Origin of the sequence: Leifsonia sp. NPDC056665 (assembly GCF_042791795.1) — a bacterium.
Taxonomy (GTDB): domain Bacteria; phylum Actinomycetota; class Actinomycetes; order Actinomycetales; family Microbacteriaceae; genus Leifsonia.
In genome coordinates this window covers 287,429-344,376 of the sequence record NZ_JBHTXK010000001.1, presented here as the reverse complement: position 1 = coordinate 344,376, position 56,948 = coordinate 287,429, and the positions used below count along the sequence as shown (strand labels likewise).

The 56,948-nt window shown below is 71.5% G+C and carries 51 protein-coding genes, 2 tRNA genes and 1 other RNA gene (2 of these 54 running past the window's edge); 33 read left to right on the top strand and 21 right to left on the bottom strand.

Features of this window, described 5'->3' with window-relative positions; translation table 11 throughout:
* The 4 genes from ACFQ9V_RS01490 to ACFQ9V_RS01475 all read right to left on the bottom strand — a co-directional run.
* A protein-coding gene (locus tag ACFQ9V_RS01490; RefSeq protein WP_382457407.1) for a helix-turn-helix transcriptional regulator crosses the window boundary here: on the bottom strand, positions 1–505 show its start. The gene continues 545 nt to the left of window position 1, outside the view; 505 of the gene's 1,050 nt are visible here — the first part of the coding sequence; it begins with the start codon at positions 503–505; the stop codon falls past the left edge of the window.
* A gap of 20 nt (positions 506–525) precedes the next feature.
* On the bottom strand, positions 526–1,446 hold the full coding sequence (locus ACFQ9V_RS01485; protein ID WP_382457406.1) for an FKBP-type peptidyl-prolyl cis-trans isomerase: 921 nt from the start codon (positions 1,444–1,446) through the stop codon (positions 526–528).
* Between the two features lie 84 nt (positions 1,447–1,530).
* Positions 1,531–2,550: a tRNA (adenine-N1)-methyltransferase gene (locus tag ACFQ9V_RS01480; RefSeq protein WP_382457405.1), complete on the bottom strand. Its 1,020-nt coding sequence runs from the start codon at positions 2,548–2,550 to the stop codon at positions 1,531–1,533.
* Complete coding sequence (locus tag ACFQ9V_RS01475) at positions 2,547–3,251, bottom strand: HAD family hydrolase (RefSeq protein ID WP_382457404.1); 705 nt, start codon at positions 3,249–3,251, stop codon at positions 2,547–2,549. Before ACFQ9V_RS01475 ends, ACFQ9V_RS01480 begins: the two co-directional genes overlap by 4 nt.
* Positions 3,252–3,341: 90 nt before the next feature.
* On the opposite strand from ACFQ9V_RS01475, the gene ACFQ9V_RS01470 reads away from it, so the two are divergent.
* Positions 3,342–4,292 (top strand): proteasome assembly chaperone family protein, encoded by a 951-nt coding sequence (locus ACFQ9V_RS01470; RefSeq protein WP_382457403.1) that lies wholly within the window; start codon positions 3,342–3,344, stop codon positions 4,290–4,292.
* Between the two features lie 54 nt (positions 4,293–4,346).
* Here ACFQ9V_RS01470 and ACFQ9V_RS01465 read toward each other — a convergent pair whose 3' ends face one another.
* Both ACFQ9V_RS01465 and ACFQ9V_RS01460 read right to left on the bottom strand, forming a co-directional pair.
* Positions 4,347–5,210, bottom strand: a complete 864-nt coding sequence (locus tag ACFQ9V_RS01465; protein WP_382457402.1) for an undecaprenyl-diphosphate phosphatase — start codon at positions 5,208–5,210, stop codon at positions 4,347–4,349.
* Positions 5,211–5,220: 10 nt separating this feature from the next.
* A complete protein-coding gene (locus ACFQ9V_RS01460; RefSeq protein ID WP_382457401.1) occupies positions 5,221–6,540 on the bottom strand; it encodes a M20/M25/M40 family metallo-hydrolase in 1,320 nt (439 codons plus the stop codon).
* 125 nt (positions 6,541–6,665) lie between these two features.
* On the opposite strand from ACFQ9V_RS01460, the gene ACFQ9V_RS01455 reads away from it, so the two are divergent.
* The 4 genes from ACFQ9V_RS01455 to ACFQ9V_RS01440 all read left to right on the top strand — a co-directional run bounded on the left by ACFQ9V_RS01455 (position 6,666) and on the right by ACFQ9V_RS01440 (position 9,944).
* A tRNA-Leu gene (locus ACFQ9V_RS01455) sits at positions 6,666–6,753 on the top strand.
* Between the two features lie 76 nt (positions 6,754–6,829).
* The gene (locus ACFQ9V_RS01450; protein WP_382457400.1) at positions 6,830–7,798 is read left to right on the top strand and encodes a cation diffusion facilitator family transporter; all 969 of its coding nucleotides are present in this window, start codon (positions 6,830–6,832) and stop codon (positions 7,796–7,798) included.
* 68 nt (positions 7,799–7,866) lie between these two features.
* On the top strand, positions 7,867–8,847 hold the full coding sequence (locus ACFQ9V_RS01445; protein WP_382457399.1) for a helix-turn-helix transcriptional regulator: 981 nt from the start codon (positions 7,867–7,869) through the stop codon (positions 8,845–8,847).
* Positions 8,844–9,944: a VIT1/CCC1 transporter family protein gene (locus tag ACFQ9V_RS01440; protein WP_382457398.1), complete on the top strand. Its 1,101-nt coding sequence runs from the start codon at positions 8,844–8,846 to the stop codon at positions 9,942–9,944. Before ACFQ9V_RS01445 ends, ACFQ9V_RS01440 begins: the two co-directional genes overlap by 4 nt.
* A gap of 64 nt (positions 9,945–10,008) precedes the next feature.
* Here ACFQ9V_RS01440 and ACFQ9V_RS01435 read toward each other — a convergent pair whose 3' ends face one another.
* Positions 10,009–10,500, bottom strand: coding sequence for a DUF1707 domain-containing protein (locus ACFQ9V_RS01435; RefSeq protein WP_382457397.1), 492 nt, complete (start codon positions 10,498–10,500; stop codon positions 10,009–10,011).
* Between the two features lie 53 nt (positions 10,501–10,553).
* A complete protein-coding gene (locus ACFQ9V_RS01430; protein ID WP_382457396.1) occupies positions 10,554–11,438 on the bottom strand; it encodes an aldo/keto reductase in 885 nt (294 codons plus the stop codon).
* A gap of 104 nt (positions 11,439–11,542) precedes the next feature.
* Between ACFQ9V_RS01430 and ACFQ9V_RS01425 the strand changes: the two genes are divergently transcribed.
* The 5 genes from ACFQ9V_RS01425 (at position 11,543) to ACFQ9V_RS01405 (ending at position 18,617) form a co-directional block, all read left to right on the top strand.
* Entirely contained in the window at positions 11,543–11,833 is a 291-nt protein-coding gene (locus tag ACFQ9V_RS01425) for a DUF6504 family protein (RefSeq protein WP_345835143.1), read from the top strand.
* A gap of 82 nt (positions 11,834–11,915) precedes the next feature.
* A complete protein-coding gene (locus ACFQ9V_RS01420) occupies positions 11,916–12,761 on the top strand; it encodes a DUF3097 domain-containing protein (protein ID WP_382457551.1) in 846 nt (281 codons plus the stop codon).
* A 76-nt stretch (positions 12,762–12,837) separates the two neighbouring features.
* On the top strand, positions 12,838–13,533 hold the full coding sequence (locus tag ACFQ9V_RS01415; protein WP_382457395.1) for a hypothetical protein: 696 nt from the start codon (positions 12,838–12,840) through the stop codon (positions 13,531–13,533).
* Positions 13,534–13,535: 2 nt separating this feature from the next.
* The gene (locus tag ACFQ9V_RS01410) at positions 13,536–15,128 is read left to right on the top strand and encodes a DNA polymerase Y family protein (RefSeq protein ID WP_382457394.1); all 1,593 of its coding nucleotides are present in this window, start codon (positions 13,536–13,538) and stop codon (positions 15,126–15,128) included.
* Positions 15,129–15,209: 81 nt separating this feature from the next.
* Positions 15,210–18,617 (top strand): error-prone DNA polymerase, encoded by a 3,408-nt coding sequence (locus tag ACFQ9V_RS01405; protein WP_382457393.1) that lies wholly within the window; start codon positions 15,210–15,212, stop codon positions 18,615–18,617.
* Positions 18,618–18,722: 105 nt separating this feature from the next.
* On the opposite strand, the gene ACFQ9V_RS01400 is transcribed toward ACFQ9V_RS01405, so the two are convergent.
* The 7 genes from ACFQ9V_RS01400 to ACFQ9V_RS01370 all read right to left on the bottom strand — a co-directional run bounded on the left by ACFQ9V_RS01400 (position 18,723) and on the right by ACFQ9V_RS01370 (position 26,838).
* The gene (locus ACFQ9V_RS01400) at positions 18,723–19,274 is read right to left on the bottom strand and encodes a YceI family protein (RefSeq protein WP_382457392.1); all 552 of its coding nucleotides are present in this window, start codon (positions 19,272–19,274) and stop codon (positions 18,723–18,725) included.
* Positions 19,275–19,389: 115 nt separating this feature from the next.
* Entirely contained in the window at positions 19,390–20,568 is a 1,179-nt protein-coding gene (locus ACFQ9V_RS01395) for a glycoside hydrolase family 3 N-terminal domain-containing protein (protein ID WP_382457391.1), read from the bottom strand.
* A 16-nt stretch (positions 20,569–20,584) separates the two neighbouring features.
* Positions 20,585–21,580 (bottom strand): carbohydrate ABC transporter permease, encoded by a 996-nt coding sequence (locus tag ACFQ9V_RS01390; RefSeq protein ID WP_382457390.1) that lies wholly within the window; start codon positions 21,578–21,580, stop codon positions 20,585–20,587.
* A complete protein-coding gene (locus tag ACFQ9V_RS01385; protein ID WP_382457389.1) occupies positions 21,577–22,506 on the bottom strand; it encodes a carbohydrate ABC transporter permease in 930 nt (309 codons plus the stop codon). The genes ACFQ9V_RS01390 and ACFQ9V_RS01385 overlap by 4 nt, the downstream gene beginning before the upstream one ends.
* Before the next feature lie 84 nt (positions 22,507–22,590).
* The gene (locus tag ACFQ9V_RS01380) at positions 22,591–23,967 is read right to left on the bottom strand and encodes an extracellular solute-binding protein (protein WP_382457388.1); all 1,377 of its coding nucleotides are present in this window, start codon (positions 23,965–23,967) and stop codon (positions 22,591–22,593) included.
* Positions 23,968–24,014: 47 nt separating this feature from the next.
* Complete coding sequence (locus ACFQ9V_RS01375) at positions 24,015–25,679, bottom strand: glycoside hydrolase family 13 protein (protein WP_382457550.1); 1,665 nt, start codon at positions 25,677–25,679, stop codon at positions 24,015–24,017.
* A 142-nt stretch (positions 25,680–25,821) separates the two neighbouring features.
* Positions 25,822–26,838 carry a LacI family DNA-binding transcriptional regulator gene (locus ACFQ9V_RS01370; RefSeq protein ID WP_382457387.1) on the bottom strand — a complete coding sequence of 339 codons (1,017 nt, stop codon included), beginning with the start codon at positions 26,836–26,838 and terminating at the stop codon, positions 25,822–25,824.
* A gap of 114 nt (positions 26,839–26,952) precedes the next feature.
* Between ACFQ9V_RS01370 and ACFQ9V_RS01365 the strand changes: the two genes are divergently transcribed.
* Positions 26,953–27,789, top strand: coding sequence for a UbiA family prenyltransferase (locus ACFQ9V_RS01365; RefSeq protein ID WP_382457549.1), 837 nt, complete (start codon positions 26,953–26,955; stop codon positions 27,787–27,789).
* Here ACFQ9V_RS01365 and ACFQ9V_RS01360 read toward each other — a convergent pair.
* The gene (locus ACFQ9V_RS01360; RefSeq protein WP_382457386.1) at positions 27,776–29,185 is read right to left on the bottom strand and encodes an MFS transporter; all 1,410 of its coding nucleotides are present in this window, start codon (positions 29,183–29,185) and stop codon (positions 27,776–27,778) included. The two genes, ACFQ9V_RS01365 and ACFQ9V_RS01360, sit on opposite strands and share 14 nt — an antisense overlap.
* A gap of 65 nt (positions 29,186–29,250) precedes the next feature.
* Between ACFQ9V_RS01360 and ACFQ9V_RS01355 the strand changes: the two genes are divergently transcribed.
* Positions 29,251–29,877, top strand: a complete 627-nt coding sequence (locus ACFQ9V_RS01355) for a hypothetical protein (protein ID WP_382457385.1) — start codon at positions 29,251–29,253, stop codon at positions 29,875–29,877.
* A gap of 13 nt (positions 29,878–29,890) precedes the next feature.
* Positions 29,891–30,097, top strand: a complete 207-nt coding sequence (locus ACFQ9V_RS01350) for a DUF6186 family protein (protein ID WP_382457384.1) — start codon at positions 29,891–29,893, stop codon at positions 30,095–30,097.
* Here ACFQ9V_RS01350 and ACFQ9V_RS01345 read toward each other — a convergent pair whose 3' ends face one another.
* Entirely contained in the window at positions 30,098–31,405 is a 1,308-nt protein-coding gene (locus ACFQ9V_RS01345) for an LCP family protein (protein ID WP_382457383.1), read from the bottom strand.
* Positions 31,406–31,654: 249 nt separating this feature from the next.
* Here ACFQ9V_RS01345 and ACFQ9V_RS01340 point away from each other — a divergent pair, with 249 nt between their 5' ends.
* Genes ACFQ9V_RS01340 through ACFQ9V_RS01310 form a run of 7 tightly spaced genes read left to right on the top strand, consistent with a single transcriptional unit; the run spans position 31,655 to position 36,836 of the window.
* A complete protein-coding gene (locus ACFQ9V_RS01340; RefSeq protein WP_382457382.1) occupies positions 31,655–32,320 on the top strand; it encodes a hypothetical protein in 666 nt (221 codons plus the stop codon).
* Between the two features lie 4 nt (positions 32,321–32,324).
* Complete coding sequence (locus ACFQ9V_RS01335) at positions 32,325–32,909, top strand: hypothetical protein (protein ID WP_382457381.1); 585 nt, start codon at positions 32,325–32,327, stop codon at positions 32,907–32,909.
* On the top strand, positions 32,906–33,535 hold the full coding sequence (locus tag ACFQ9V_RS01330; protein WP_382457380.1) for a hypothetical protein: 630 nt from the start codon (positions 32,906–32,908) through the stop codon (positions 33,533–33,535). The genes ACFQ9V_RS01335 and ACFQ9V_RS01330 overlap by 4 nt, the downstream gene beginning before the upstream one ends.
* Entirely contained in the window at positions 33,532–34,104 is a 573-nt protein-coding gene (locus ACFQ9V_RS01325) for a hypothetical protein (protein WP_382457379.1), read from the top strand. Before ACFQ9V_RS01330 ends, ACFQ9V_RS01325 begins: the two co-directional genes overlap by 4 nt.
* An 11-nt stretch (positions 34,105–34,115) precedes the next feature.
* Entirely contained in the window at positions 34,116–35,606 is a 1,491-nt protein-coding gene (locus tag ACFQ9V_RS01320) for a hypothetical protein (protein ID WP_382457378.1), read from the top strand.
* Complete coding sequence (locus ACFQ9V_RS01315) at positions 35,603–36,289, top strand: hypothetical protein (protein ID WP_382457377.1); 687 nt, start codon at positions 35,603–35,605, stop codon at positions 36,287–36,289. The genes ACFQ9V_RS01320 and ACFQ9V_RS01315 overlap by 4 nt, the downstream gene beginning before the upstream one ends.
* Positions 36,270–36,836, top strand: a complete 567-nt coding sequence (locus ACFQ9V_RS01310; RefSeq protein ID WP_382457376.1) for a signal peptidase I — start codon at positions 36,270–36,272, stop codon at positions 36,834–36,836. Before ACFQ9V_RS01315 ends, ACFQ9V_RS01310 begins: the two co-directional genes overlap by 20 nt.
* Here the strand turns inward: ACFQ9V_RS01310 and ACFQ9V_RS01305 are convergent.
* The 3 genes from ACFQ9V_RS01305 to ACFQ9V_RS01295 are packed head-to-tail and all read right to left on the bottom strand — an operon-like array spanning position 36,818 to position 39,321.
* Positions 36,818–37,699 carry a LamG domain-containing protein gene (locus ACFQ9V_RS01305; RefSeq protein ID WP_382457375.1) on the bottom strand — a complete coding sequence of 294 codons (882 nt, stop codon included), beginning with the start codon at positions 37,697–37,699 and terminating at the stop codon, positions 36,818–36,820. The two genes, ACFQ9V_RS01310 and ACFQ9V_RS01305, sit on opposite strands and share 19 nt — an antisense overlap.
* The gene (locus ACFQ9V_RS01300; RefSeq protein WP_382457548.1) at positions 37,696–38,631 is read right to left on the bottom strand and encodes a signal peptidase I; all 936 of its coding nucleotides are present in this window, start codon (positions 38,629–38,631) and stop codon (positions 37,696–37,698) included. Before ACFQ9V_RS01300 ends, ACFQ9V_RS01305 begins: the two co-directional genes overlap by 4 nt.
* Before the next feature lie 45 nt (positions 38,632–38,676).
* A complete protein-coding gene (locus tag ACFQ9V_RS01295) occupies positions 38,677–39,321 on the bottom strand; it encodes a hypothetical protein (RefSeq protein WP_382457374.1) in 645 nt (214 codons plus the stop codon).
* Between the two features lie 232 nt (positions 39,322–39,553).
* Between ACFQ9V_RS01295 and ACFQ9V_RS01290 the strand changes: the two genes are divergently transcribed.
* Entirely contained in the window at positions 39,554–40,732 is a 1,179-nt protein-coding gene (locus ACFQ9V_RS01290; RefSeq protein ID WP_382457373.1) for an IS481 family transposase, read from the top strand.
* Between the two features lie 48 nt (positions 40,733–40,780).
* Here the strand turns inward: ACFQ9V_RS01290 and ACFQ9V_RS01285 are convergent.
* Positions 40,781–40,868: transfer RNA gene (locus ACFQ9V_RS01285), tRNA-Ser, on the bottom strand.
* Positions 40,869–40,967: 99 nt separating this feature from the next.
* On the opposite strand from ACFQ9V_RS01285, the gene ffs reads away from it, so the two are divergent.
* From ffs to ACFQ9V_RS01225, 12 genes are all read left to right on the top strand, one after another.
* An RNA gene (ffs, locus tag ACFQ9V_RS01280) (signal recognition particle sRNA small type) lies at positions 40,968–41,064 on the top strand.
* 106 nt (positions 41,065–41,170) lie between these two features.
* Entirely contained in the window at positions 41,171–42,598 is a 1,428-nt protein-coding gene (locus ACFQ9V_RS01275; RefSeq protein ID WP_382457372.1) for a DUF1254 domain-containing protein, read from the top strand.
* Between the two features lie 2 nt (positions 42,599–42,600).
* Positions 42,601–44,739 (top strand): phosphate acetyltransferase, encoded by a 2,139-nt coding sequence (gene pta / locus ACFQ9V_RS01270; RefSeq protein WP_382457371.1) that lies wholly within the window; start codon positions 42,601–42,603, stop codon positions 44,737–44,739.
* Positions 44,736–45,929, top strand: a complete 1,194-nt coding sequence (locus ACFQ9V_RS01265) for an acetate/propionate family kinase (RefSeq protein WP_382457370.1) — start codon at positions 44,736–44,738, stop codon at positions 45,927–45,929. The genes pta and ACFQ9V_RS01265 overlap by 4 nt, the downstream gene beginning before the upstream one ends.
* Before the next feature lie 15 nt (positions 45,930–45,944).
* The gene (locus ACFQ9V_RS01260) at positions 45,945–47,309 is read left to right on the top strand and encodes an acyl-CoA thioesterase/BAAT N-terminal domain-containing protein (RefSeq protein WP_382457369.1); all 1,365 of its coding nucleotides are present in this window, start codon (positions 45,945–45,947) and stop codon (positions 47,307–47,309) included.
* Entirely contained in the window at positions 47,306–48,622 is a 1,317-nt protein-coding gene (locus ACFQ9V_RS01255) for an acyl-CoA thioesterase/BAAT N-terminal domain-containing protein (RefSeq protein ID WP_382457368.1), read from the top strand. The genes ACFQ9V_RS01260 and ACFQ9V_RS01255 overlap by 4 nt, the downstream gene beginning before the upstream one ends.
* On the top strand, positions 48,619–49,890 hold the full coding sequence (locus ACFQ9V_RS01250; RefSeq protein ID WP_382457367.1) for an acyl-CoA thioesterase/BAAT N-terminal domain-containing protein: 1,272 nt from the start codon (positions 48,619–48,621) through the stop codon (positions 49,888–49,890). The genes ACFQ9V_RS01255 and ACFQ9V_RS01250 overlap by 4 nt, the downstream gene beginning before the upstream one ends.
* 80 nt (positions 49,891–49,970) lie before the next feature.
* Entirely contained in the window at positions 49,971–52,409 is a 2,439-nt protein-coding gene (locus tag ACFQ9V_RS01245) for a DNA polymerase III subunit gamma and tau (RefSeq protein WP_382457366.1), read from the top strand.
* 4 nt (positions 52,410–52,413) lie between these two features.
* Complete coding sequence (recR, locus tag ACFQ9V_RS01240) at positions 52,414–53,010, top strand: recombination mediator RecR (protein ID WP_370056432.1); 597 nt, start codon at positions 52,414–52,416, stop codon at positions 53,008–53,010.
* 173 nt (positions 53,011–53,183) lie between these two features.
* Positions 53,184–54,470: an aspartate kinase gene (locus ACFQ9V_RS01235; protein WP_382457547.1), complete on the top strand. Its 1,287-nt coding sequence runs from the start codon at positions 53,184–53,186 to the stop codon at positions 54,468–54,470.
* A 79-nt stretch (positions 54,471–54,549) separates the two neighbouring features.
* Positions 54,550–55,623, top strand: a complete 1,074-nt coding sequence (locus ACFQ9V_RS01230) for an aspartate-semialdehyde dehydrogenase (protein ID WP_382457365.1) — start codon at positions 54,550–54,552, stop codon at positions 55,621–55,623.
* A gap of 154 nt (positions 55,624–55,777) precedes the next feature.
* Positions 55,778–56,948: the 5' portion of a malate:quinone oxidoreductase gene (locus ACFQ9V_RS01225; RefSeq protein WP_382457364.1), read on the top strand. 332 nt of this gene lie beyond the right edge of the window; only the first 1,171 of its 1,503 coding nucleotides appear in the window; it begins with the start codon at positions 55,778–55,780; its stop codon lies beyond the right edge, outside the window.

Here is a 56,948-nt window from a genome sequence, read left to right as displayed (position 1 = left end):
GCGCCTGGCTCAACGGCTCGAACGCGCTCTCGCGGGCGCGCAGGCGCGGTGCGTAGCCGACGACCGGCTCGTCGGCCTCCACGCCGAGCGAGCGCAGCTTCATCAGCGCGCGGCGCGACTCCCCCGACAGCGAGCCCTCGCGCCACACCGTGGCTGCGAGCCCGAGCAGGGTGATCTCCATCGGCGAGAACACCACGTCGGACGGGAGGTCGTATGCGCCCTTCGGGATGCGGTAGCGCAGCAGCTGGTTGTTGCCTGCGGCCTCCGGCGACTCGACCGTCTCCAGCGGGACGCCGAGCTCGCGGATGTCGTCCTTGTCGCGCTCGAACTGGCGCTCCAGGCTGCTGTTGTCGCCGTGCGCCTCGAAGCGCTGGCGGTAGCCCTGGACCGTCGAGAGGATCTCGTTCTTCGTCAGTCCGTTCTCGGTCGCGAGCAGCGCCAGCACGAGGCTGAAGAGACGCTCCTCGACCGGGACGCGCGCGGGCGAAGACGAGGATCGAGGCACCCGACCATCCTAGTCGGGACTCAGCGGACTCCGAGGATGTCGACCACCCAGGCGGCGGCGGGGACGTTGCCGTTCGCCGGAGCCTCGATGACGAGCTGCGAGCCGACCTTCTGGCCGATCAGCGGCTTCAGGATCTCCTGGGGCAGCGCCTGGTTGAGCGCGCTCTGGCCGGTGCTCATCGACACGATGTCGGGCGACTTGCTCTGCCAGCTGCTCATCACGACGTTCTTCTGGTCCCAGCCGACCGCCGTGTAGTGGAGGACGACCTGCGAGGTGGCCTTGACCTCCTCGCCGTCGCCCTGCTTGAGCGTCTCGGTACGGACGGTCTTGGGGTCGCCGCCGGAGGACGGGATCGTGATGCCCGGCTGGCCGGTCGGCGCGAGCACGACGGTCGGGAAGCCGGAGACGGAGGGGCGCACGGCGCCATTGGCCGCCGGGAGGTAGGCGTGGACGATGTCGGCGACCAGGATGGTCGTGTTGCCGGAGCCCGCGCCGCCGGAGTCCTTCGGCGAGATCGCGACGGCGACCCGCGAGCCGACCGGCGCGCAGAGCAGGCCCTTGCTGATCGCGGCGTTGGAGTTGCCGATGGTGATCGGCGTGCTGTCGCCGCCGTAACTGCCCTTCTCGCCGACCTGCCCGGTCTGGCCGTCGAGCAGCGTGTACTGGATCTCCACCATCTGGCCGTTGATCACCGGCTGGCCGGTGCCCGTGCTGATGATCGTGCGCTCGGAGGTCGTGGTGTCGACCGGCGTCGGGAAGCCGATCTTCGGCTGCTTGCCGATCGGACCGGTTGCCGTCACCAGATCCGACGCCTGCCCGCTCTTCAGGGCGGAGCCGCAGTCGGCGTTGGGGTTGGACGAACATCCGGTCAGCGCGGCGGCGGCGATGCCGACGACGAGGAGGGCGACGGACGATCTTCCGAGTGCGGTAGCTCTGCGCACGGGTCCTCTTTCGATGCGAGCATTCTTCGATGCGAGCGGTGGGGGTTGTCGCGTCAGGCGACACGCCTCACGACCTCAACCATGCTAGTCGACGTGCGGGTCGCGCTCGTCACCTGGCGCCGCGCCGCCCTCGCGCGCGAGCGTCGCGCTGGCCGAGGCCTCCCGCATCCGCTTGCGCAGGCTCTTCGGGCTGGACTGCCGCTCGCCCAGGGCGCCGGGCGTCCAGGCCTCGACGTCGGCGTCGTCGTAGTCGCTCTTCGACGGGCGGCGCTTGAGCTCGGGGAGGACGGTGTCCGGCGCCAGGCGACGCGCGGTGATCAGGAAGCCGGTGTGCGCGATCATCCGGTGGTCGGGACGCACGGCGAGGCCCTCCACGTGCCAGCCGCGCACCATCGTCTCGCTCGATTGCGGGTGGGTGTAGTGCCCGGTGGCCCGGATCGCCTCGGCCACGCGCGAGAGCTGTGTGACGGTCGCGACGTAGCAGAGCACCACGCCCCCGGGCTTGAGCGCGGCGGTCACGGCGTCGAGGGTCTCCCACGGCGCGAGCATGTCGAGCACGACGCGGTCGACGCTCGCGGGCTCGACGGCGGCGGTCAGCTCCTCCTGGAGGTCGCCGACGGTGACGGTCCAGTTCTCCGGATCACTGCCGAGGAAGGTCGCGGCGTTGGCGCGCGCCACGTCGGCGAACTCCTCGCGGCGCTCGAACGACAGCAGGCGTCCCTCCGGGCCGATCGCGCGCAGCAGCCAGAGCGACAGGGCTCCGGAGCCGACGCCGGCCTCCACGACCGTCGCGCCGGGGAAGACATCGGCCAGGGCGAGGATCTGCGCGGCGTCCTTCGGGTAGACGATCGCCGCGCCGCGGGGCATGGACATGACGAAGTCGTTCAGCAGCGGGCGGAGCGCGAGGTGCTCGACGCCGGCGTTGTTGGCGACCACCGAGCCGTCCGGCAGCCCGATGATGGCGTCGTGCGCGAGCACGCCGCGGTGGCTGTGGAAGAGCTTGCCCGGCTCCAGCGTGATCGTGTTCATGCGGCCCTTGGGACCGGTCAGCTGGACACGGTCCCCCACCCGGAACGGGCCCGAACTGCGTCGCTCTTCAGTCATCGTGCGTCCTCCTGATTGATTGCGGCGCGCCGCCCGGCGGCCACGGCCGCGATGTCCTCGGCCGTGCGACCCTCCAGCGTGTCCCACAGCGTGTGCTCGTCCGACTCCGGCAGCGGAACGATGTGCGGCACGCCGATCGTCGCGGCGCCGGAGGCCACGGCGGAGGACAGCCCGACCAGGGAGTCCTCGATCGCGACCGCGTCGCCCGGCGCGACGCCCAGCAGCTCGGCGGCGCGCAGGTACGGCGCCGGGTGCGGCTTGGGGTCGGTGACCTCGTCGCCGCTGACGATGATGTCGAACGCGTCGAACGGGATGGCCGCGACGATCTGCTCCGCCATGCTGCGCACCGACATGGTCACCAGCGCTGTCGGCACGCCCTGGTCGCGCAGCGCGCGGAGCAGCTCGCGCGCGCCGGGTCGCCACGGGACGCCCTGCTCGTCCAGGCGCTGCCGCACCCGGTCGGTCAGCCAGTGCACGATCTCGTCCGCGTCCATCGCCACACCGCGCGAGCGCAGGATCTCGGCGGAGTTCCACAGCCCGAGGCCGACCAGCAGCAATCCGTCGTCGTGCGTCCAGACACCGCCGAACGAGCCGACGAGCTCCTGCTCGGAGGCCATCCAGTACGGCTCGGTGTCGACGAGGGTGCCGTCCATGTCCCAGAAGACAGCGGCCGGCAGGGGGTTCGTGGTCAGATCGGTCACGACCGGCAAGTCTATCGCGACGGGGTCGGGGCCTATCCTGGTGAGAACGGCGGGCCGACCGGCGCGCCGACGAGAGGACGAGTAGGCCACGTGACTGACGCGAAGAACATCCTCGGCGGGCGCATCCTGGTGGTGGCCTTCGAAGGATGGAACGACGCAGGCGAAGCAGCCAGCGGCGCCGTGAAGACGCTCAAGGAGCAGCTCGACGTCGTCCCGATCGCCGAGGTGGACCCGGAGCTCTACTTCGACTTCCAGTTCAACCGCCCGGTCGTCACCGAAGACGACGGCCGCCGTCGCCTGGTCTGGCCGTCCGCGGTCGTGATGGGCCCGGCCCGGCCCGGCCGCGTCGGCGAGACGCTCGCCGACGACGCCGAGCTCGACGTGACCGGCGACAACTCCGGCAACATCTTCCTGCTGCTCGGCACCGAGCCGTCGCGGAGCTGGAAGAGCTTCACGGCCGAGATCATGGATGCGGCGCTCGCCGAGGACATCGGCGTGATCGTGTTCCTGGGCGCGATGCTCGCGGACGTGCCGCACACCCGGCCGATCTCGGTCTTCGCCACCAGCGAGTCGGCCGCCGTGCGCGCCGAGCTGGGGATCGAACGGTCCACCTACGAAGGGCCGGTCGGCATCCTCAGCGCGCTCTCCGAGGGCGCGGAGGACGTCGGCATCCCGACCATCTCGATCTGGGCCTCCGTGCCGCACTACGTGCACAACGCGCCGAGCCCGAAGGCCGTGCTGGCGCTCATCGACAAGCTCGAGGAACTGGTGGACGTCACCATCCCGCGCGGGTCGCTGGTGGAGGAGGCCGCCGCCTGGGAGGCCGGGATCGACGCGCTCGCCTCCGACGACGAGGAGATGGCCGCCTACATCCAGCAACTCGAGCAGGCCCGCGACACCGTCGACTCCCCCGAGGCGAGCGGCGAGGCGATCGCGCAGGAGTTCGAGCGCTACCTCCGTCGCCGCGGCGACGGCCGGGACGGTCGCGATGGCCGGGACGGGCGCGACGGCAAGGCGGGCGACGACCCGCGCCGGGGCTGATTACCGCGTGAATTCACCCGGCGGCGCGGGCTTCCCGGGCGTGTCGGAAGGCCGTCAGGCGGCCAGCACGCCCGTCCCGAGCAGGACCATCAGCAGCCCGCCGAGGGCGATGCGGTAGATCACGAACGGCAGGAAGCTGCGCCGCGAGATGTAGCCCATGAAGAAGGCGATCACGACGAGCCCGACCGCGAACGCGACGACCGTCGCGGCCGCCGTCTCGACGGGACCGAAGACCTCAGGGGTGCAGGTGCCCGCGGCTTCGAGCGCCGCGGTGCACGGCTCCTTGAACGCCTTGTAGAGCTGGTACAGGCCGCTGCCGAAGACCGCCGGGATGGCGAGCAGGAACGAGTACCGCGCGGCCGCCCGGCGCTGGTAGCCCATGAACAGCCCGGCCGTGATCGTGCCGCCCGAGCGCGAGACGCCGGGGACGAGGGCGAGCGCCTGGGCGAAACCGAAGATGATGCCGTGGCCCCAGGTGAGCTCGCGGAGGCGCCGGGTCTTCGCTCCCACCCAGTCCGCGATCCCGAGCAGGATGCCGAACACGATGAGCGTGGTCGCCACGATCCAGAGCGACCGGAAGGTGGTCTCGATCGCGTCCTGGAAGAGCAGGCCGAGCACCACGATCGGGACGCTTCCGATGATGACCAGCCAGCCCATCCTGGCGTCGGGGTCGTTGCGCGGGATGCGGCCCAGGAGGGCCTGGAACCAGCGGGTGACGATGCGGGCGATGTCGCGCCAGAAGTACAGCAGCACGGCGGCCTCGGTGCCGAGCTGGATGATCGCGGTGAAGCGGGCGCCGGGGTCGGCGCCGGTCCCGAGCAGCGTCCCGACGATGCGGATGTGGGCGCTGGAGGAGACCGGCAGGAACTCGGTGAGTCCCTGGACGACACCCAGGACGAGGGCGTTGAGGAATTCCACGAAGGCTCTTTCAGTAGCTGCGCAGGAGGTCGCGCAGGACGGACCTGCCGAACACTAGTGCCTCCAGCGGGACCCGCTCGTCGACCCCGTGGAACATCCCGGGGAAGTCGAGGTCGCTCGGCAGCCGCAGCGGCGCGAAGCCGTAGCCGGTGATCCCGAGCAGGCTGAGCGCCTTGTTGTCCGTGCCCCCGGAGAGCAGGTACGGCAGGACCGGAGCGCCCGGATCGTGCCGCTCCAGGGTGCCGGTGATGGCGTCGACCAGCTCGCCGCCGAACTCCGCCTCCAGGCCGATGTCGCGGTGCATGACCTGGATCTCCACGTCGTCGCCGACCAGCTCGCGCACCTCGGCGAGCACGCGGTCCTCGTCGCCGGGCAGCGTGCGGATGTCGATGAGCGCCTCCGCCGTGTCGGGGATGACGTTGTGCTTGTAGCCGGCGTCCAGCAGCGTCGGGTTGCTGGTGGCGCGCAGGGTCGCGAGGATGAAGCCCGCCGCGGTGCCGGTGCGCAGCACCACCTCGTCGGGACCGACCTGCTCCGGGTCGACGTCGAGCAGCCGGCCGAGCTCGCCGATCAGCCGGGACGTGGTGTCGGTGAGCTGGATCGGCCACTCCCGCTTGCCGATGGCGAGGACGGCCTCGGCGAGCCGGGTGATCGCGTTCTCGCTGATGAGCCGGGAGCCGTGGGCGGCGCGGCCGCGGGCGATCAGCTTGATCCAGACGAGGGACTTCTCCCCGGTCTGCAGCAGGTACGCGCGCTGACCGGCAAGGTCGATCGAGTAGCCGCCGACCTCGCTGATGGCCTCCGTGGCCCCGGCGAAGAGCTGCGGCTGGGTGTCCACCAGGAAGTGCGAGCCGCGCCGGCCGCCGTCCTCCTCATCTGCGAAGAAGGCGAGCACCAGGTCGCGCTCGGGCTGCTCCCCCGCGGCCAGGATGTCGCCGACCGAGGTCAGGATCATCGCGTCCATGTTCTTCATGTCGACCGCGCCGCGGCCCCACAGCAGGCCGTCCTTGACGACGCCGCCGAACGGGTCCACCGACCAGTTGCGCGGGTCGGCGGGGACGACGTCGAGGTGACCGTGCACCACGAGGGCGGGCTTGGCGGAGTTCTTGCCCGCCACCCGGGCGACAACGCTGGTGCGGCCGGGGTCGGACTCGAAGAGCTGCGGGCACAGGCCCATCGCGCTCAGCCGCGCCTCCACGTACTCGGCCGCCTCGGTCTCGCCGTTGGACCGGCCCTCGCCGTAGTTGGTGGTGTCGAAGCGGATCAGGTCGCGCGCGATGATCGCGGTCTCGTCCAGCCCGGTCGCGGCGGTGTCGGTGGAGTCGGTCATCCCCCCACGCTACCGGGCGGCCCGTCCCGCCACGCCCGGGGTGCGTGACGATGTCAGAGCGGAAGTCGGTTTCGTGCTAATGTCTTTCTTCGGCAGCCGGAAGCTTCGGCGGCCGGAAAACACCCGTCCGGGTGGCGGAAATGGCAGACGCGCTAGCTTGAGGTGCTAGTGCCCGTATAGGGCGTGGGGGTTCAAGTCCCCCCTCGGACACCACATCGCGAAGGCCCCGATCGAGAGATCGGGGCCTTCGTCGTTCCCCGGCCTGCCGCAGGGGCCTAGGGTGGCGTGCATGGCCTCCGGGAAGCAGTCGAAGCAGAGCCTGCTCACGGTCCTCGTCGCTTTCGGCGCGAACATCGTGGTCGCGCTCGCGAAGACCGCCGCGGCCGTGATCACCGGGTCCGCGTCGATGGTCGCGGAGGCCGCGCACTCCTGGGCCGACTCCGGCAACGAGGTCTTCCTGCTGCAGGCCGAGCGGCGCGCGGCGCGGCCGAGCGACGACCTCCACCCCAGCGGCTACGGGCGGGAGGCGTACGTCTGGTCGCTCTTCGCCGCCGTCGGGCTGTTCACCGCGGGCGCCGTCGTGTCGATCCTGCACGGGTTGTCCCAGCTCGGCACCGGCGAGCCGAACTCCGACTACCTCATCAACTACCTCGTGCTCGCCATCGCCTTCGTCTTCGAGAGCGTCTCGTTCCTCCAGTCGTTCCGGCAGGCCAGGTCGAAGGCGGCCGAACGCGACACCGGGACGCTGGAGCACGTCCTGAGCACCTCGAACCCGACGCTGCGCGCGGTCTTCGCGGAGGACGCCGCCGCACTGATCGGGCTGGTCGTCGCGTTCCTCGGGGTGCTGCTCCACGAGCTCACCGGGAACGCGGTCTACGACGCGGCCGGCTCGATCCTGGTCGGGATCCTCCTCGCGGTCGTCGCTTTCGTGCTGATCGACCGCAACCGGCGCTTCCTGCTCGGAGAGCCCGCCCCGGACCGGGTGCAACAGGCGGCCCTGGCCACGCTTCTCCAGCATCCCGAGGTGGACAGGGTCACCTACCTGCACCTGGAGTACGTGGGGCCGGAGCGGGTGTTCCTCGTCGCAGCAGTGGACTTGGTGGGCGACGACAAGGAGTCCGATGTCGCCGACGACCTGTACGCGGTCGCGGAAGCGCTGGAGCGCAACGAGCACGTCGCGGAGGCCGTGCTGACGCTGTCCCGGCGCGGCGCCCCGTCGCTCGTGCCGCGCGAGGCCGACACGCAGGAGCTTCGCTAGCCGCTCCGATAGCGGAGCTGCTCCAATAGCGGTCACGGCCCGACCGCTTTCCGCGGCAGACTGGACGCATGGCCAGCACCGGTTCGCGCACCCTCCAGCTCCTGTCTCTCCTGCAGACGCACAGGTACTGGCCGGGCCACGAGCTCGCCGACCGGCTGGAGGTGTCGCCGCGCACGCTCCGCCGCGACGTGGAACGGCTGCGCGACCTCGGCTATCCGGTCGACGCCACGCGCGGCGTCGCCGGCGGCTATCAGCTCGCCGCCGGGGCGTCGCTGCCGCCGCTCGTGGTGGACGACGAAGAGGCCGTGGCGCTCGCGGTCGGCCTGCGCACCGCGGCGCAGAGCGGTGTCGCCGGGGTGGCGGACGCGTCTGTGCGCGCACTCGCCAAGATCGTGCAGGTGATGCCGCCGCGCCTGCGCCGCCGGGTGGACGCCCTCCGCGTCGCCACGCTCGCCTCCGAGCTGCGGCCGGGCCCGGTGGTGGACGCCGAGCTGCTGACCGTCGTCGCGCAGGCCTGCCGCGACGAGGAGCGGCTGGTCTTCTCGTACGTGCGGCGCGACGGGGACGCGTCGGAGCGCACGGTGGAGCCGCACCGGCTGGTCTCGGTCGGGCGGCGCTGGTACCTCGTCGCGTACGACCTCGGCCGGTTCGATTGGCGGAGCTTCCGGCTCGACCGGATGACCCAGCCGCGGCCGACCGGCGCGCGCTTCCGGCCGCGGACCCTGCCGGCGGCCGACGCCGCCGAGTACGTGCGGGAGTCGCTCGCCGGGGCGGTGGAGTCCCTCGTCGTGGACGCCGTGGTCGCCGCTTCGCTCGCCGACGTGGAGCGGGCAATCGGACGCTGGGCGGAGGCCGAACCGGAGGCCCCGGCGGCGGACGGCACGGCGCGCACCCGCGTGCGGATCACCGCGGACTCCCCCGAGTGGGCGCTGTTCGGCCTCGCAGCGGTCGCCGCGCCGTTCACGATCGACGGGCCTCCCGAAGTCCGCGAGCTGGCCGCCGTCTGGGGCGACCGGTTCGCGGCCGCCGGTAGACTCGTCACCCGATGAGCACCCCCGAGCCCTCCCCCGTTCCGCGCACCCCGACGCACGCCGACATCAAGCGCTGGCGCCAGTACCTGGCCGACGAGCGCGCAGAGGCCGCCGTCTACCGCGACCTCGCCGGCCGCCGGGAGGGCGAGGAGCGGGAGATCCTGCTCGCGCTCGCGGAGGCCGAGCGCCGCCACGAGCAGCACTGGCTCGACCTCCTCGGCGACCAGGTCGGCCGCCCGCTGCGCGGCGACATCCGCACCAGGATGCTCGGCTTCCTGGCCCGCCGGTTCGGCTCCGTGTTCGTGCTCGCGCTCGCACAGCGGGCGGAGGCGCGGTCTCCGTACGCGGACGACGCCGACGCCACTCCGCAGATGGCGGCGGACGAGCAGGTGCACGAGGAGGTCGTGCGGGCGCTCGCCGCTCGCGGCAGGCAGCGGCTCTCGGGGACGTTCCGCGCGGCCGTGTTCGGCGCCAACGACGGCCTGGTCAGCAACCTGGCGCTGGTCCTCGGCGTGGCCGCGAGCGGCGTCCCGAGCCACGTCGTGCTGCTCACCGGCGTCTCCGGCCTCCTCGCCGGCGCGCTGTCGATGGGCGCGGGCGAGTACGTGTCCGTGCGCTCGCAGCGCGAGCTCCTCGAGGCCTCCAGCCCGAACCCGGCGACCAGCTCAGCGCTGTCCCACCTCGACGTGGACGCGAACGAGCTGACACTCGTCTACCGCGCGCGCGGCATGGACCAGGCGGAGGCGCAGGAGCACGCCCACGAGGTGCTGACGACGCTCGGCGCCTACACGTCGCCGGTCGCCGTTCCCGGTGCAGCGGAGGACGACCACGAGGCGATCGGCAACGGCTGGAGCGCCGCCATCTCGAGCTTCTGCTTCTTCGCCTCCGGCGCGCTCATCCCGATCCTGCCGTTCATCTTCGGGCTGACCGGCACCGCCGCGATCGTGGTCGCCGCCATCCTCGTCGGCCTGGTGCTGCTCGGGACCGGCGCGATCGTGGGACTGCTGTCCGGCGCGTCGCCGCTGAAGCGCGCGCTGCGTCAGCTCGCGATCGGCTACGGCGCCGCGGGTGCGACGTACCTGCTGGGGCTCCTCTTCGGCGCCACCGTCGGCTGACCCCTCGCACATTCGTGCCGAATGCGGCGAATGGCGCCGTCAGAGTCGACATTCGTGACGAATGTCAGCGCCTCCGGCGGTCCCCGCCGTCGACGCCGTAGATGAGCGCGCCGGCGAGCGGGATGAGCAGGAACCACAGCCAGCTGTACGCATAGCCCCAGGCCATCCCGGTCAGGAAGAACAGGATGACCGCGACGAACGGCATGATCGAGACGACGAGCAGCCCCCAGCGGCTGACCGTCCGGCCGTGCTCGCCGGGCGCCGGCGGGTAGCCCCACGGGCTCGGCCCTGGCTGCGACGCCTGCCACGCGGCGGCGGCCGGGGCGCTCGGTGCGGCGCCCGCGCCATCCAGGTGCAACACGCCCGGGAGGTCGGAGAACAACGGCTGGAGGTCGCCGCGCGTGACGGCCGACCGTGCGGCGGCGACGCGCGACTGCAGCTCGGCCTCGCTCAGCCTCCCCTGCGCGGCGTGCGACTGCAGCGCGGCGACGGCGCGCTCCCGTTCGTCGTGGCTGAGGCGCAACGACGCGTTCGACGGATCCCCGAAGTCTGTCATGCGGTCAGTATGGCAGGCGGTGACAGCGATGATCACTGGGGGCGCACGCTGGTTTACAGGCTGTCGAGCTCCTCGCGGCTGAGGTGGATGCGTGCGGCGGCGACGTTCTGTTCGAGGTGCGCGATGTCGCCGGTGCCGGGAATGGCCAGGACGTTCGGGCCTTGGTGGAGGGTCCACGCGAGCCTGATCTGCGACGGGCTGGCGCCGTGCCTGTTCGCGATGTCCGTCACGACGGGGTTGGTCTCATCGGGGCGTCCGCGCTCTCCGCCGGTGCCGGCCATCGCGAAGTACGGCACGAAGGCGATCTGCCGGCGCGTCGTCTCCTCGAGCACTGCCAGGGCCTCCGGTGTGCGTTGGTCCAACCCGAAGCGGTTCTGGACGCTGACGACCTCGGCGATATCGGAGGCCTCCGTCAGTTGCGCTGTCGAGACGTTCGAGAGGCCCACATTGCCGATCAGGCCTTCGGCCTGCAACTCTGCGAGGGCGCCGACGTGCTCACCGACGGAGCCTGAGCCGAACACGCGCAAGTAGACGAGGTCGAGCCGGTCCCGGCCGAGCTGGCGCAGGTTCTCCTCCACCTGCCCGCGCAACTGATCCGGTCGGGCCGGATCGGCCCATTCGCCGGACGCGTTCCGCGACGGACCGACCTTGGTGGCGACGACGAGATCGTCGTCGTGGTCGGGGAACGCCGCGTTGATCAACTCGTTCGCCGATCGCAGTGCGGAGAAGTAGAACGCGGCCGTGTCGAAGTGCGTGACGCCCAGCTCGCGAGCGCGGCGCAGCACCGCGATGGATTCGGCGCGGTCCCGGCTCGGTCCCTGCCCGAAAGCCGCAGCGGAGGCCAGCCGCATCGCACCGAAACCCATCCGGCTCACGCGCAACGTTCCGAGCCGCCACTCGGAATCCGCCGCTTCCTGCACATCGCTGCCTACGACCACGTCGTCTCCTCGCCGTCACTCCGGGTGGTCAGTCTCACACACATCGTGCGGACAGGTTTACACTTGCATTCGAACATACGTTCGATCGAGAGGAACCCGCGCGCATGACCGACATCGACGAGGCGGTGGCCGTGTGGACCACCGAGGACGGCATCCCGACCCGCCTGGTCTGGCGCTCCACGCGCTACCGGGTGAGCGACACCCCAACGGTTTGGGCGGAGATCTGCGCGTGGTGGCGGCCCTTCGGCGAACACCGGTACGGCGTCGGAGCGCTGCCGCGGGAGATCGGCGGCTGGCGGTTCCAGGCGACCAGCGACGGCGGGGTGGCGCACGTGTTCGACGTGCGGCACGACGCGGACGACCGGAGCTGGCGGCTGGTGCGGATCTTCGATTGAGGCGGGCGGCCTGCGCATCCCACCCTCCCCCGGGGAGCCTCCCCCACCCCACCCCGCCGATCCCCTACCCTCTCTCAACGTGATGGACGACGATCGCTACGGCTCCGATGTGCTGGCCTCCGACTGGAAGAACGCCGGCCGCAAGACCCTCCCGGCCGTGGAGGCCGTGCGCGACCTCGTGGTCGAGGAGGCCGGGACCGGGTTCTGCGGCGCGATCGTCCGGCTGGAGGCGCAGACCGTCGAGTTGGAGGACTATTTCGGGGCGAAACGCGTCTTCCCCATCAGCGCATCCTTCCTCATCGACGGGGAGCCCGTGAGGCTCATCGCGCCGAGCCGCGCCCCGGCCGGTCGCGGGCGCACGGCCTCCGGCTCCTTCGCGGTCGGCGAGCAGAAGGCGCGCGTCGCACGGGCCAGCCGCATCTTCGTGGAGGGCCGGCACGACGCCGAGCTGGTGGAGCGCGTCTGGGGCGACGACCTCCGGGTGGAAGGCGTCGTCGTGGAGTACCTGGAGGGCGTGGACGACCTGGACGCGATCGTGCGCGAGTTCGCGCCGGACCGCGGCCGCCGCGTCGGGGTGCTGGTCGACCACCTGGTCCCCGGGTCCAAGGAGAGCCGGATCGCCGAGAAGGTCGCCCGCGGCCCGTTCGGCGCGCACGTGCTCGTGGTCGGCCACCCCTACATCGACATCTGGCAGGCCGTGAAACCCGCGCGGGTCGGGCTGGAGGCCTGGCCGTCGATCCCCCGCTCCATCGAGTGGAAGCACGGCATCTGCGCTGCGCTCGGACTGCCGCACGAGACGCAGGCGGACATCGCGCGGGCCTGGAAGCTCATCCTCGGCCGCGTGCGGACGTTCGCCGACCTGGAGCCGGAGCTGCTCGGGCGGGTGGAGCGGCTGATCGACTTCGTGACGGAGCCGGTCGCCCGCTAGGAGGCGAACACGGCCGCGCACTTCAGCGCACCAGAATACATTTGCGGTATTCGAACATGTGTTCGAAAATAGAGGTATGTCCCTTGCCGTCGCACCCGCCTTCCCCGACCCGGTCGCCGACCGGGCGCAGGTGCACGAGCTGCAGTCGCGCATCCGGCAGATGCAGGCGACGAAGCTCGACGCGCGGACGCTGGAGACGCATCCCGCGCTCGCCGCGCTGCTGCCCGGCGGGGCGCTCAAGGCCGGCGCCGCCTACACGGTGCACGGCTCCACGACGCTCCTGATGGCGATGCTCGCCGGCCCGAGCGCCGCGGGCGCCTGGTGCGGGGTGGTCGGGATGCCCGACTTCGGGGCGGAGGCCGCCGGACGGTTCGGCATCGACCTGGAGCGGCTCGTGCTGGTGCCGCATCCCGGGCCGCAGTGGCTGACCGTCACCGCCGCGATGGCCGACGTGCTCGGCGTGATCGCCGTCGCACCCCCGGAGCGCCCGAAGAGCGGCGACGTCGCCCGGCTGACCGCGCGGCTGCGGCAGCGGGAGGCCACGCTCGTCGTCGCCGGCGACTGGCCGCAGGCGGAGGCGGCGCTCTCCGTCGTCCGCAGCGGCTGGGACGGCCTGGCCGCCGGCGCCGGCTACCTCTCCGCCCGGCGGGTGACGGTGGAGGCCGCACCGCGCGGCGGGGCGGGACCGCGGCGCAGGGCCGAGCTCTGGCTGCCCGCGGTGGACGAGACGTTCCGGGCCTCCGCGCCCACCCGGCTGGAGGCGGTGAGCTAGGCATGTCACCCACGATGCGGCAGGTCACCCGCGCGATCGTGCTCTGGTGCCCCGACTGGCCGGTCATCGCCGCCCGGCAGCGCCTCGAGCTGCCCGCCGACGTGCCGCTGGCGCTGGTCGAGAAGGGGATGGTGTTCGCCTGCTCCTCCCACGCCCGCGCCGACGGCGTCACCCGCGGGCTGCGGGTCAGGGAGGCGCAGTCGCGCTGCCCGCAGCTGGAGATCGTCCTCTACGACCCGGTGCTGGACGCGCGCGCCTTCGAGCCGGTGCTGACCGCGATCGAGGAGATCACGCCGGGCGTGCAGGCGGTGCGGCCGGGCACCTGCGTGCTGCGGGCGCGCGGTCCCGCGCGCTACTACGGCGGCGAGGAGGCCGCAGCCGCCGAGCTGCTGCGCTGCCTCGAAGGGCTGGAGGACGAGCTCGGCCTCGCGCTCGGCGATGTGCGGATCGGGATCGCCGACGGGCCGTTCGCCGCCGAGCAGGCCGCCCGCTCGACCGGGCTGGCGCAGACCGCGCCCCGCGTCCGCATCATCCCTCCCGGCGGCTCCCCCGCCTTCCTCGCCCCGCTGCCGGTCGCCCAGCTCGGCCTCACCGAGCTCACCCCGCTGCTGCGCCGACTCGGCCTCCGCACCCTCGGCGACCTGGCGCGGCTCGACCGGCTGGACGTCCGGGAGCGGTTCGGGGAGCGCGGCGAGCACGCCCACGACCTCGCCAGCGGGATGGACGGCGCCGCCGTGGTGCCGCGCACCCCGCCGAAGGTCCTGGACCGCGCGATCGAGTTCGAGCCTCCCCTCGACCGGGTCGACCAGGTGACGTTCGCGTTCCGCGGCACGGCCGAGCAGTTCGTGGCCGGGCTCACCAAGGCCGGGCTGGTGTGCACGTCGCTGCGCATCGAGGTCACCGACGAGCGCGGCCACGTGAGCGAGCGGAGCTGGCAGCACCCCCGGCTGTTCTCGGCCTCCGACGTGGTCGACCGGGTGCGCTGGCAGCTGCAGGGGTCCGGCTCCATCGACTCCGGGCTCGCCTCGCCGATCGCCAAGGTCGCCGTCGCGCCGGAGGCCGTGGACGACATCGGCCACCACGAGGACGGGCTGTGGGGCGGCGGCGCTGACGAGCGCATCCACCACGGGCTCACCCGCGTGCAGGGCATGCTCGGCCACGACGCCGTCGTCACCGCGACGATCGGCGGCGGCCGGGCGCTGTCCGACCGGCAGGTGCTGGTGCCGTGGGGCGACCGGCCGGTGGGCGTCGCCCGCTCCGACCGGCCCTGGCCGGGGTCGCTGCCGGCGCCCGCGCCCTCCACCGTGTTCGAGGTGCCGCGGCCGGTGGCGGTGCTGAACGCGTCCGGGGAGCCGGTGGAGGTCACCGACCGCGGCGACGTCACTGCGCCGATCGTCAGCTTCTCCCCCACCGGCGCCGCCCGCGACGCCCGGCCGGTGGACTCCTGGGCCGGCCCGTGGCCGGTGCGCGAGCGCTGGTGGGACGCCAGCCTCGCGCGCGCCATGCACCGCTTCCAGCTCGTCGACGCCGACGGCACCGCCTGGCTGCTCTCCCTCACCGGCACCGCCTGGCTCGCCGAGGCCCGCTATGACTGACACCTATCTGACAGGACACGCCGCGTGGGCGGCGGCCGAGACGGCGTGTCCTGTCAGTTGGATGCAGAGGGGGCGCGACTGATGGGGTGGAACAACCCGCCGATCCCGTGGGCCGAGTTCGAGCGGCGGCTGAGCGGGCGACGCACGAGCGAGCAGGAGCAGCCGGAGCGGCCGTCGTCCCGCAAGCGGCAGAAGTACGTCGCGCAGCCGATGCCCGAGAACGACGGCACAGACGAGCCCGACGCCGGGCACGTCCCCTACGCCGAGCTGCACACGCACAGCACCTTCAGCTTCCTCGACGGCGCCAGCGCGCCGGAGGAGCTGCTGGAGGAGGCCACCCGGCTCCGGCTGCACGGCCTCGCCCTCACCGACCACGACGGCCTGTACGGCGTCGTCCGGCTCGCCGAGGCCGCCGAAGCGTACGAGCGCGTGAAGACCGTGTTCGGCGCCGAGCTGTCGCTCTCGCTCAGCCGGCCGCAGAACGGCGAGGCCGACCCGGAGGGCAGCCACCTCGTAATCCTCGCCCGGCAGCAGCCCGGCTACCACCGGCTGGCCGCCGCCATCACCGCCGGCCAGCTCGCCGGCGAGGAGAAGGGCCGGCCGGTGTACGACCTCCCGGGCCTCGCCGAGCAGTCCGGCGGCGAGTGGATGGTGCTCACCGGCTGCCGCAAGGGCGACGTGCGCCTCGCGCTGGCCGAGCACGGCGAGCAGGCCGCCGAGCGGGAGGTCGCCCGCCTGGCCGAGCTGTTCGGCCACGACAACGTGCTGGTCGAGCTGATCGACCAGGGCGCCCCGCGCGACACCACCGACAACGACGTGCTCGCCCGGATCGCCGGCCGGCTCGGCCTCCCGGTCGTCGCCACCAACAACGTCCACTACGCCACGCCCGCCCAGTACCCGCTCGCGACGGCGGTCTCGGCGGTGCGCGCCCGCCGCAGCCTGGACGAGATGGACGGCTGGCTGCCCGCCTCCGCCGCCGCCCATCTGCGCAGCGGCCGGGAGATGGCCGCCAGGTTCGCCCGCTACCCCGGCGCCGTCGAGCGCACGGCGGAGATCGCCGACGATCTGGCGTTCCGGCTGCGCAGCGCCCGGCCGCGGCTGCCGAAGCAGGAGGTCCCGGCGGGTCACACCCCGATGAGCTGGCTGCGCGAGCTCACCTGGCGCGGCGCCGCCGAGCGCTACCCCGACCTCGACCGCGACCCGGCCAAGCGGGAGCGGATCGAGCGCGAGCTCGACGTGATCGAGGCGAAGGACTTCCCCGGCTACTTCCTCATCGTCCACGACATCGTGCGGTTCGCCCGCGAGCGCGGCATCCTCTGCCAGGGCCGCGGCTCGGCCGCGAACTCGGCGGTGGTCTACCTGCTCGGGATCACCGCGGTGGACTCGATCAAGTACGCCCTGCCGTTCGAGCGCTTCCTCTCCTCCATGCGCGAGGAGGAGCCGGACATCGACGTCGACTTCGACTCCGACCGGCGCGAGGAGGTCATCCAGTACGTCTACGCCAAGTACGGCAGGCACAACGCCGCCCAGGTCGCCAACGTCATCACCTACCGGCCCAAGAACGCGGTGCGCGACATGGCGAAGGCGCTCGGCCACTCCACGGGGCAGCAGGACGCCTGGAGCAAGCAGATCGACTCGTGGAGCAAGGTCACGACCACCGATGAGCACGACATCCCCGAGGCCGTGGTCGACCTCGCCCAGCAGGTGCTCAAGTTCCCGCGGCACCTCGGCATCCACTCCGGCGGGATGGTGCTCACCGACCGGCCCGTCGGCGAGGTCTGCCCGATCGAGCACGCCCGCATGGAGAACCGCACCGTGCTGCAGTGGGACAAGGACGACTGCGCCTGGATGGGCCTGGTCAAGTTCGACCTGCTCGGGCTCGGGATGCTCTCCGCGCTCGACTACTCCATGCGCACCATCGAGGCGTCGCTCGGCGAGGCGTGGACGCTGGACAGCATCCCGAAGGAGGAGGCCGGCGTCTACGACATGCTGTGCCGCGCCGACTCCATCGGGGTGTTCCAGGTGGAGAGCCGCGCGCAGATCGGCACGTTGCCGCGCCTGCAGCCACGCAGCTTCTACGACCTCGTGATCGAGATCGCGCTGATCCGGCCCGGGCCGATCCAGGGCGGCGCTGTGCACCCGTACATCCGCCGCAAGCTCGGCAAGGAGGAGGTCACCTACCTGCACCCCGCCCTCGAACCGGTGTTGAAGCGGACGCTGGGCGTGCCGCTGTTCCAGGAGCAGCTCATGCAGATGGCGGTCGCGATCGGCGACTGCACCGCGGAGGACGCCGACCTGCTGCGCCGGGCGATGGGCTCCAAGCGCGGCGTCGAGAAGATCGGCGCGCTGCGGGCGAAACTCTACGAGGGCATGGCGCACAACGGCATCGTCGGGGACGACGCCGACGCGATCTACGAGAAGATCGAGGCGTTCGCCAACTTCGGCTTCGCCGAGAGCCACGCGATCAGCTTCGCGCTGCTGGTGTACGTCAGCTCGTGGATGAAGCTGCACTACCCCGGGGCGTTCCTCGCGGCGCTGCTGCGTGCGCAGCCGATGGGGTTCTACTCGCCGCGCACGCTCACGGCCGACGCCCGGCGGCACGGCGTGGTGGTGCGCCGGCCGGACATCCAGCTCTCCGGGGTTTTCCCGCTGCTGGAGGCCATCGACCCGGCGCGGCAGGGACCGACCGGCGCGGACCCGTGCCTGGAGCACGACCAGCCCCCGGTCGGCGGCTTCGACCGCGCCGTGCCGCTCGACTTCGCCGCGCACCGCCGCGACGCCGGGCACGCGGTGCGGCTGGGCCTGGCGGGCGTGACCTCCATCGGCGAGACGCTCGCCGGGCGGATCGTGGCCGAGCGCGAGGCCTCAGGGCCGTACCGCGACCTGAGCGACCTCTCCCGCCGGGTGGGGCTGACGGTGACGCAGCTGGAGGCGCTCGCCGCGGCCGGCGCCTTCGAAGGGTTCGGGCTGTCCCCGCGGCAGGCGATCTGGGAGGCCGGCAACGCCGCCCAGGAGCGTCCGGAGTTCCTGGCGGGCACCGCGATCACGGTGCAGCCTCCGCTGCTGCCGATGCTCTCCCCCGCCGAGCAGCTCGCGAGCGACCTGTGGGCCACCGGGATCTCCACCGACGATCACCCGATCCGCTTCCTGCGCCCTGGGCTGGCGGCGCGCGGCGTGCGGCCGGCCGACACCCTGGCGGCCGCCGAGTCGGGGCGGCGCATTGAGGTGGGCGGCGTGGTCACGCACCGGCAGCGGCCGGCGACGGCGGCGGGCGTGACCTTCCTCAACCTGGAGGACGAGACCGGCCTCGTGAACGTGATCTGCCCGGTCGGGGTGTGGAACCGCTACCGCCGGGTCGCACGGCAGGCGCCCGCGATGATCGTGCGCGGCATCCTGGAGCGCAGCGAGGAGGGCGTCGTCAACGTGATCGCCGACCGCCTCGAGCCCCTCGACACCGCCATCCGCACCACCTCCCGAGACTTCCGCTGACCCAACCGCCGAGGCTGACCCAACCGACAACTACGTGAAAAGTCATGCAAAAACCGCCGAGTACGCGGACTATTCGCGTACTCGGCGGTTTGCGACCGAGCGGGGTCAGGCCTGGGCGAGGACGGCCTGGAGCTCGAGGGTGATGGTGACGTCGTCGCCGAGCAGCATGCCGCCGGTCTCGAGCGCGGCGTTGTAGGTGAGGCCGAAGTCCTCACGGTTGACCTTGGTCTTCGCGGTCGCGCCGGCCTTGTAGTTGCCGTACGGGTCCTGGCCGAAGCCGCCGAAGTCGAACTCGAACGTGACCGGCTTGGTCACGCCCTTGATCGTGAGGTCGCCGTCGACCAGGAAGTCGCCATCCACGTGGCGCACGCCGGTGGAGACGAAGTCGATGGTCGGGAACTCCTCCGCGAGGAAGAAGTCGCCGGTGCGCAGGTGCGCGTCACGGTCGGAGTTCTTGGTGTTGATCGAGGCCACCGACGCCTTCGCGGAGACGGTCGACTCCAGCGGGTTCTCGGCGGTGACGAAGGTCGCGTCGAAGTTCTCGAAGACGCCCTTGACCTTGCTGATCATGAGGTGACGGATGCTGAAGCCCACCTCGCTGTGCGTGGGGTCGATGGTCCAGGTGCCGGCCTTGTATCCGGGGATGTCGATGCTCATTCGGTTCTCCTTGCTCGATGCTTGCGCTGTCGGACGCTGTCAAAGTCCATGCAACCGCATGCACAGTACACCTATTCCGGAATTCCGAAAAAAAGTTGACACGTCATCCTTGCCGTCATCCATGCACGGCGAGCGACCGGCGCAGGACGAGCAGTGCGCGGGCGTCGCCGTCCACCTGGGCGAGCGGGATGCGCCCCGCCTGCACAGCCGCGACGACCGCGTCGATCAGGGCGTCCGGGTCCTGGGCGCCCTGGATCATCAGCACCATCGTGTTGCCCGCCGCGACGGCGGCGACCGCGTTCGCGCCCGCGTCCTGGTACTGCGGCAGGCCGGTGTCCTGCAGCATCCGGAGGTCGTCGGTGATGCTCACGCCGTGGAAGCCGAGCTCGTCGGTGAGGATCCGGTGCCAGGCCGGCGACAGGGAGGCCGGGGCCGCGTCCACCCCGCTGTAGACGAGGTGGCCGAACATCACCACCTCCGCGCCCGCCGCGACGCCCGCGCGGAACGTCGGCGCGTCCTGCGCGGCCCAGCGGGCGTGGTCGACGGCGGCGGTCGGGACGGTGCGGTGCGAGTCGGCCTCCGTCTCGCCGTGGCCGGGGAAGTGCTTGAGCGTGCTGAGCACCGCCCCGCGCTCCCCTGTCACCGACGCCGCCACCCGCGCGGCGGCGGAGGCCGGATCGGTGCCCAGGATGCGGTCGGCGATGAACGAGTGCGGGTCGGCCGTCACGTCGGCGATGGTCCCGAAGTTGAGGTTTACGCCGGCCTGCTTCAGCAGCAGGGCGCGTTGCGCGAACGCCTGCTGGGTCGCCGCCGGCGGCAGCGCGCGCAGCGCCTCGGCGCCGGGCAGGCGGTCCCAGGGCAGCCGGGTGACGTCGCCGCCCTCCTCGTCGATCCCGACCAGCGGCGGCAGCCCGGGGTCGGAGGCGCGGGTCGCCGCGGTCTCGGCCGCCAGCGCCTGAGGCGTGGCGGGGATGTTGTCCGGCATCAGGATGACGCCGCCCAGGCCGTACCGGTCGACGAACTCGCGCAGCGCGGCCGGATCGGTGCCCGGCGCGTGCAGCATGAACAGGCTCGCCACCTTCTGGCGGAGGGTCAGGTTCCGCAGGCGCTCGTCCGCGTAGCCCTGAATCGGGTCGGGCGGCGACGACGGACGGGCAGTCGGACGGGCCGACGCGCTAGTAGCGGCCTCCCGAGGGTGCGCCGAACCGCTGGCCGCGCACCCGCCCAGCGTCGTTGCGAGCGTCGTCGCGAGCACCAGGAGGGCGGCGGCCGTCGTCCCTCGGGCGCGGCGCATCACCCGATGGTAACCCTCAGCCCTTGACGGCCCCTCCGAGCCCGGCCGAGCGCAGGAACAGCCCCTGGAACACCAGGAACAGCACGATCGGGATGAGCGTGGAGATCGCCAGCGCCGCCAGGTACACGTCGAGCTCGATCGCCGCCTGCAGCGTGGGCAGCCGCACCGAGAGCGGTTGGATGCCCGGGTCGCGCAGCACGAGCAGCGGCCAGAGGTAGTCCTTCCACGCCGCGATGATCGCGAACACCGACACCACGCCGAGGATGGGCTTCGACATCGGCAGCACGATGGACCAGAACAGCCGGAACGGCCCGGCGCCGTCGGTCCGCGCCGCCTCGAACACCTCGCGCGGCAGGTTGTCGAAGAAGCGCTTCACGAGCACGAGGTTGAACGCGCTGGCGCCCGCGGGCAGCCACACCGCCCAGAACGTGTTGATCAGCGACTGGCCGAGCAGCGGCGGGTTGAGGATGGTCAGGTAGAGCGGCACGAGCAGCACCACCGACGGCACGAACAGCGTGCAGAGGATGAGCCCGTAGAGCACGTTGCCGTACTTCGGGCGCAGCACGCTCAGCGCGTAGCCTCCGGTCGTCGCCACCAGGATCTGCATGGCCCAGGAGCCGGCCGCCACCCAGATCGTGTTCATGAACTGGACGTCGATGTGCACCGTCGACCACGCCGTCGACAGGTTCGCCCAGTCGACACCGTGCGGCCAGAGCGCCATCGGCGTGGCCAGGGTGTCCTGGGTCGGGGTGATCGCCGACTTCGCCAGCCAGAGCAGTGGCCCGAGCCCGACGATCAGCAGCACGACCAGCAGGACGGTGTTGACGGTCCTGCTGCCCCAGCGCACTCCCCGCTTGCGCCGGTCGGAGATCGAGAGGATGCCGCGGTCGGCGGAGTCCTCCTGCGCGCGGCGGCGCCTGCGGCGGCGGGGCGGCTCGGTACGCGCGCCCTCCTCGACGACGTCGGTGACGACCTTCCGGACCTCGGGAGGGAGCTGGGTCGAGGTGGTCAATTCTGGCTCCAGGACTTGGTGAGACGGAAGTACACGAGGGAGAGCACGGCCAGGAACGCCGCGAGCATGAGGCTCAGCGCGGTCGCGGCGCCATAGTCGCCGCCCAGCGAGTTCTGGAACGCATACCGGTAGATCAGCAGCAGGATGGTGACCGTCGAGTCGACCGGCCCTCCTCCCGTGAAGAGGAACGGTTCGAGGAAGACCTGCGCCGTCCCGATGATCTGCAGGATGAGAGTGATGAGCAGGACGGCCCGCAGTTGCGGAAGTGTGACATGCCAGATCTTCTGCCAGATCCCGGCCCCGTCGACCTCCGCGGCGTCGTACAGCTCTGGCGCCACCCCCGTGATCGCCGCCAGGTAGATGATGATCGTGCCGCCGGCCGCCGCCCAGGTGGCCTCGACGACGAGGGAGGGCATGGCCTGCGTGGCCGACTGGATCCACGGCTGCGGCGGGATGCCGACCCAGCCGAGGATGGTGTTGAAGACGCCGTCCGGCCGGGCGTCGTAGAAGAACTTCCAGAGCAGCACGGCGACCACCGGCGGCACCACCACCGGCAGGTAGGCGAGCGCGCTGTACAGGCCTTTCGCGCGCTTGACCTCGCTCATCAGCACGGCCGCGATCAGTGGGACCGGGTAGCCGAGGATGAGCGCGAGGAGGGCGAACCAGGCGGTGTTGCCGACCGCCGTCCAGAACAGCGGGTCGTTCACCACTTGGACGAAGTTGTCCCAGCCCACCCAGGTGGGCGGCGAGACGAGGTTGGTGTGCTGGAAGCTCATCACCACGCTGCGGACGATGGGCCACCAGGAGAAGACACCGAAGATGACGAGCATCGGGGTCAGGAAGAGCAGGGTGGTGAGGCCGCCGCCGCGCAGCCACGTGAGGGGGCTCCTCCGGCGGACGGAGTCAGGTCGGTCGATCGCAGTCATGGGGAGCTTTCTGTGCAGGTGCCGGCGGGATGCGTGGTGCGCGCATCCCGCCGGCGTTGTGGTGAGGTGTCCCGCCGGCGCCGGTTACTTGTCGGCGTCGACGAGCTTCTGGATGTTGCTGTCGACCGTGCTGAGGAGCTGGTCGATGTTCGCGTTCTTGTCCGTCAGCACGGCCTGCACGACCGAGTCGAGCGCGCCGTACAGCTCCTGCGTGTGCTTGTTCGGCTCCGGAACCAGATTGGCGTCGAAGATCTTGTCGGTGAACGGCGCCACGTTCTCGAGCGGGATGTTCACCTCGCCCTTGATCCACGACATGTTCTGGTCGTAGGTGGCCTTGTCGAAGACCGGCAGCGTCGGCACGCCGACCGGCTGGCCCGACGTGGCCAGGACCTTCGCGTCGGCGACGGCCTGGTCCTGGTTGAGGAGCTTCTGCATGTAGTAGAAGTCGATCCACTTCACGGCGGCGTCCTTCTGCGCCTGCGACGACTTCGGGCTGACCGCCGCGACGTTGCCGCCGACCAGCACGCCGGCGTTCTTGTCGCTCGTGTCGACGGGCAGCATGGTCAGGCCGTAGCTCTTCGGGTCGACGTGGTTCTGCTGCACCAGCGAGGTGAGCACGTCGGAGCCCGACGGGTACATCGCGATCTGGCCGGCGCCGAATGCCTGGTTGATGCCGCTCCAGTCGAGCAGGAAGTTGCTGCCGACCGAGTTGTCGCTCCAGCGCAGGTCGTGCAGCCACTGCAGCGCGTCCTTGGTGACCGGGTTGTCGGCGGTGACCTTGGTCTTGCCGTTCTCGACCGTCTCCATGCGGCCGCCACGGGCGTACGTCGTGGTGGTGAGCTCCCAGCCGCCGGTGTTGCCCTGCGTCATCTGCATGTAGCCCGCGACGCCCGGCACCTTCTGGGAGATGATCTTGGCGTCAGCGCGGACCTCGTCCCACGTCGTCGGCGGCTTGTTCGGGTCGAGCCCGGCCTTCTGGAAGATGTCGCGGTTGTACGAGAGGCCCATGGCGTACGGGCCGTACGGGATCCCGTAGATCTTGTCCCCGCTCTTGGCGACCGCGAGCACGTTCTCGTTGAACTTGCTCGCATACGGCAGCTTGTTCACTTCGGCGGTGATGTCGGCGAGCTGGCCGGCCTGGAGCAGCGACTGGGAGTCGGTGAACGGGACGTTGAACACGTCGGGCAGCGTTCCGCCCGCGAGCTGCGTCGCGAACGTCGGCCCGGTCCACTGGTACTCCTCGGACTTGATCACGACGTTCGGGTTCGCCTTCTCGAACTCCTTGACGCGGTCGTCGAACGCCTTGAAGGCGGCCTTGTCGCTGCCGGGGATGAGGCTGGCGACGGTGATGTGGACCTTGCCGTCGCTGGAGTCCGAGCCGGATGACGAGCATCCGGCCAGGAGCCCCACCCCGGCGATGGTGATCGCGGCGACGGCCGCGATCGTCCTTGGTGACTTCATTGTCGTAACTGTCCTTTCAGTGGGTGTGGTGAGGTGTCTCCGGCGGCTCAGTGCTGTGTTCGAAGCCACGCCGTGGAGTCGGGGGGCAGCATCCCGCCGTCGAGCGGGCTGCTGCTGAGCAGGATGGCGACATGCGCGGGCAGTGCGACCGGCGCCGCCGACAGGTTGGTGACGCTGAGGAAGGCGTCGCCGCGGGCGAACGCGAGCACGCCCTCGGGAGCCTCGGCCCAGGCGAGCGGGCCGTCGCCGAGTCCCGGCTCGGATCGCCGGATCCGCAACGCCTGCGTGTAGAGCCATAGCATCGACGCCGGGTCGCTCTGCTGCGCCTGGACGGTGAGCGCCGCCCAGTCCGCCGGCTGCGGCAGCCACGGCTCCGCGCCGGCGCCGTCCGGGCTGAAGCCGAACGGAGCGGCGGTCCCGCGCCAGGGCAGCGGCACGCGACAGCCGTCGCGGCCTGGATCGACGCCGCCGGAGCGGAAGTGCATCGGGTCCTCGATGCGGTCGGCCGGCAGGTCCTCCACTTCGGGGAGACCGAGCTCGTCGCCCTGGTAGAGGTACAGCGAGCCGGGCAGCGCGGCGGTGAGGAGGGCGGCGGCGCGGGAGCGGAGGCGGCCGAGAGCCAGGTCGGTCGGTGTCCCGCTGCGCTTCGTGGCGAAGGCGAACGAGCTGTCCTCCCGCCCGTAGCGCGTCACCGGCCGGGTCACGTCGTGGTTGGAGAGCACCCAGGTGCTCGGCGCACCGACCGGAGCGTGCGCCGCGAGGGTCTGGTCGATGGACGCCCGCAGCTCGGCCGCGTCCCACGGCCGGGCGAGGAAGTCGAAGTTGAAGGCCGTGTGCAGCTCGTCCGGCCGCAGGTACTTCGCGAAGCGGTCGATGTCGGGCAGCCAGAGCTCCCCCACCAGCACCCGCGTGCCCTCGTAGGAGTCGGCGAGGTCGCGCCAGCCCCGGTAGATGTCGTGCAGCTCGTCGCGGTCCTGGTTCGGGTGCTCGCCGGGGCCGGGAGCCTCTGGCACCTCCGGCAGGGCTGGATCCTTGACCAGCAGCGCGGCCGAGTCGATGCGGACGCCCGCGACGCCGCGATCGAACCAGAACTTCAGGATGTCCTCGTGTTCGCGGCGGACGTCCGGGTGGTTCCAGTTGAGGTCGGGCTGCTGCTGGCTGAACAGGTGCAGGTACCACTCGCCCGGCGCGCCGTCCGGATCCGTCGTGCGCGTCCACGTGTCGCCGGAGAAGTTGGACACCCAGCCGGTGGGCAGCTCGTCGCCGCGCTCGCCGCGGCCGGGCCGGAACCAGAACCGCTCGCGCTCCGGCGAGCCGGGACCGGCCGCCAGCGCCGCCTGGAACCACGGGTGCCGGTCCGAGACGTGGTTGGGGACGATGTCGATGATGGTGCGGATGCCGAGCTCCAGCGCCTCCCGGATCAGCGCCTCCGCCTCGGCCAGGTCGCCGAACGCCGGATTGATCCTGCGGTAGTCCGCGACGTCGTAGCCGCCGTCCGCGAGCGGCGAGTCGTACCAGGGCGTGAACCAGATCGCGTCGACGCCGAGGTCCCGCAGGTAGCCGAGGTGCTGCCGAACGCCGGCCAGATCGCCGACGCCGTCTCCGTTCCCGTCCGCGAAGCTCCGCGGGTAGATCTGGTAGATGACCGCGCTGCGCCACCACGACGGATCGTCGGCCGGCGGTGAGGGATGCGCAGCCGTCCTGGCCAGCACGGAGAGGTCCACTGTGAGCCCTTCGCTTCGGAAGGCGGCGCCGAGCTGGGCCGCGTTGCTCACTGAATGTAGCTATCGCGACAGAATGACGCAAGAACTCAACAGAACGTAATTCGTTTGCGCACTTTTGCGCTGAATTGCGCTACGAAACGGCGTGCGCGGCCGGTCCCGTCGACCCGCGCACGACCAGCTCCGGCTCGAAGAGCAGCTCGTCGCGCAGCGCGGAGTCGCTGGAGATCTGCCGCAGCAGCAGCTCGATCACGGTGCGCCCCATCGGCTCGATCGGCTGGCGGATGGTGGTCAGCGGAGGCTCCGTGCTGTTCATCAGCGCCGAGTCGTCGTAGCCCACGATCGACACGTCGCGCGGCACGCTCAGGCCGGCCCTCCGCACCGCCCGGATCGCGCCGAGCGCCATCGGGTCGCTCGCGCAGACGATCGCCGTCACCCCGGCCTTCAGGAGCCGGGCGGCGGCCGCCTGGCCGGCCTCCAGCGAATAGAGCGAGTGCACCACCAGCTCCTCGTCGAGCTCGTGCCCGGTCTCGGCGAAGATGCGCCGGGCGGCGGTGAGCTTGCGCTGCGACGGGACGTGGTCGCGGGGACCGAGCAGCAGCCCGATCCGCTCGTGGCCGAGCGAGCGCAGGTGGCCGAGCGCCTGAGCGGTCGCCACCGAGTCGTCGCAGGAGACCGTGGCGAAATGCAGCGCGTCGACCGGGGCGTTGACCAGCACCGTCGGGAGGTGCAGCTCGGTGAGCCGCGCGTAGTGCTCGTGCGACGCGCCCTGCTGCGCGTAAGCGCCGCCGAGGAAGATCACTCCTGACACCTGCTGCTGCAGCAGCAGCTCGACGTAGTCGGCCTCCGAGATGCCGCCGGCCGTCTGCATGCAGAGCACCGGGGTGTAGCCGTTCTGCGCGAGCGCGCCGCCGATGATCTCGGCGAAGGCGGGGAAGATCGGGTTCTGCAGCTCGGGCAGCACGAGCCCGACCAGGCGCGCCCGCTCGCCGCGCAGCTTGGTCGGCCGCTCGTAGCCGAGCACGTCCAGGGCGGTCAGCACCGCCTGCCGGGTGGCGTCGGAGACCCCGGGCTTGTCGTTGAGCACGCGGCTCACGGTCGCTTCGCTCACTCCGACCTTGCGCGCCACTTCGGCGAGACGTTTCGACATGCGGATAGTGTACGCAAACTCTTGCAGATCGACGCAACTTGTTTGCAGAACTCGGCTCCCGACGCTCCCGCCGCGCCGTCGCCCTCCGGCAGCGACGCGTCCTACGATGACGGGATGGCGTCCAAGCCGATCTCGCTGCTGCTCGCCAGCCACCCGGGACCCACCGCGGTGGTGACCGTGGTCGCCATCGGCCTCGGCGTCGGCCTCGGCTACCCGCCCGGCCGGCTCGTGGTGCTCGCTCTCGCCATCCTGCTCGGCCAACTCTCGATCGGCTGGTCCAACGACTGGCTCGACGCCGCCAGGGACCGGGAGGTCGCGCGGGCGGACAAGCCCGCGGCCCGCGGCGACGTCCCGCTCGCCCTCGTGCGCGCGTCCGCGTTCGTCGCGCTCGTCCTCTCCCTGGCCGTCACCGCGTTCCTCGGCGTCGGCGCGCTGATCGCGCACGCGGTCGCGATCGCGGGAGGCTGGGCGTACAACCTCGGGCTCAAGTCGACCGCCGCATCCTTCGTCCCGTTCGCCGTGAGCTTCGGGCTCCTCCCCGCGATCGCGACGCTCGGCCAGGAGCACCCGGCGTGGCCCGCGCCGTGGGTCCTCGCGGCCGGGGCGCTGCTCGGCGTCGCGGCGCACGTCACCAACGTGCTGCCCGACCTCGCCGACGACGCCCGCACCGGCATCCGCGGCCTCCCGCACCGCCTCGGCGCGCGGGCCAGCGGCCTGCTCGCGTTCGGCTGCCTCGGCGTCGCGACCGTGCTGATCACGTTCGGGCCGGGACTCCCGGTGCGTCCGTTGCTCCTCGTCGGCCTCGTGATCGGGCTGGCGGCGGTCGTCGCGGGCGTCGTGCTGCTGCTGCGACGCAGCCCGACCCGGCTGCTCATGCAGCTCATCATGACCTGCGCGCTGGTCGACGTGGTGATGCTGGCCCTGGCGGGCCAGTCAATCACTTCGGGATAGCTGGAGGCTTCTCCACCGCGATCGCGATCGGCGCGGCGGCCGGCTCGTGGTTCCGGATGCCGATGGCCGACACCACGCCGCCGACGATGAGCAGGCCCGCCGTCGCGAGCATCGCCCGATGCATCCCGTCCACGTCCAGCTTCTCGCCGATCACGAAGCCGGCCATCGCGACCGTCAGAAGCCCGGCGATGCGGGCGACCGCGTTGTTGACCGCGGAGCCGATGCCCGCCTGGCCCGGGTGGATGGAGCCCAGGATCGCGCTGGTCAGCGGCGCGACCGTCATCGAGAGCCCGACGCCGAACAGCAGGACCGCCGGCAGCAGCTCGAACCAGTAGTTGACCTCGGTACCGAGCATCAGCAGCCAGAGGAAGCCGGCCGAGGCGACGATCGGCCCGGCCGCCATGAAGAACCGTGGCCCGTACTTCCCGGCCAGGCCGCCGAAGTAGCTGGACAGCAGCAGCATGCAGAGCGTGGACGGGATGAACACGAAGCCCGCGACGAACGCCGAGAACCCGACGACCTGTTGCAGGAACAGCGTCACCATGAGCGGCCCGAAGGACAGCGCGCCGTAGACGAACGCCGTGGCCAGGTTGCCCACCCAGAAGTTGTGCACGGAGAACAGGCCCAGCGGGAGCATCGGCTGCTTCACGCGCGTCTCCACGATGAAGAAGGCGATGAGCGACAGCACGCCGACCACGAACGGGATCCAGACCCGCGGGCTCCCCCACCCGTAGGCGCCCTGCTCGATGAGCGCGAAAACCGTCCCGGCCAGACCGACCGACCCGAGCACGGCGCCGATGATGTCGACGCGGCCGCCCATCCCCTTGTCGGTGTCGCCGAGCGTCCACATGAGCACGAGCGTCACCGCGATCGGCACCACGTTGATCACGAACACCCAGCGCCAGGACAGCGCGTCCACGAAGAAGCCGCCGACCACCGGGCCCGCGATCATGGCGATGCCCGTCCACGCCGTCCAGCGCCCGATCGCCTTGGCCTGGGCCGGCCCCTCGAACCGCGAGATGATGATGGCCAGCGAGGAGGGGACGAGCAACGCCCCCGCGACGCCCTGGAGTGCCCGCGACAGCACCAGGAACACCCCGGTCGGCGCGAACGCACACAGCAGCGACGTGATCCCGAACCCGATCAGCCCGACGTACAGGATGCGCTTGCGCCCGAACACGTCGGAGAGCGAGCCGGCGATCAGGATCAGCGAGCCGAGCGTCACCAGGTAGGCGTCGACCACCCACTGCTGCAGCGGGAGGCCGCCGCCGAGCTCCCGGTCGATCGCGGGCAGCGCCACGTTGATGACGGCGCCGTCGAGGAACGCCACGAAGCTGGCCAGGATCGCGATCAGCAGCACGCGCAGCTGCAGGGACGTCATCTTCTCGGTGGCCATGTGCTCATTCAACGTCCCGGCGTGCTGATCGCGCAAGCACGCGCCCCGGGCGTACGGTTTGCCTCGTGTCAGAGCTGTCGCACTCCGAGCGATCCTCCGGCCGGCGCCGACCGACCCCGACCGCGATCATGCAGGCGAGCTGGATCGGCGTGCTCGTGATCACGGCCGTCTTCCACGCCGTGCGCGGAGCGCCCGTGGACGCCGCGATCTACGCTTCAGGGGCTGTGGTGCTCACGCTCGACGCGCTCGGCTGGCTGCGCGTCCCGCTCCGGATGCCCGCCGCCCGCGACACCGTCTCCCGCCGCGTCCTCGCCGGGACGCTGATCGCGGTCGCCTCCTTGACCCTCGGCTTCACCCAGCTCTACAGCCCGGCGGACACGGCGATCGTCGTCGGGTTCGGCGTGCTGCTGCTGCCCGTGGCCTGGGCCGACCGAACCCGAGCGGACTCCGGACCGCCCGGATCCGCGGTTCGCCGCGCGGCCGTCCTGTGGTCGATCGTCCTCGTCGCCGGCTGCGTGTGGGAGATCGGCGTCTACTTCCTGGGCCGCGACCTCACCGGGAGCGAGAACGCCTACCCGGCGCTGTCCGACCTGATCGACCCGCTGCTGGCCTGGCCGCCGGCGCGGGTGCTGCTGGTCGCGTGCTGGCTGCTCGGCGGGTACGCGCTGCTGCGGCGCGGGAGGCCGGCATGAACGGGGGGCCGGCATGAGGTGGGTGACGATCGCCGGCTTCGTGCTGTGCGGCCTCCTGATGGTGGCGCTCGTCGTCCAGTCCCGGCGCCGCCCCGACCGGATCGCGCCGGTCGGCAGCCTCCTCGACCGCGTGATGGCCGACCGCGCGGCGCGGGTCGCCATCCTGTTGTTCTGGTGGTGGATCGGCTGGCACTTCCTGGTCACGCCGCCGACCGTCTGACTAGTTGTTGCCCTTCGTGCAGGTCTGCTGCGCGGCCGTCTGGCCGGTGATGTTGGAGGGCAGATCGACCGCGCCGGACGAGTTCGTCGGAGCGGGCGTCCCGGTGCCGGTCGGGGTCGCCGGCGCGGCCGGGGGCTGGGTCGTGGTGGGCGTCGGAGTCGCCGTCGCGCTGGGGTCCTCCGCGGCGCGCCCGGTCGAGCCGGTCAGGGTCACCGGCTGGTCGTTGACCAGCGCGTTGTTGAGCGCGGTGGAGGCCTCCTCGTCCGGGATGACGCGGTTGACGTTCTGCGGATCGGACACGGCCGGATACTGCAGGAAGACCATGTTCTGCAGCCCGGTGTCCTTCAGCGCGAGCGCGATCTCCACCAGCGTCGTCGGGTTGGTGAGCGTCTCGGACGGCGTGACGTTCTGCACGGCGGCCTTGGCGAGCGCGTAGAGCTGCACCGGGTTGGCGAGCACTCCCCCGCTGACGATCTTGCGCGCGAGCGCGGAGAGGAAGACCTGCTGGTTGGAGATGCGGCCGAGGTCGCTGCCGTCCCCGACGCCGTGCCGGCTGCGCAGGAACGAGAGCGCCTGATCCCCCACGAGCGTGCTCTCCCCCGCCGGGAGGTTGAGCGGCGGGTTGGTGTAGTCGTCCTTCACCTTCGACGCCAGGCACACCGTCACGCCGCCGACGGCCGTGGACATCGCGCTCACGCCGTCGAAGTTGATGACGGCTCCGAACGGGATCGTCACGCCGGTGAGCTTCTCGACCGTCAGCACGACGCAGGCCAGCCCGCCGCGCGACAGCGTCGTGTTGAACTGCGCGTAGGACGACCCGCTCACAGTGTCCTTGCCGTCCGGTGTCGGGCAGGTCGGGATGCGCACCATGAGGTCGCGCGGGAAGCTGACCACCATCATGCTCTTGTGGTCCTGCGCGATGTGCAGCAGCATCGTGACGTCGTTGTTGCCCTCGCCCGTGCTGGCGTCCTGCTCCGCGGCGGAGTTGTAGACGCCGCCGAGACCGCTGCGGGTGTCGGTGCCCGCCAGCAACAGGTTGACGCCGCCCGGGATGGCCCCCACGTTCGGGATGTCCTGCGGGATGGGCGTGTGCCCAGGCAGCGTGACGAGGGTGACGCCGTGCTTGACCGACCGTGCGACATCCCACACCGCGTACGCGGCCACCGAGAAGCTGCTGACCACGACCACCGCGACGACGCCCGCGAGCAGCTTGAGGAGGGACGCGACCAGCCTCCGCCTGGGTAGCCTCCCGTGCCGCACCGGCGCGGGCCCGCGGGCACGCTGCTGACGGCGAGGCAGGTCGGTCATGCGGATCCCCCGGTGCGGTTCGAAGAACGGATTGGGTGAATCCTAAGCGATGGCCGCTTTCCGGCGGTGCGAGGGCACGCGGCATCACGGGTGAAAGCCAAGACGATTCCCGCGCCTCCCGCTGGTGATCGCGGCCCGTCACATCCCCGAAGAATCCCGTATTCCCGCGCCGGAGCGTCGGAATGACGCGGTGCTACGGTCACGTCCCTGACGACCGCGAGGCCGTCCGAGACACACCAAGGGAGAGCAATGACGCAGCAAGCCGCCGCGCCCGTGAAGCGCGGAATGTCCAGGAGAACCAAGGCGGTGGTCGGCCTCGGCGCCGTCGTCGCCATCGCGGCCGGGGTCACCGCCGCCGCCTTCACCGATTTCGCGAACCTGAACCTCGGGGCGAACGGGATCGGCGCCGATCAGTACAACATCCAGGTGGTCGACACCGACCCCGTCACCGGTGCGCAGATCCCCGGCTCGTGGCAGGAGGCCGACACTCCGGCCGGCGCGCCGATCGAGCTGGTCGGAGCGAACACGCTCTTCCCCGGGAGCACGCCGATCTCGGTCGACATCCCGGTCAGGAACGCCTCGGCGACGCTGAACTCGACGCTGTCGCTCGGGCTCCTGCAGCTCCCGGACACCGCCACGGACATCACCGATCCGAACTACCTGGCCAGCCTGCGGTTCACGATCACGCAGCCGGCGACCTCCCTGGGGGCGACGCCGATCAGCGTGACCGACCAGACGTACGCCCAGCTCAGCACCCTCGTGCTCAACGGCCTCGCCGCCGGCGAGCAGTCGGACGTCACGATCGAGGTGCGTCTGCTCACCCAGGCGGAGTCGGGGTCCACGTACACCGACAACGACCTGAACGGATCCAAGGCCTACATCCAGGCTCAGTTCAACGGCACCTCGACTCCCTGACCTGATGCCCTCATCCACCATGCCGGCGCGTCGGTGGCGTCGTCCTGCACTGTCGCTGGTGGGAGTCTGCGTCGCCTCGGCGATCGCCGTCACCGCCGCCAGCACCGTGAACTGGACCGACGTCACCGTCGCGCTGGACGGAACCGACAACACCTTCGATCTGCAGGTGGCGGGCAGCGACCTGCCCGGCTGGGCGCCCACCGCCGCCGAATGGCGGCAGGGCCGTCCCGACCCGGTCGTGGTCGCGCTGCCGGCCACGATGCTCGAACCCGGTTCGTCCGTCCAGGCCCGGGTGGCCGTCCGCAACAACAGCCCGCGACTCGCCGGAGCGATCAGCGTCCACCTGGTCGACCCGGCGTCCCCCAACGCGCTGTTCCCCGAGCTGCGGTTCACCATCTCCGAAGGAGGCCACGTGTACGCGGCTGCAGTACCGCCCACCGGCGCGGCGGACATCCCGCTCACCGGGGCCACCGCGCCCGGCGGCGACCGGGTGCTGGACGTCGAGGTCACCCTTCCGGCCGACGCTCCCGCGTCGGTGATCGGGGCGACGACCCCCATCCAGCTCATGTTCACGGGAGAGAGCCTGTGAGCGGGCGGCGGGTCCGCTCCCGGGGCACACGACCCCGGCGCGGTGCGCTGGCCGCGACCGGGCTCCTGGGTCTCAGCGTCGTCCTCGGCGCCTCCGCGATCGGCACCACCTCCGCCGCCTTCACCGATCAGTCGGTGCCAGGCCTCGGCACGAACGGCGCCATCGGCGGCGGCTACAACATCGCGTTCCTCGACGCGGGAGGGGCCGTCCAGGAGGGCAACCCCACCCCGTTCGCGCTCGACAGCTCGGGAAGCGGAACCATCACGCTCGCGTCGGCCGCGGCGGTGGACATGCAGGTCGTCACGACGACCCCGGCCACCGGCCCCGTCCGCATCACGCTCTACAATGCGTACTCCGGCAGCAGGCCGAGCGATCCGGGCGCAACAGGCCCGGGCGCCGACCCCTACGACTACGCGCTCTACACGGTCTCGGTCGACGGGACAGCGGTCGCGAGCGCGTCCACCGCCGCCGCGATCAACGCGTCCCCGCCCGTCGTCACAGGCTGGAGCCCGTCCGTGCCCAAGACCATCGAGGTGCAGGTGTCCCTGCCGCACGCCGTCGGGAACGCCTACGTCTTCAACCGGACCCTCGTGCTCGGCGTCCGCTTCGACGGGAGCACCTCGTGAGGCGCGCCGTCATCGTCGCCGCCGCCGCGCTGCTCAGCCTGGGCGGCGCCCTGCCGGCCGCCGCCGTGCCGGCCTCGGGTCAGCCAGGGACCGCGCAACTCGTGACCGTGCAGATGCCGGGGCCGGGCCACCAGAGCGAGTGGTCGACCACGGTGCGGAACCCCGCGTCCTCCCCGTCGACGGTCTCCCTCGCGGTGCTGGACGTCACGGGCGGCGCCTCCGCGATCGACGACGCGTTGCAGGTCAGTGTGCGGGTCGACGGCGTGACCGTGATCCCGCAGACCCCGCTGCGCCGGCTGATCGGGGGCGACGCCGTCCCGCTCGGAACGGTCGCGGGCGGAGGCGTCAAGACGGTCTCCGGCGACGTCGTCCTCTCCTCGGCCGCGGGAAACGAGTACCAGGGGCTGAGCGCGCAGTTCACGCTCCGGCTCAGCTCGCTGGAGGCGGCCCCGGCCCCACCGCTCGCCGACACCGGGCTCACGGTCATCGGCGTCGGCGTCCCGCTCGCCCTCATCGTCGCGGGCGTCCTGCTCCGACTCCGCCGTCGAAAGGCCGGTGAACAGGTATGAAACACCCATCGATGGATCGAACCACACGGCCCAGACGTCCGATCCGCAGACGCACCGCGCCTCGCGTCGCCGGCCTCGTCGGCCTCGTCGCCGTCGCGTTCGCCGCGCTCGCTGTGGTGCCGCCCACGACCGCCGCCTACATGGACACCGCCCAGGCCCAGACCTCAGCGGACCAGTCGCCGCTGCTCACCCAGACGACGCGGATGGTCCCGACGAAGACCTACCTCGCCAACACCGCGACAGCGATCCAGGACGACGGCACTCTCTGGGTGTGGGGCTTCCGCGGGAACGGCCTCGCCGGGAACGGGACGTTGACCGTCCCGTCCACCGCGCCGCCGACACCCGTGATCCTCCCGAACACCGGCTACACCGGCCAGAATCACCGCTACATCGTGCGCGTCGCCGGGACGAGCCTCGACGACTACTACCCCACCGACATCAACTACACCGGGATGGCCGCGCTGTCCGACGACGGCCAGGTCTACACGTGGGGAGGCAGCAGCACGAACAATGTGATGGGACGCCCCAGCTCGCCGATCCCGTACACGCAGCCCGGTCCGGTCTCCATCCCCGGCACCGTCGTGGACCTGCGCTCGTCGTCCGGCGTCTTCATGGCGCTCACCAGCACCGGGGACCTCTACACCTGGGGGTACGCGCAGGCGCGCGGGATCACCGGCCAGGGCACCCCGACCGCGTCCTCGCCGACGCCGTCCCTGATCATGTCCGGCGTGCACAGCATCGGCGCCGGGATGTGGAACGGCTGGGCGATCCGCGGCAACTTCAACCCCAACGACACGACAACCGGCGTCTTCTGGTGGGGCTGGGCGAACGCGGGATCGTCGTACGCGTCCGACCCGTCAGGGGACAACCTGGGCGTGAACCGGAACGCCCCGTTCCGGTCGACCATCCTGTCGGCGTTCGCGCAGTCCGGGTGCGACACCGTCGGCGTCGTCATGGGCTCCGCCGGCGACACCTGCACGATCACTTCGCTCACCGGCCATTACTTCGGCAACCAGCTCGTCTTCGACGGCGGTCACATGGTGACGTGGGGTGACGCGAACAACCAAGGCACTGGTCGCCCGTACGTCTCCGGCGCCGTCAGCGCGCAGCCGCTAGCGCTGACGCTGCCCAACAACGACACCGTCGCAGCGGTCGCACCCAGTGAGGACTACGTCCAAGTGCTCGGCGCATCCGGTCAGGTCTACATCTACGGCCGCTATTCGTTCGGCCGGGGGCCCGACCCTACCCTCGGCACGCCCTCGACGACGAACATCGTCACTCCTGCGCAGATCGTTCCACTCGGCAGCACCGTCACAGCCGTCGGCTCGTTCGGCTACTCCGGCACCGCGGTGAACGCCGATGGCTCTTACGTCAACTGGGGCGGCGGGACCGCGGGAGGGAACAACAACACGTACTCGTCCATCATCAACAGCTGGGGCGCGAACACCACCCCGACGAACGCCGTCCAGGGGCTGACGACCATGATTCCGCCGGGGTCGTGATGAAGCACAGGAAGACAACGAGAAGACGGATCGCGCTGGCCACCCTCTCCGCCGGCACGCTGGTGGTGACCGCCACCCTGGTCACGGCCGGACAGACCATGAGCGCCTTCACGGACGCAGCCATGCTCAACGTCGGCCCGGAGGGCATCGGCTCCGCGCAGTTCGACATCGTCTCCGTCCTCCCGGGCGAGCAGGTCGCCGAAGCGCTCCCGGGCCAGGGCATGACGGTGCCGATCGCCGGCGACGACAGCTTCGTCCCCGGCCGCACGGTCACGGTGAACCTCGGGGTGGCGAACAACAGCGCCGACCTCGCCGCCGCCGTGACGGTCGCCGTCAAGCCGTCGGACCCGGCCGGCTACGGCCAGGCGGGCAGCAGTCCCAACATCACCGGGTTCCTCCGCGTCACCGTCGTGGACACGACGACAGGGCAGCTCCTGGTCGGTAGAAGCGCGACGGACCCCACCCAGGGCGTCCCGGTCGCGAGCGCATCGGGCGTGATCGGCCGGCTCGCGCCCCGCGGAGCGCCCGCGCTCACCGATGGGAGCGCGTGGGTGGCCGGTGACGCCGGCAGCCGGCACGACCTCGCCATCAGCCTCTACTACGTGGACTCTCCGCCCACCGTCGCCTACAACTTCGGTCAGACCGCATTGGAGGTGGAGTTCGATGGCGCGTCGACGTCGTGAACGCCCCCGTCGCTCGCTGTGGCAGTGGTTCGGCTCGGCCCTGCTCACGTTCTCGGCCGTCCTCGGCGCGATCGCGATCGTGACCGTCGCCGTCTGCGCAGTGTTCGGCCTGCGCCCTGTGGTCGTGATCTCCGGATCGATGGAGCCCACGCTGCCGGTCGGGTCGCTGGTCTTCTACCGCACCGTCCCCGCGACACAGGTCGTGAAGGGGGACATCGTGACGGTCCCACGGCAGGACGGCGCCACGGGCCTCATCACGCACCGGGTCAAAGAGATCACAACGAAGGGCGGCGTCACCACGCTGCGCCTGAAAGGCGACGCCAACGCGACAGAGGACCCCTTGCCGTACGTGGTCTCGTCGGTGGGCAGCTTCGTCGGCGTCGTCCCGGTGGCCGGAACGATCGCGCTCGCAGCCAGGACTCCGTTGGGCATCGCGGCGGTGGCGACGTACGTCGCTGCGCTGGTCGCGGTGATCGTGTTCGGGCGACGGCGGGAGAAGGCGCCGTCGCGGCACACGGCGCCGGCGACTCACCGGCCCGCGTCGTAGTGGGCCGTGACCTGGGCCTGGGTGAACACGGTGGAGTAGGCGGCCGCGAATCGCATGGTGCCGTGGAAGAAGTACGAGGGTGTCGGTGCGGCCCAGCCGGTGAGGTTGTCGTAGCCGAACCTCCAGTAGCCGAAGTAGGACCAGGAGGTCGTCACGGTCGCGTCGGAGGCGACCAGGCTGCCGTTGAGGTAGAGCCGCATCCCGGTCGCGGGTGAGAACGTGGCGACCGCGTGGTACCAGGTGCCCGTGCTGAGCACGGTCGGCGCCGTGATGGTGTGCTTGACGTCGCTGGAGTCGAGCGCGCCGAAAACGAGGTTGCGGGTGTTGTCGATGAACAGCTGCCGGTCGGTCGTGAGCGGGAACGAGGCGGTGATGCTGTCGCCGAAGCCGACGAGCTTCCCTCCCGTCGACAGAGTGAGGAACCAGACCTCGAGCGTGTACTGGGCCGGCGCGAGCCGTGACGTGGCGGTCGTGATGTAGCTCGCGGTCGCGCGGGGCTGCCAGGCCGTGCCGGAGTCGCGCGGGCACGCGTCGGCTGCCGTGAGGGTCGTGGTGGTCATCGGCCCGCGATAGGTGCCGGTGTTCGCGGTGCCGGAGATGTCGCTCGCGGTGGTGGAGCCTGCCGCCTCGGTGAGCGGGAGCGCGACCAGCGGGCCGAGGGCGGGGTCGCTGATCGCCGCCCGGCAGGTGAAGTAGGGGGCGGTGCCGGCAGTGTTCGTGGTGTTCGCCACTTGCGCGAGGAAGCCGCCCGACGTGGACGGCACGACTCCGAACACGATGGCGACCGCGACGATGACCGCGAGCCCCACGGCGCCCGGCCAGCCGACGGACAGGCGGCGGATGACGCGTGCGGTGGGCGTCATGCTGTCGCCTCCCCCAGCCTCGGCTTCCCCTGGGGCCGCTCGGCCGGCTTCGCCCCCTCGGACTGCGGCTCCTCGCCGGGCAGCCCGACGATCAGGCACCAGAGGAGCGGTGCTGCGCACACGATGCCGACGATGATCCAGCCGAGGAGGCTGAAGGTGGGCGTGGCGGCGAGGTGGTAGTAGCCGTCGTCGGCGAGGCGGGGCACGTGGACTGAGCCGACCTGCCCGCTGACCAGGTCCACGCCGGTGCCGCCGAGGGCCTGCACGTGGATGGGGAGCAGGCCGGTGGACACGAGCGTCGCGTTGGCCCCGCGGTGGGTGGACTGGGTGGCAAGGACCATCAAGCCGACGAACGGACGGACGATCGCGGCCGTAACGGCGAACACCAGGCTCGCACCGATGACGCGCAGCGGCGCCCGCCAGCGCGCGGTGGCGAACCACCCGGTGAGCGCCCACACGAGCAACCCGCCGACGAAGAGGAAGGGCAGGGAGCGGATGAGCCAGCCCCAGCCGGGGAGGACCGCGGCCGCCTTTCCCACCAGGTCGTGTCCGCTGAGCTGCCACGGGTCGGTGGCGCCGTTGATGTCGCCGCGGGTGATGAGCTTCCCGGCGGGAGTGATGTCCCTCACCCGGTGCGTGTAGGTCTCGTCCGGGGAGGTCGGCGGGTGGAAGGTGATGACGTCACCGACGTGCACGGCGGAGGCGGGGACGGGAGTCGTGATGACGAGCGTGCCGACGGGGGCGGTCCGGCCCATCGACGGAGACTCGACGATGAACCAGCGCCACCCCGTGCTCCAGAACGCGGCAAGGATCGCGATCACGACCGCGATCAGGACGCCGGCCAGGCCGGCAGCGATGATCGCTGCGGGGACTGCGGGGGTGCGGGTGGGGACGTTCATGGTGTTGACGGCGGTGCAGCGCGACGGGGGCATCACGCTGCACCGCCTGGCCCTTCGGGTAGGGATGCGGAACGGAACTCAGCTGGCGAATGCCCAGGTCAGCGGCAGCGACGCCTGCAGGCCCTGGTAGGTGTTGTCCGCCGTCGAGGCGAGCGTCACAGCGAACGTGAACGGCACGGTCGTGCCCGCCGCCACCGGCGTCGCCAGCGCGAACGGCGCGTGCCCGGCGAGAGCCGCCACCGTGCCGGAGTAGACGGTGGTCGCACCGGAGGTGATGACCACCGAAAGCTTGGCGCACAGGTCGGTCGCGGTGCCGTTCGCGGCGCCGTTCGCCGACTGGGTGCAGGTCGCGCCCGGGGTCAGCGTGAAGGTGTTCGCCGGCACCGTGCCGGTGTTCGTGATGGTGATGTTCGTCGAGACCGCAGTGCCGGGCACCATGGCCATATTGCCGCCGAACTTGTTGATGGTCGAGCAGGTGGCGGCGTTCGTCGACACCGAGCCGCCGTTCGTGCTGAGGCAGGTGATGGTGCCGGTGGAGTCCTTCTCCTGCATGACGAGCGCACCGGTGCCGGCCGTGTTCGTGGTGTTGGTGATGCTCGCCACGAACCCGGACAGGGTCCCGGTGAGGCTGAGCGCGAGCAGCACGGTTCCCACCGCTCCTGCGATGAGGGCCAGCGGCGTCAGCCGGCGACGCTTCCTGCTGCTCGATTCGGTGATGGTCATGGTCGTTCCTTTACGGGTGTCGAAGACTGCGGGTTGGAGCTTCGCGTAAAGAGATCGCCTGACAGCGTGAGAATGACGCAGCGCGGCCGAAGAAGAAACGAAAAAGGCCGACAACCGCGTGATCACGCGGATGTCGGCCTTCCGACGGTGGATCTGAGGGTGTCTGGGTTCACGACATAGGTGACAGTTGATAGGTGACACGTGAGTCGCGTCATAGGAGACAGTCGCTCTCGTGTCGAAGAACCGGGTCGCCGTGTTGAAGGTCGTGTCCGAGCAGCTCACCGTCTCCGCGGCGGCTGCCGAGTTCGGGATGAGCCGCCAGCATCTGCATCGGCTTCTGACCCGTTACCGTGAGGGCGGTTTGGACGCGGTCGAGCCACGATCCCGGGCACCCCACACCAGTCCGCACCGTGCCTCGGAGGAGGTGCGCAACCGAATCGTGCAGCTGCGGCAAGAGCTGACCGGGAACGGGTTGGATGCAGGGCCGGTCACCATCTCCTGGCACCTCGGCCACGAAGGCCTCACCGCGCCAGCCGTCTCGACCATCCGGCGCATCCTCCACGAGGCCGGGCTCGTGGTGCCCGAGCCGCGCAAACGACCCCGCTCCAGTTACGTCCGCTTCCAAGCCGCGCAACCCAACGAGACCTGGCAGTCCGACTTCACCCACTGGCGCCTGGCCGACGGCACCGATGCCGAGATCCTGAACTGGCTCGACGACCACTCCCGCTACCTGCTGGCCTGCACCGCCCACACCCCGGTCACCGGCGATGACGTCGTCGCTACTTTCCTCGCCGCGACCGAGGAAAACGGCGTCCCCGCCTCCACTCTCACCGACAACGGACGGGTTTACACCGCCCGCTTCGGCGGCGGCCGCAACGCCTTCGAATACCTGCTGCCACTCCTGGGCGTCACCCAGAAGAACGGCTCACCAGGCCACCCGCAAACCCAAGGCAAGATCGAACGCTTCCACCAAACGCAGAAACGGTGGCTCGCCGCCCGCCCCGCCGCCATAACCCTGGCCGACCTGCAGCAGCAACTCGACACCTTTCGCGACCACTACAACGAACACCGCCCCCACCGCGCCCTGCGCGGATCAACACCCGGCACCGCCTACCGCGCCACTCCGAAAGCGCTCCCCGCCGACGCGCGCACCCCCGGCCACTACCGAATCCGCTACGACCACGTCGACCAGCACGGCAAGATCAGCCTCCGCCGCGCCGGCCGCATGCACCACCTCGGCATCGGCGCGAACCACCGCGGCACCCGCATCCTCGCAATGCTCGACGACACCACCGTCACCGTCATCGCCCTACACACCGGCGAGGTGCTCTCCACCCACACCATCGACCCCACCCGAAGCAACTGGCGCAACCAACAGAGAGAGCCCGGCCGATGGCCGGGCTCTCTCTGAGTAACCAATGTCGCGACTCATCTGGAACATATGTCCCGACTCATCACATGGCGGAGAATGGGGGATTCGAACCCCCGAGGGCTTGCACCCAACACGCTTTCCAAGCGTGCGCCATAGGCCACTAGGCGAATTCTCCTGGGACGCCATCACCTTGCGGGCGACGGCTCACAATATCTTAGCGGACGCCGGAGGTCCCGCTGTGCACGGCCTCCCAGTCCGACCCGCTACACTGGTTCGCGGCTCCCCACGTGGCGCCATCCAGGCCAACTCCCCCAGGGCGGAAACGCAGCAAGGGTAACCGGGCTCTGGCGGGTGCGTGGGGGGTCTTTTTCGTGTTCAGGCACCCGTCACACGCGCCGCGTAGAGTGTGGGCAGCACAGCAGCTGACCATTGTTCTACGCTTCGTAGAATGACACTCCGACGAGTCGAGGTGCGGGTATGACCGAGCAGGAAGCCGTCGAGCACGGGATCGCCGAGCTCGCCTCCGAGGCGTTCGTGGTCGGGTTCCCGCTCGTGTTCGATCTGGAGCAGGTCGGGCGGTTCACCCGCGAGGGGCTCGGCGCGGTGCCGCCGACGCCGTTCAACGCGTTCGGGCACGCGCGCACGCTGGCCGGCCCGGAGACGACCTTCGTCTCGGTCAACAACGACACCCTGTACTCGATCGCGCAGCTCGACCTGAGCGTCGGGCCGGTCCGCCTCACCGTCCCCGCCGTCGGCGACCGGTACTACGTGCTCCAGTTCGTGGACGCCTGGACTAACAACTTCGCCTACGTCGGCACGCGGGCCACCGGCTCGTCGGCGGGTGAGTTCCTGCTCGTCCCGCCCGGCTGGGAGGACGAACGCGGAGACGAAGACCGAGGCGAATCCGCCGTCATCCGCTTCCCGACCCGGGTCGGCACGATCGTCGGGCGCTGGGCGGTCGCGGGGGAGGACGACCTCCCCGCCGTGCACGCCCTCCAGGACGCCACCGCGCTGACCCCGACGCTCGAGATGTTCGCGCCGCCTGCGGGCATCCCGGAGGTGGCGGCCGGCCCGACCGAGGCGCTGACCTTCTTCGAGCGGATGCGGGTGTGGTCGCAGGAGTTCCCTCCCGCCGACCACGACCGGGACGCGCTGGCGACGTACGAGCCGATCGGGCTCACGGGCGCGACTCCGATCGCCGAACTGCCGGAGGACGTCCGCGACGCGCTCGAGGAGGGGTACGCGGTCGGCAAGCAGGCGCTGGAGTCGTCGCTGCACACGACCGTGCCGACGACCGACGGCTGGCAGGTGAACCTCCACGTCTTCGACTACAACACCGACTTCTTCGAGGTCGGCGCGCTCGACGGCCGCGGCTGGCAGCTCACCGACTCGACCACCCGCTACGCCCGCCGGGCCGGCGCCGCCCTCGGCGGGCTGTGGGGCAACCACGGGTACGAGGCCGCGTACTTCCCGACCTACGTGGACGCCGCAGGCGAGCAGCTCAGCGGCGCCCATGTCTACCGGCTGCGCCTGAGCCCGACCCCGCCCGTTCACGCGTTCTGGTCGCTGACCATGTACGACCTCCCGCACTTCTTCCTGGTGACGAACCCGATCGGGCGGTACTCGATCGGCGACCGGACGCCAGGGATCGTGTACGACGACGACGGCGGGCTGACCATCACGATCAGCGCGACCCGGCCGGCCGACGCGAAGGCCGCCGCCAACTGGCTGCCCGCGCCGGAGGGGGAGTTCCGGCCGCTGCTGCGGCTGTACGCCCCCGGCCCCGCCGTGCTCGAGGGCAGCTACCGCCTCGCGCCGATCGAACGCGCAGACAGCATCGACAGCCCAAGCAGCATCGAAAGCGCAGACCGCGCAGACCGCAACACAGACGAGGAGACCCGCTGAAAGTGGCCCGTTCGCTCTACATCACCTCCGCGGAAGGACACACCGGCAAGTCGACGGTGGCGCTCGGCGTCCTGGAGTCGCTGCGGCACTCCGTCGAACGCGTCGGCGTGTTCCGGCCGATCGCGCGCTCCGCCGTCGAACGCGACTACGTGCTCGAGCTGCTGCTCGACCGGGTGACCGTCGACCTCGGCTACGAGGAGGCCATCGGCGTCACCTACGACGACGTGCACGCCGACGCCGACGCGGCGCTCGGCGAGATCGTCCGGCGTTTCCGGGAGGTGGAGGCGCGCAGCGACGCGGTCGTCATCCTCGGCTCCGACTACACCGACGTGGGCAGCCCGACCGAGCTCGGCTACAACGCGCGCATCGCCGCGAACCTCGGCGCGCCCGTGCTGCTGGTGCTGGGAGGCCGCATCGGCCAGGGCTTCGGCGAACGGCTGGGGCAGGCCGATCCGCGCTCGCCGGAGGAGCTGCGTCAGCTCGCGGAGCTCGCGCTCGCCGAGCTGCGCCAGGAGCACGCCGGCGTCATGGCGGTCATCGCCAACCGCGCGGACGGCGACCGGCTCGACGCGATCGTGGCCGCCGTCAGCGACGCGGTGCAGGCCGCGGGCCCCCCCGCCGCCTCCGGCCCCGAGCTGCCGCCGGTGTGGGCGATCCCCGAGGACCTCTTCCTGGTCGCCCCCAGCATCCGCTCGATCATGGAGGTCACCGACGCCGAGCTGATCGCGGGCGACGAGGCCCTGCTGGCGCGCGAGGCGCTCGGCGTCGTGGTCGCGGGCATGTCGATGAACAACGTGCTGCCGCGGCTCGCGGAGGGCGCGGTCGTTGTGGTGCCAGGCGACCGCACCGAGGTGCTGCTCGCCGTGTTGATGGCGAACGCGTCCGGCACCTTCCCGTCCATCGCGGGCATCGTCCTGAACGGCGGCTTCGACCTCCCCGAGCCGATCGAGCGCCTGCTCGCGGGCCTCCGCTCGCCGCTGCCGATCGTCCGCACACCGCTTCAGACCTACGACACCGTCGTGCGCATCACGCACGCGCGCGGCCGGCTCGCCGCCGACTCGCAGCGCAAGTACGACACGGCGCTCGCGCTGTTCGAGCGGCACGTGGACGCGGAGCGGCTGCTCGCCCTGCTCGACGTCTCCCGGCACGCGGTGGTCACGCCGCTCATGTTCGAGTACGACCTCATCGAGCGTGCCCGCGCCGCGGACAAGCACATCGTGCTGCCGGAGGGGGAGGACGACCGCATCCTGCGCGCCGCCGCCACCCTGCTGGCGCGCGGCGTCGCCCGCCTGACCATCCTCGGCGAGCCGTTCGAGGTGCGGTCGCGCGCGATCGAGCTCGGCGTCGACATCGGCAAGGCGGAGGTGCTCAGCCCGTTCGACGACGTGCTGCGGCTGCGGTTCGCGAACGAGTACGCGAAGCTGCGCGCGCACAAGGGCATCACCGTCGACCAGGCGGCGGACACCGTCACCGACGCCTCCTACTTCGGCACGATGATGGTGCACCTCGGCCTCGCCGACGGGATGGTGTCGGGCGCCGCGCACACGACGGCGCACACCATCCGCCCGGCGTTCGAGATCATCAAGACCACCCCCGGCGTCTCCGTGGTGTCGAGCGTGTTCCTGATGGCGCTGGCGGACCGGGTGCTGGTCTACGGCGACTGCGCCGTTGTGCCCGACCCGACGGCCGAGCAGCTCGCCGACATCGCCGTCTCGTCGGCGCGCACCGCGGAGCAGTTCGGCATCGACCCGCGCGTGGCCATGCTGTCGTACTCGACCGGCGACTCCGGAGCTGGCGCCGACGTGGACAAGGTGCGCACGGCGACCGAGCTGGTCCGGGAGCGCGCGCCGCAGCTCGCGGTCGCCGGCCCGATCCAGTACGACGCGGCGGCGGACGCAGCGGTCGCGGCGGCGAAGATGCCGGGCTCGCAGGTCGCCGGCCGCGCGACGGTGTTCATCTTCCCCGACCTCAACACCGGCAACAACACCTACAAGGCGGTGCAGCGCAGCGCGGGAGCGGTCGCGATCGGGCCGGTCCTCCAGGGCCTCCGTAAGCCGATCAACGACCTGTCCCGCGGAGCGACCGTCGACGACATCGTGGACACCGTGGCGATCACCGCGATCCAGGCGGCGCTGACATGAGCGCGGTCCTGGTGGTCAACAGCGGCTCGTCGTCGCTGAAGTACCAGCTCATCAACGCCGGGAGCGAGGAGGCGCTGGCCTCCGGACTCGTCGAGCGCATCGGGGAGCCCTCCGGCCACATCCGGCACACGGGACCGGGCGGCGCCTGGGAGACCACGCTCGCGATCCCGGACCACACCGCCGCCTTCCGGGTGATGCTCGACGCGTTCGCCGCCGAAGGCCCGAGCCTGGACGAGAACCCGCTCACCGCGGTCGGGCACAGGGTGGTCCACGGCGGCAAGCGGTTCTTCGAGCCGACGATCGTCACCGACCTGGTGGAGATCAACATCGAGGACCTCTCCGACCTCGCCCCGCTGCACAACCCGGCCAACCTGCAGGGCATCCGCGCGGCGAAGAAGGCGTTCCCCGACGTGGAGCACGTCGCGGTCTTCGACACGGCCTTCCACCAGACGCTCGCGCCGGAGGCGTACACGTACGCGATCGACGCCGCCCTCGCCGAGAAGCACAGGGTCCGCCGGTACGGCTTCCACGGCACTTCGCACAAGTACGTGGCGGCGGCGGCGGCGGAGTTCCTGGGCCGGCCGCTCGGCGAGCTGAAGCAGATCGTCCTGCACCTCGGCAACGGCGCGTCGGTCTGCGCCGTCGACGCCGGCCGCTCGGTCGACACCTCGATGGGGATGACGCCGCTGGAGGGGCTGGTCATGGGCACCCGGTCCGGCGACCTCGACCCCGCGGTGCTGCTGCACCTGGCCAGGCGCGCTGGGCTCGGCATCGACGACCTCGACGAGCTGCTCAACCGGCGCAGCGGCCTGCTCGGGCTCTCCGGCCACGGCGACATGCGGGACGTCCGCCACGCCGCTGAGTCGGGGGACGCCGCTGCGCGCCTCGCGCTCGACACCACGGTCCACCGGCTCAAGCACTACATCGGCGCCTACACGGCGGAGCTCGGCGGCCTCGACGTGCTGACCTTCACCGCGGGCGTCGGCGAGAACGACTTCCGGCTGCGCGCCGAGGTGTGCGCGGGCCTGAAGGTGCTCGGCATCCGCCTCGACCCCGAGCGCAACGCGAGCCCCTCCCATGACGCGCGGCTCATCTCCACCGACGACTCGCGGGTGGCCGTGCTCGTCGTGCCGACCGACGAGGAGCTGGAGATCGCCCGTCAGTCGCTGCAGGCGGTGGGCGCGGGCTGAGCGGACGGGTGCACCATGCGGCGGCGCGGCGACGGAGTCGGGCGGGACGGCAGGTCCACCCCGGAGTCCGCACTGCGGCCCGCGCTCGCCGCCTCGGTCGTCGCGGTGCTCGCGGTCGGCGCCGCGCTGGCGGGATGCGCCAATGACGGCGCCCAGGTCGGCCCGCACTTCATCACGCCGCCGCTGATCCGCTACAGCTCCGTGCTGTGGCCGGTCCCGCTGGAGCTGATCGACGCCGAGCCGGGGACCCGGGTGCGGATCACGGCCTCCCTCGACTCCTCCCGCGGCGCCTGGACGTCGGCCGCCAGCTACGACGTGGCCGGCGACGGGACGGTCGACCTCGCGCGCGACAAGCCGCTGTTCGCGCCGTTCACCGATCCGGACTCCGCCGGCCTGTTCTGGTCGCTGCGCGGCCCGGCGCTGGGCCCGGCCGACCTCGCCCAGCAGTGGATGCGCGACACGAACCAGGTGACGCTGACCGCGAGCGACGGCGACCGGGTCGTCGCCCGGCGCACCTTCCGGCTGGAAGGGCTGGGCGGCACGGTGGACGGCCGGACCGTCTTCACGCACGACCTCGCGTCGGCGGGCGCGGGCGTCGCGCTCCCGCCGCACGAGACACACGAGGACGTGCCGATCGGCCGGTTCTACGACGCGTCGTCCCTCGAGCGCCCGACCGGGCCTGCTGTGCTGATGTTCGACGATCCGACCCCGGGGGCGTCGGCGGACTTCACGGCGCCCCTCCTCTCGCAGTTCGGCGCCTCGGTGTTCGTCGTGCCGATGACGTCGGCGGACGGCGTGCACCTGTCCACGGTGACGGATGCCGGGACGATCTCGGCGATCCTGGACTGGCTGGACGGGCTCGCCTCGGTCGACGCGCGCCACGTCTTCGTCTACGGCACCGGGGCGTCGGAGCAGCTGGCGATCTGGGCGGCGAACCGGTTCCCCACCCGGCTGCACGGGCTGTTCGCGGGAGCCGGGCCTGCCGAGCTGCTCTGCCTCGCGGGATCGAGCGCGTCGCCGGTCTTCGAGCACGGCGTCGGCGTGCCCTGCGAGCGCAGCCCGGGCGTCGGGACGACGGCCGCGCCGCCGCTGGGCGTCGTGAACGGGCCGGTCATGCTGACCTGCGGCCAGGTCGACCACGTGTTCCCCGGCGCGTGCGCCGTGCAGCAGGAGCTGACCGCCACCAGGGCGCCGCGCGCGGGCGACAAGCTGCTCGTGGGCCTCGGCGCGGCGCACGCGGTCACGGTGCCGCCCGGCCTCCCCATCGCGCTGCCGGAGCCGGGCGACGGGTCCGGCGCCGGCGGCCAGGCGACCGAGCAGGCGCGGATCGCGTTCTGGAACGCGGTCGGGCAGCTGCTGCTGAGGGCGGTGCTGTCGTGAGGGGCCGGCTGCGCGCGCTCGCCGCCGCGGCCGCGATCGTCGCGGTCGCGGCCCTCGCCGGCTGCGTCGCACCGGCCGGCGGAGCCCGGATCGTGGTCGCGCGCTTCGGGAACGCCACCGCCGATCCGGTCGTCGTCTCGCTCACCGGCCTGACGCCGGGGGAGGACGTCGTCCTCCGCGCCACCGCGAGCACGACGGCGGGGACCTGGACCTCCCGCGCGCTCTACGCCGTCCCGCCCAGCGGCCGGGTCGACCTCTCCTCCCAGCAGCCGATCACCGCCCCGTACGTGCGGCCGGACGCCGCCGCGCCGTTCTGGAGCATGTCCGGCCCCTCCCTCAGCCAGTCGCAGCTCGAGCGCGCCTGGGCCGAGGGCCCTGTGCAGGTCGAGCTCACCGCCGAGCAGCAGGGCGCCAGGGCCGCCGTCGCCCGGGTGCCGCGCACGCCGCTGTCCGCCCAGAGCGTCGAGCGCGTCGTGACGGTGGACTCCCTCGCCAGAGCTGCCGACCCCACCAGTGCCGCCGCCCCCGCCGGCGCCGGGCTCTCCGCCGACCAGACCCAGGCGCTGCGGGCGGGCACGCTGTTCAGCCCGCTGCCAACGCTCGTGCATCCACGGCCCGGAGTCGTCCTCATCGACGGCGACGACGACGCCGCGTCCGGCGCCTTCGCCGCGCGCCGGATCGCCGCGATCGGCTTCCCCGTGCTCATGCTCCCCGCCTTCGGGCCGGAGGGGCAGATCCCCGGCTCGGCCGCCCTCTCGGTGGAGGCCTTCGACGCCGCGCGCGCCTGGCTCGCGCGGGACCCGGGCGTCGACCCGGACCACATCATCGTCTACGGCACCGGTCGCGCGGCCCCCCTCGCACTCTGGTTCGCGGCGAGCGAGCCGCAGACGGTCTACGGCGCCATCGCCGCGAGCGGACCGACCGCCGAGCTGTGCGCGTCGTCGTCCGGCGCGCCGACGCTGCTGAACGAGGGCCGTCCGGTGCCGTGCGCCAGCCCGAACAGCCGGATCGCGGACACGCCGATCCTGCCGCTGAACCGCATCCCGGGGCCGCTGCTGCTCGCCTGCGGAACGGCCGACGAGCAGCTCCCGAGCGCGTGCGAGTGGACCCGTGCAGGGGCGGACGAGCGCGGAGCGCGGGCGCTGGGGGAGACCCTGATCGCCCCGGGCTCGGCGCACGAGCTCAGCGCGCCGCCGATGCTGCCGATCGGACTCGACGGCCTCCCACCGGCCACGGCGCAGGCAACCGAGGACGCCAGGGTGGCATTCTGGTCGCGGGTGACCGCGTTGCTGGAAGGAGCCATCGGACCGTGAACCCCGCCAGGAGGACCCGCTTCGCCGCACGCCGCGTGCTCGCGGCGCTGGCCGGCGTCGTGCTCGCGGCGGTCGCGCTGGTGGGCTGCGGCGCACAGCAGGGCGCGGCGGGACCGCGCTTCGCGCTGAGCGCGAACCCGAGCCCGGTGTGGCAGCCGGTCGGCATCCAGGTCCTCGCGCTGCCGCCGGGGCAGGAGGTGACCATCCGTGCGTCGCTGGTGCCCGGCGGCCTGTGGTCGTCGCAGGCGGTCTACGCCGTGCCGGGCGACGGCGTGGTCGACCTCGCGCGGGACGTTCCGCTGGAGGCGCCGTTCACCGGCGCGGACGGAATGGGCCTGTTCTGGACGATGCGCAGCAGCACAGGGGAGGCGGCGACCTCCGACGTCACCTGGGGCGGGTCGTCGTTCTCTGTCGACCTCCAGGCCTCCGTCGGCGGCCGCAGGGTCGCCGAGACCCGGGTGCAGCGCACCGGGCTGTCGGTCGCGGCGCCGTCGCGCGCGGTGTTCGACGACGGCATCACCGGCGACTACTTCCAGCCGACGAGCTCGACGGAGGGCGTGCGGCCGGGGATCATCGTGTTCGACGGCACCGATCCGGGGGAGCCGACCGGCGTGCTCGTGTCGGCGACGCTGGCGGCCTTCGGCTTCCCGACGCTCGACCTCTCCACCTACGGCTCCGCCGGGCAGCTCGACCCGGTGCACAGCCTCCCCGCCGAGCGGTTCCTCTCCGCCCTGAGCTGGCTCAAGTCGCAGCCGGGAGTGGACGGCCAGCGGATCTTCACCTTCGGCGCCTCGCGCGGCGCGCAGCTCGCCCTCTGGGCCGCCTCCGCCTATCCGGGCACCGTCTACGGCGCGATCGCGCCGGGCGGCACCACCGGGCTGATCTGCCCGTCGCCGGTGCCGAGCCCGGCCGTGACGGTCGGCGGGGACTGGGTGCCGTGCACGACGGGGACCCACGACCCGGCGCCCGCTGCCGTGCTCGACATCCAGCGCATCCCCGGTCCCGTCGTGCTCGGCTGCGCCGGACGGGACGAGGAGCTCGCGAACAGCTGCGCCTGGCTGGAGGCCGGTGCGCGCAAGCGCCCCCTGGAGGAAGGCGACGCGTACCTGATCGCGCCAGCCGCGACGCACCTCTTCTACCTGCCGCCGTACACGCCGCTGCTGCTGCCGGCCGGCGCCGCCGCGCAGCCGACGGAGCGGGCGAGGGAGGCGCTCTGGGCGGACATCGTGGCCGCGCTGACGGCTCCGTCGTCGGTGCCGGGGCACTGACCGCGGGCCCCGCCGACCGCGCCCGCGCCGGAGTTCCCCGGAACGGCCGGAATGTCAGTCGCGGCAAGTAGCATGTGTGGGTGGTAACCGCTCTGTATCGCCGCTATCGGCCCGACACCTTCGCCGACATGATCGGCCAGTCGCAGGTGACCGAGCCGCTCATGACGGCGCTGCGCACCAACCGGGTCAACCACGCCTACCTGTTCTCCGGGCCGCGCGGCTGCGGCAAGACCACGTCGGCCCGCATCCTCGCCCGTTGCCTCAACTGCGCGGAGGGCCCCACCGACACCCCATGCGGAAAGTGCGAGAGCTGCGTCGAGCTGAGCCGCGACGGCTCCGGATCGCTCGATGTGGTCGAGATCGACGCCGCCAGCCACAACGGCGTGGACGACGCCCGCGACATCCGCGAGCGCGCCATCTTCGCCCCCGCCCGCGACCGCTACAAGATCTTCATCCTCGACGAGGCGCACATGGTCACGCCGCAGGGCTTCAACGCCCTGCTGAAGATCGTGGAGGAGCCGCCGGAGCACGTGAAGTTCATCTTCGCGACCACGGAGCCCGAGAAGGTCATCGGCACGATCCGCTCGCGCACCCACCACTACCCGTTCCGGCTCGTCCCGCCCGCGCAGATGCTGGAGTACGTCCAGCAGCTCTGCGACAGCGAGGGGATGACGGTCGCGCCGGGCGTGCTGCCCCTGGTGGTGCGCGCCGGAGGCGGCTCGCCGCGCGACACGCTGTCCCTGCTCGACCAGCTGATGGCCGGCTCCGAGGGCAGCAGCATCGAGTACGAGCGCGCCGTCGCCCTCCTCGGCTACACGCACGCCGCGCTGCTGGACGAGGTCATCGACGCCATCGCCGCGCGCGACGCGGCCGGCGCGTTCGCTGCCGTGGACCGCGTCATCCAGACCGGGCAGGACCCGCGGCGCTTCGTGGACGACCTGCTGGAGCGGCTGCGCGACCTGATCGTGGTCGCCGCGACGAGCGTCGACGGCGCTGCCGCGGTGCTGCGCGGCGTGCCGCAGGACGAGCTCGACCGGATGGGCGTGCAGGCGATGAAGTTCGGCGCGGCCGAGCTCAGCCGGGCCGCCGACATCGTGAACGCCGCGCTCACCGAGATGACCGGCGCGACCTCGCCGCGCCTGCACCTGGAGCTGATGATCGCGCGCGTGCTGGTGCCGTCGAGCGACGACAGCGAGCGTGGGGCATTGGCGCGTGTCGAGCGGCTGGAGCGGCGGGTCGGGGTGAGCGATGCGGGTGGGGCGCGGGAGGCTGCTGCGCCTGCGCCTGTGGCTGCTCCCGCTCGCGCTTCGGTGCCCGCGCCTGCTCCTTCTCCGGCGCCCGTGACTGCTCCTGCACCGGCTGCTTCGGCCCCGGTGGCCGCCTCGGTCCCGACGCCGGCCGCGCCGGAGCCCGTCGAGCCTCCCGCGAAGGCCGCGAAGGCCGCGAAGACCGCGGAGCCGACTCCGGCCCCGGCAGCTCCCGAGCCGGTGGCCGCGCCCGCGGCTCCCGCTGCGCCCGCGACCGTCGGCGCCGTCAGCACCCAGCAGGTCAAGGACTCCTGGCCGCAGATCCTCGACGCCGTGCAGCGCGCCAAGCGCAGCGCGTGGATGGTCGTGTTCACCGCACAGGTCCGCGCGCTGAACGACGACGTGCTGACGCTGTCGTTCCCGAGCGACAACGACGTGCAGAGCTTCCGCCAGCCGCAGGCGCAGGGCGGTCAGGGCGTGAGCGAGTACCTGCGCCAGGCGATCATCGACATCCTGGGCATCCGGGTCAAGTTCATCGCGCGCGCCGACGGCTCTCCTGCGGGTGGAGCGTCTCCGCGCCCGTCCGCGGGAGCGCCCTCCGCCCCCGAGGCGCCGACCTGGCCCGGAGCCGATGGGGACGGGTCCGCGACTGCCGCCCCTGCGCGCCCCGCTTCGTCGAAGGCGCCAGGCGCCCCGGCGTCGTCGGCTGCGCCCGCGTCGTCCACCGCTTCGGGTCCGGCGGCCTCCGTCACAGAGTGGGCGACGGTCGCGATCCCGGCGTCCGCGGCCGCCGCCGTCGCCACACTGGAACGTCCGCAGGTCGCTCCCGTGCGCACCCCCGCGCCTGCTGCCGTTCCGTCCGCGGCTCCCGCGACCGACGAGGTGCCGCCGGACGACCTGGAGGCGCCGGAGGAGATCGAGCCTCCCTACGAGTCAGAGGTGCCGGAAGAGCCCGAAGGCGACTGGGCGGCAGCGCCGTCCGCCGCCGAGACCGCCGTGACCTCCACCGCCACCCAGCGCGACGCAGTGCGTCCCGCCCCGGAGCGCCAGGCCGCCGAGCGCCCCGCTCCCGGACAGTCGGCTCCCCAGCGCCCTGCGACCGACCGCCCCGCCGCCACCCGTCCCGCCCCCGAGCGATCCGCCCCCGCCTCCGGCGCCCGCACGCCCACCTTCCAGGCCCCGCAGCGCTACGGCGAGGCGGTCGTCCGCGAGATCCTCGGCGCGCGCTTCCTGGAGGAGCAGCCCGCCCCTCCCATGAACGGCATGAGGTAACGCCGTGTACGAGGGCATCGTCCAGGAGCTGATCGACGAGCTGGGCCGGCTCCCCGGCATCGGGCCGAAGTCGGCGCAGCGCATCGCGTTCCACATCCTGCAGACCGAGAGCTTCGACGTCACCCGGCTTGCCGAGGTGCTGCTCGAGGTGCGCGACAAGGTGCGCTTCTGCGAGATCTGCGGCAACGTCTCCGAGCAGCCGACCTGCACGATCTGCCGCGACCCGCGCCGCTCGCCCGACACGATCTGCGTGGTCGAGGAGGCCAAGGACGTCGTCGCCATCGAGCGCACGCGCGAGTTCCGCGGCCTGTACCACGTGCTCGGCGGCGCGATCAGCCCGATCGACGGCGTCGGCCCCGACGACCTCCGCATCCGGCAGCTCATGCAGCGCCTCGCCGACGGCACGGTGCAGGAGGTCATCATCGCGACCGACCCCAACCTGGAGGGGGAGGCCACGGCCACCTACCTCAGCCGCCTGCTGACCACGCTCGAGATCCGGGTCACCCGGCTCGCCTCCGGCCTCCCCGTCGGCGGCGACCTCGAGTACGCCGACGAGGTCACCCTCGGCCGCGCCTTCGAGGGCCGCCGCCAGGTCTCCTGACCCCCATCCCCACACCCCACCCCCATCCGCCGAGGGGCACGTCGTTGTCACTTCTGGGCGTGAAAAGCGACAACAACGTGCCCCTCGACGGTCGCCTGGGCGTTCCGTCACATGGCCGGGCGGGCATATCCCCGGCCGGTAGAATGGTCACTCCCGTGAGTTCTGGAGTGCCTGTGGCCCTGATCGTTCAGAAATACGGCGGCTCGTCCGTCGCCGACGCCGAGAGCATCAAGCGCGTCGCCAAGCGCATCGTCGAGACGCGCAAGGCGGGCAACGAGGTCGTCGTGGCCGTCTCCGCCATGGGCGACACCACCGACGAGCTGGTCGACCTGGCCCACGAGGTCACACCGATCCCCGCGCCGCGCGAACTGGACATGCTGCTCACGGCGGGGGAGCGCATCTCGATGGCGCTGCTCGCGATGTCGATCAAGAGCATGGGCTACGACGCGCGCTCGTTCACGGGCAGCCAGGCCGGCATGATCACCGACGCCCAGCACGGCGCCGCCCGCATCGTGGACGTCACCCCCGGCCGCATCAAGGAGGCGCTGGACGAGGGCGCCATCGCCATCGTCGCCGGCTTCCAGGGCTTCAACCGCGACACCCGCGACATCACGACCCTCGGCCGCGGCGGCTCCGACACCACCGCCGTCGCCCTCGCCGCCGCGCTCGGCGCCGAAGTCTGCGAGATCTACACCGACGTCGACGGCGTGTTCACCTCCGACCCCCGCCAGGTCCCGCTCGCCCGCAAGATCGACCGCATCACCAGCGAGGAGATGCTCGAGCTCGCGGCCGCCGGCGCCAAGGTCCTGCACATCCGCGCGGTGGAGTACGCCCGCCGCCACAACGTGACCCTGCACGTGCGCTCCTCGTTCTCGAACCGGGTGGGCACGTACGTCCTCAACGAAGCAGCAGCGGCCGAGGCCGCGAAGAAGGATGGAATCGTGGAAGAGCCGATCATCTCCGGAGTCGCCACCGATCTGAGCGAGGCGAAGATCACCGTCGTCGGCGTGCCCGACGTCCCCGGCAAGGCGGCGCAGATCTTCAAGATCGTCGCGAAGGCCAACGCCAACGTCGACATGATCGTGCAGAACGTGTCCGCCGCGGCCACCAGCCTCACCGACATCTCGTTCACCCTCCCGAAGTCGGAGGGCCAGCGCGTCCTCACCGCCCTGAACAGCGAGCGCGACGAGGTCGGCTTCCAGGCCCTCCAGTACGACGACCAGATCGGCAAGCTCGCGCTGGTCGGCGCCGGGATGCGGACCAACTCCGGCGTCTCCGCGAAGCTGTTCGAGGCGCTCTACGTCGCCGGCATCAACATCGAGATGATCTCCACCAGCGAGATCCGCATCTCGGTCGTCACCCGCGCCGACACCGTGGCGGAGGCCGCCCGCGTCGTGCACACCGCCTTCGGGCTGGACGGCGACGAGAAGGCGATCGTTTACGCGGGCACCGGCCGCTGAGCCGCTCCGGCCGCCAGCGGGAATGGCCGCCGCCGCCATCCCGTTCCATTCTTCAGACCACGACACCGAAGGACACACCATGAGCGAGACCACTCCCGGCTTCGACATCGCCGTCGTCGGCGCCACCGGCCAGGTCGGCGCCGTGATGCGGCAGCTGCTGGAGGAGCGCGACTTCCCGGTGAAGAGCATCCGCTTCTTCGCGTCGTCTCGCTCGGCCGGCACGAAGCTGCCGTTCCGCGGCGAGGAGATCACGGTCGAGGACGTGGAGACCGCCGACGTCTCCGGCATCGACATCGCCTTGTTCTCGGCCGGCGCCACCGGCTCGAAGGCGCACGCGCCCCGGTTCGCCGAGGCCGGCGCCATCGTCATCGACAACTCCAGCGGCTGGCGGATGGACCCGGACGTGCCGCTCGTGGTCTCCGAGGTGAACCCCGAGGCCATCGACGACGCGCGCAAGGGCATCATCGCGAACCCCAACTGCACCACGATGGCCGCCATGCCCGTGCTGAAGGTCCTGCATGAGGAGGCCGGCCTCCAGCGCCTCATCGTGAGCACTTACCAGGCCGTGTCGGGCTCCGGCCTCGCCGGCGCCGAGGAGCTGGCCGGCCAGATCCGCACCGCGGTGGCCGACGAGAACCTGCTCCAGCTCGTGCACGACGGTTCGTCCGTCGCGATGCCCGAGCCGGTCAAGTACGTGCGCCCGATCGCGTTCGACGTCATCCCGCTCGCCGGCTCGATCGTCGAGGACGGCGCCAACGAGACCGATGAGGAGAAGAAGCTCCGCAACGAGAGCCGCAAGATCCTCGGCCTCCCCGAGCTGCTCGTGAGCGGCACCTGCGTGCGGGTGCCCGTGTTCACGGGCCACTCGCTGTCGATCAACGCCGAGTTCGCGTCGCCGATCAGCCCCGAGCGCGCGACCGAGTTGCTGTCCGACGCGCCCGGCGTGAAGCTCACCGACGTCCCCACCCCGCTGGAGGCCGCCGGCCAGGACCCGAGCTTCGTCGGCCGCATCCGCGCGGACGAGGGCGCCCCGGAGGGCCGCGGCCTCGCCCTGTTCATCAGCAACGACAACCTCCGCAAGGGCGCCGCTCTCAACGCGGTGCAGATCGCCGAACTCGTCGCCGCCCGCCTCGCCTCCCGCGTCGCCGGCTAATCCCTCCGCCGAGGGGCACGTTGTTGTCACTTTCGCGCCCCGAAAGTGACAACAACGTGCCCCTCGTTGGGTTAGGGCGCTGCGGATGTCTTGATGTCGAGACAGATAACTGTGCGACGGTGGGGTGCGAGCCCACTCACCGTAGGATTGTCTGGTGAGCACTGACCCCATCGACGTCGTCCTGATCGGCGGCGGCATCATGAGCGCGACGCTGGGCTCCATGATCCAGCGCGTCCAGCCCGACTGGACCATCCGCATCTACGAGTCCCTTGGCGAAGTCGCCCAGGAGAGCTCGAACCCGTGGAACAACGCAGGAACGGGCCACGCCGCCCTCTGCGAGCTGAACTACATGCCGGAGGCCGCCGACGGCAGCGTCGACCCCGCCAAGGCCATCAGCATCAACGAGCAGTTCCAGCTCAGCCGGCAGTACTGGGCCTCCCTGGTCGCCGCCGGCCACCTGCCCGCCCCGAACACGTTCATCAACGAGACGCCGCACATGACGTTCGTGCGCGGCCGCGACAACGTCCGCTACCTCCGCAAGCGCTACGAGGCGCTCAAGGACCAGCCGCTGTTCGAAGGCATGGAGTACTCGGAGGACCCGGCCACGATCGGCGAGTGGACCCCGCTGCTCACCAAGAAGCGCAACGCCAAGCAGCGCATCGCAGCCACCCGCCAGACCGCGGGCACCGACGTCGACTTCGGCGCGCTCACTCGCGCGCTCGTCGACGACCTGGTCGCGAACGGCGCCGAGCTCGCCCTCAACCACAAGGTGCTCAGCATCAAGCGCACCGCGGACGAGCTCTGGAAGATCAAGGTGCGGCACGAGGTTGGCCACACCCCGCACGAGGCGCTCGCGCGCTTCGTGTTCGTCGGCGCGGGCGGCGGCGCCCTGCACCTGCTGCAGAAGTCCGGCATCCCCGAGATCAAGGGCTTCGGCGGCTTCCCGATCTCCGGCCAGTTCCTCCGCACCTCCAACCCGAAGATCGTCGCGCAGCACCAGGCGAAGGTCTACGGCAAGGCCGCGGTCGGCGCTCCGCCGATGTCGGTCCCACACCTCGACACCCGCGTGGTGGACGGCGAGACCTCCCTGCTGTTCGGCCCGTACGCGGGCTTCAGCCCCAAGTTCCTGAAGAGCGGCAGCTGGTGGGACCTGCCCGGCTCGGTCCGCGCGGGCAACCTCGGCCCGATGCTCGCGGTCGCGCGCGACAACTTCAGCCTCATCAAGTACCTGGTGGGCGAGGTGCTCGCCAACCGCGCCAAGAAGATGAAGGCGCTGCAGGAGTTCATGCCCACCGCGAAGTCGGAGGACTGGGAGCTCATCACCG

Coding starts and splice junctions, on each gene's coding strand:
- ACFQ9V_RS01345 (WP_382457383.1), bottom strand. CDS start 31,405: ATGACCGACCTGCCTCGCCGTCAGCAGCGTGCCCGCGGGCCCGCGCCG.
- ACFQ9V_RS01405 (WP_382457393.1), top strand. CDS start 15,210: ATGGGGTGGAACAACCCGCCGATCCCGTGGGCCGAGTTCGAGCGGCGG.
- ACFQ9V_RS01400 (WP_382457392.1), bottom strand. CDS start 19,274: ATGAGCATCGACATCCCCGGATACAAGGCCGGCACCTGGACCATCGAC.
- ACFQ9V_RS01385 (WP_382457389.1), bottom strand. CDS start 22,506: ATGACTGCGATCGACCGACCTGACTCCGTCCGCCGGAGGAGCCCCCTC.
- ACFQ9V_RS01450 (WP_382457400.1), top strand. CDS start 6,830: ATGGCCTCCGGGAAGCAGTCGAAGCAGAGCCTGCTCACGGTCCTCGTC.
- ACFQ9V_RS01435 (WP_382457397.1), bottom strand. CDS start 10,500: ATGACAGACTTCGGGGATCCGTCGAACGCGTCGTTGCGCCTCAGCCAC.
- ACFQ9V_RS01360 (WP_382457386.1), bottom strand. CDS start 29,185: ATGGCCACCGAGAAGATGACGTCCCTGCAGCTGCGCGTGCTGCTGATC.
- ACFQ9V_RS01320 (WP_382457378.1), top strand. CDS start 34,116: ATGGATCGAACCACACGGCCCAGACGTCCGATCCGCAGACGCACCGCG.
- ACFQ9V_RS01460 (WP_382457401.1), bottom strand. CDS start 6,540: ATGACCGACTCCACCGACACCGCCGCGACCGGGCTGGACGAGACCGCG.
- ACFQ9V_RS01395 (WP_382457391.1), bottom strand. CDS start 20,568: ATGCGCCGCGCCCGAGGGACGACGGCCGCCGCCCTCCTGGTGCTCGCG.
- ACFQ9V_RS01300 (WP_382457548.1), bottom strand. CDS start 38,631: ATGCCCCCGTCGCGCTGCACCGCCGTCAACACCATGAACGTCCCCACC.
- ACFQ9V_RS01480 (WP_382457405.1), bottom strand. CDS start 2,550: ATGACTGAAGAGCGACGCAGTTCGGGCCCGTTCCGGGTGGGGGACCGT.
- ACFQ9V_RS01350 (WP_382457384.1), top strand. CDS start 29,891: ATGAGGTGGGTGACGATCGCCGGCTTCGTGCTGTGCGGCCTCCTGATG.
- ACFQ9V_RS01440 (WP_382457398.1), top strand. CDS start 8,844: ATGAGCACCCCCGAGCCCTCCCCCGTTCCGCGCACCCCGACGCACGCC.
- ACFQ9V_RS01335 (WP_382457381.1), top strand. CDS start 32,325: ATGCCCTCATCCACCATGCCGGCGCGTCGGTGGCGTCGTCCTGCACTG.
- ACFQ9V_RS01230 (WP_382457365.1), top strand. CDS start 54,550: ATGAGCGAGACCACTCCCGGCTTCGACATCGCCGTCGTCGGCGCCACC.
- ACFQ9V_RS01380 (WP_382457388.1), bottom strand. CDS start 23,967: ATGAAGTCACCAAGGACGATCGCGGCCGTCGCCGCGATCACCATCGCC.
- ACFQ9V_RS01365 (WP_382457549.1), top strand. CDS start 26,953: ATGGCGTCCAAGCCGATCTCGCTGCTGCTCGCCAGCCACCCGGGACCC.
- ACFQ9V_RS01275 (WP_382457372.1), top strand. CDS start 41,171: ATGACCGAGCAGGAAGCCGTCGAGCACGGGATCGCCGAGCTCGCCTCC.
- ACFQ9V_RS01260 (WP_382457369.1), top strand. CDS start 45,945: ATGCGGCGGCGCGGCGACGGAGTCGGGCGGGACGGCAGGTCCACCCCG.
- ACFQ9V_RS01265 (WP_382457370.1), top strand. CDS start 44,736: ATGAGCGCGGTCCTGGTGGTCAACAGCGGCTCGTCGTCGCTGAAGTAC.
- ACFQ9V_RS01420 (WP_382457551.1), top strand. CDS start 11,916: ATGGACGACGATCGCTACGGCTCCGATGTGCTGGCCTCCGACTGGAAG.
- ACFQ9V_RS01445 (WP_382457399.1), top strand. CDS start 7,867: ATGGCCAGCACCGGTTCGCGCACCCTCCAGCTCCTGTCTCTCCTGCAG.
- ACFQ9V_RS01410 (WP_382457394.1), top strand. CDS start 13,536: ATGTCACCCACGATGCGGCAGGTCACCCGCGCGATCGTGCTCTGGTGC.
- ACFQ9V_RS01340 (WP_382457382.1), top strand. CDS start 31,655: ATGACGCAGCAAGCCGCCGCGCCCGTGAAGCGCGGAATGTCCAGGAGA.
- ACFQ9V_RS01310 (WP_382457376.1), top strand. CDS start 36,270: ATGGCGCGTCGACGTCGTGAACGCCCCCGTCGCTCGCTGTGGCAGTGG.
- ACFQ9V_RS01425 (WP_345835143.1), top strand. CDS start 11,543: ATGACCGACATCGACGAGGCGGTGGCCGTGTGGACCACCGAGGACGGC.
- ACFQ9V_RS01295 (WP_382457374.1), bottom strand. CDS start 39,321: ATGACCATCACCGAATCGAGCAGCAGGAAGCGTCGCCGGCTGACGCCG.
- ACFQ9V_RS01305 (WP_382457375.1), bottom strand. CDS start 37,699: ATGACGCCCACCGCACGCGTCATCCGCCGCCTGTCCGTCGGCTGGCCG.
- ACFQ9V_RS01370 (WP_382457387.1), bottom strand. CDS start 26,838: ATGTCGAAACGTCTCGCCGAAGTGGCGCGCAAGGTCGGAGTGAGCGAA.
- ACFQ9V_RS01415 (WP_382457395.1), top strand. CDS start 12,838: ATGTCCCTTGCCGTCGCACCCGCCTTCCCCGACCCGGTCGCCGACCGG.